Consider the following 52,548-nt stretch of genomic DNA (forward strand, 5'->3'; position numbering starts at 1 on the left):
CCTGGTTCCCACCCGGCTACACCCCGGCCTGACCCACCACCACACCACCAGCCGAAACCAACCCGGACAACGGCAGCTACCACGCGCCCCGAACCATCACGCCCCGTGACACCGGTGAACGTTTACCGCCGTTCGTCTCCGATTCGCCCGAGTGGCCGGTGAGAACGAGCTGATGGGCTGCCCTGAGCAGCGGGCCAGGATCGAGCCCGAGTTCGTCTGCGAGCAGGCGACGCCCCGTTTCGAATGCCTCTATCGCCTCCGCCTGGCGACCGGCGTGGTGGAGTGCGCGCATCAGTGTGGCTCGGAGAGTTTCCCGTAGCGGGTGTTGTTCCACAAGTTCGAGTAGCGGCGTGACGGCCGTGGCGGCCTGCCCGCGTCGAATCTGGAGCTCAGCCCACCTTTCAAGCACGTCAGCGCGTTCGGTATCGAGAAGCAATGCCCTGTTCTCGAGCGGCCGGCTGTCCAGATTGCCGAGCGCCGGGCCGCGCCAGTTGCCGAGTGCCGACTGGAACAGTTCCGCTGCATCGTCGAGCCGCCCTATCCGCAGCGCTTGATCGGCGCGGTGGACGGCCGTGCGGAAGAGAGAGAGGTCTGTTGAACCCTCCAGGGCGCTGAGCTGGTAATAGCCTGCGCCAGTGGTGAGGGTGAATACGCCATTGGCCGGAGCCAGTGCCCGGCGGAGCGTTGCCACGACATTGTGCACTTGCTGGCGCGCGGATGCAGGAGGGGACACCCAGAGTGCATCGACTATCTGGTCGACGGACACCGGAGCGTTGGCGCTCAGCGTGAGTAACGCCAGAACCTTGCGCTCGCGCGAACTTCGGGGAACATGTGACAGTCCGCCGATCACCAGATCCAGTTCCCCGAGTATCCAGATCTTGGCGTGGCCACTCAGTACATCGACTTCTGAAGCGTCCTCGCGGTCCGGCGAAGTCAAGTCGAACGTGCCTCCCCTCGCACGTCACTCAACGGGCGTCTCAGCCGCTGGTGCGCTCAGCACAGTTGGTAGCCGACTGTGCAGATGGCGGGCACTCACGGTTGCGGAGTAGCCAAACGTTAGCACAGCGGTAGGCGCGCCTGAGATCATGTGTTCGGCCTCAACGCACTGGGGCACGTTGGTACACGGGAGGAGATCGACTTAATGGGTATAAAGCGGGCGCTCATTTCCGCCGTGGCGATCGCCCTGGCAGCTGTCGCTCTGGTCACGGTGGGTAACGCGAACCACTCGCAGTCGCAGACCGTGGTCCCGAACGGCGGTAAGGCCTTTGACGCCTGAAATCGGCGGTCTATCCGAGTATCGGTCGCTTCTTGGCGACGTCGGCGAGCCAGTGGGGCAGCGGGTATCGACGACGGCGAGTTCTGCTCTGCTGCCGTCAGGACCCGCTGATGACTCGCGGCGATGGCGGATGAGGTCGCTCGAAGCCCGACCGAACAGCTAAGGCAGGCCCATCGTGTCCGAGACACACTCCGAGGCGCTGGCAGCTCTTCGAGGGTTTGTGTTCACCATGGCACTCCTCGCGGTGCTGCTCGGCGGCTCGCTGATCGCACAGTTGCCCGCTCGATTCACTCAGGGCTGGTTCACGCCGGAGCGCGACGCCTATCAGCAGGTGTGGCCACAGTCATGGGCGTTCTTCGCACCGCTCGGGGGTGCCGCGTCGTACACCGCTTACCAGCTCGGCCCGAAGGACATGCTCTCTCGGCCATTGATCATGAAGACCATGTCGGCCGCGAACCGCTGGGGTATCGGACACGGAAGCGACGTCGGATTCTACGAGGTGGACTACCTCGCGCAGTACATCCCCCCGGTCGATTGGGTTGAATGTCCCGACGCCCGCTGGGCTCAGTGCGCCCAGCGAGCGCCGATCGTCTCGTTTCGAGACAATTTCACCCCGGCAGCTGTCTGCGGAGACGTGCTGTTCGTACGGACGGACCCGGATGCGGATTCGAGCAAGAGCAGCGACTCTGTTCCGGCTGGATCGGTGAGCGTGGCTGAGGTGTCGTGTCGATGACCTGGCGGCTGAGCGGGATCGAGTCCTTCGAGATGCGCGATGCGATGCTCTCTTTGGCAAGGTCAATCCTTGCTCTCGCGCAACTGCTGACCATCCTCGCGACGCCCGACTGGCAGATGTTCATGAGCGTTCCCAGCACTTCGCTCGCGGCCCAGTGCACCGGGATCAAAGCCGCCTCATTGTGGTGTGTGACCGGCGGCGAACAATTGCCGGATCCCGCCGGACGCACGATCGCCACAGTCGTCTTGCTGCTTGTCCTGTCTGGCTACCGGCCCCGCTGGTCGTGCATCCCGCACTGGTACGTCGCGTTCAGCATCGCCGAAGACGTGACCACGATCGACGGCGGTGACCATGTCGCCGAGATCTTTACGATGCTGCTCATCCCCATATGCCTCGGGGATGAGCGTGTGTGGATCTGGCGGAAACCGGTCTATCCGGTCGCGCCGACTTGGCGCGGCGCCGCGTTCGCCGGGTATTATCTGATCCGGTTCCAAGCCGCATTCATTTACTTGAGCGCAGCGCTTTCGAAGCTGGCACATCCGGCATGGCGCCACGCGACCGCCCTACGCAGCCTCTTGGACAACCCGAGCTACGGAGCGCCCGCGCTATTACGGCCGCTAGCCGAGAAAGTACTCTCCGCGCCGATCCTCGCGGCCCCGCTGACCTGGGGCGTCATTGCCATCGAACTCTCGATCGCCGCATCGACGGCGTTGCCGCGAAGACAGCGGCGGGTAGGCCTTCTCTTGGTTATCCTGCTCCACGGGGCAATCATCCTGCTCATGGGGCTGTTCAGCTTCGGCCTGATCATGATCGCGCTCATGATGGCGGTCAATGCCGGTACATCGGCAGTCGCCATGGCTCCGACGTATTCGCCGACACACGAGAGAGCAGAGGGTATTGCCAGCCGATGACAATTGAGATTTCGCGATTCGATCCGATCCGCGAGTCGGACGTCGCCGTGCGCGACTGGTTCGATCTCGCCGCCGCTATCGCTGTCGAGCAGAGACCTGAGTTTCCGGCTCCCGAGTTCGATTCCTACGTCGAACAGTTGCGCCTGCCAGTCACCGCCTTCGGCCCGCAGAGTTTTTGGGCGGCCCGGGATTCGGGCGAGCTCGTCGGGGCTATGCGGGCGATCTATCTCGGGCAGGAGAACAGCAACAGCGCCTTTGTGACGGTGAACGTGCGCAGCGACAGGCGCCGGGAGGGGATCGGCACACAGCTGCTCGCGGGATCGCTGACCGACCTGCGGGAGCAGAGACGTAGTCTGGTCGTCGGCCAGAACATCGTCCTGGACGGGCCGGCCGACCGGTGGGCGACGAAGTTGGGCTTCGCGAAGGTGCAGCAGCGGGCAGAACAGCATCTGCGTGTCAAGGAGGTCGATCCCGAGCTTTGGCAGACGCCCGCGCCGAGCGGCTTCCGCATGCGCCGCTGGATCGACTCCGCACCCGAGGAACTGCTCGAAGGCTTCGCGACGTTGCGCAACAGTATCGCGGACGCCCCGAAGGGGGACTCGAGCTACCAGCCACCCGAGTGGACGCCGGCGCGTGTCCGCCAGGAGGAGGCGGAGGTGCGCGCAGCCGGCCGAGTCCACCGTTTCGTCGCCGCAGTGCACGAGCACACCGGCACCCTCGCGGGGTTCACCGAGCTTGCATATACCCTGGGGTATCCATCAGTTTGCTTTCAGCAGGACACTGCGGTTCTCCGCGATTTCCGTGGGCTCGGCCTAGGCAGGGCGATCAAGGCGGAGATGATGCGGTGGCTCATAGCAGAGCAGGCGAGTGTAGAGACCGTAATGACGAACACGGGGGCTGACAACGTCCATATGATCCGGGTGAACCACCAACTCGGGTACGTCACGGTTCGCATCACCGCCTTCGTCGAGGCCGAGACGGAGTTGCTCAGCGCACGGACGCAGCTGCGAGGTTGAGCAGCGGCGGGCCCCTTGGTCGGCGTGCCCGCCGCGACTGCCGTGACGGCTATGGCCTCGTTTGCCTGCCATAGTTGAATAGCCCTGTCTTGCGTCTGCTGCATGCGGTTGGACTCTGGCTGAGGCAGGGGTGAGCTCACCCGGATCAAGCGGTCAGCCGTGAACGAATTCCGGGGACTCACTGAGCCTTTTCCAACCTCAGTGCGCTGTCTGCCGGTGCAGCGCGAGGACGGCTTGCACGAGAGCTGTGGTTCGGCTGGGTGAGCAGCGCAGTTTGCGTAGCAGGCGCCAGGTCTTGAGTGCGGCGTTTGCCTGTTCGCCCACGGCGCGGATCTTCGCGTGGGAGCGGTTGACGGCCTGCTTGCCCGGGCCGAGGTTGTGCCGCGGCCACGGTACGGGACGCTCACGGTGCCGTCGGCGCCCTGGTAGCCCTTGTCCGCCCACACCCTCACCCCGGCGCCGGTCAGTGCGGCGATGACGCCGTGCGTGCGGGCCGCGGTCAGGTCGTGCGCGGCGCCGGGCAGTACCACGCGGCAGGCCTGCGACGACTGTTCAACAAACTCCTTGGCAGCCTCTACCACTGCCTCAAAACCCGCACCCTTTACGACGAAACCACCGCGTTCCCCAAGACCGCCCTGAAAGAACTCCAGCTCACCGCTTGACCCCTAATCCCACCGGATGTCTTGGAGCCGTCCAATCAAGCGTGATAAATCATCGATGTTGGCGACGCTGAGTTTGTCACCGTGGCCAACGCTTGATCACATCGCTGTTACGGAAAGTGGCGGTAGCGCGTGGTCGACGGGTGAAGAATCGGCTCGTGCGAGAACGGCTGCGTGAGGCGCTGCGGACGGGTCGTCCGTTGGACCTGCGTCCGAATCGGCGGAATCCTGTCAACGCCCGCAACGGACGGCGCTGGGGTGCAGGACGGCAGGTCCAGGCCGCGTGTGTGGTTGAGCTGCTTGGCGACCGGGATCTGTTGGGCCAGGGGGTGGTGTCGTTGCATTGATCGGTGCGCGGATCACCGGTTCGCTCGACATGAGCCATGCGCGGTTCGACCGGCCCTTGATCGTCGAGTCCTGTTACTTCGACGAGCCGATCAAGTTGGTTGGCGCGCGGCTGGCCTGGCTCTCGTTGCACGACTGCGTCATGCCCGAGGTCAGTGGCTACTATCTGCGCGTTGAGGGTGATCTCGATCTGGGCGGCTCGAGCATGGTGGGCCTCGACTTGTTCGGTGCGCAGGTTGCCGGTCGGTTGGTGCTCGACGGCGCGCGTCTAGGTTCGGCGGGCGATCGGTTCGCGCTCAACGCCCCTGAGGCTGTGGTTGGCGGTGGGATGTACTGTAATGGCGGGTTCGTCGCGGAGGGGGGAGTCAACCTGTACGGGGCGAGTATTGGCGCGACGTTGGAGTTCTCCGGTGCGAGGCTGGAAAGCCCAGGACGGCACGCGCTGCGCGCCCCCGGATTGAAGGTCGGCGCGGATCTGATTCTCGATCAGGGCTTTGCCGGCGTGGGGTCGATCGACCTGTTCGCTGCGGAGATCGAGGGACAGGTGTGGCTCAGCGGTGCGCGCTTGAGCAGCGGCAGCGCGCGGTGGGGGTTGAGCGCTCCGCTGCTTAAGGTCCGTGGCGGGGTGTACTGCCGCGGCGGATTCGGCTGCGATGGGGGCGTGAACCTGTTTGGTGCGCAGATCGGATCGACGCTGGAGCTGGAGGGCGCGACGCTGACCAATCCCGGCGGGCTCGCGCTGCGTGCCCCCAGGCTCTCGGTCGCCTCCGATGTCACCTTGAGTAGAGGCTTCGCCGCTACCGGCGGGATCGATCTGACCGATGCGGTGATCCGCGGCGCGCTGGACCTCGAACAGGCGCATCTGTCCGACGCCACTATCGCGCTGGTTGGCGCCCAGGTCGGCACGCTGCGCGGTGAGCCATCCGACGCGCCCCCAGCATGGGCCCTGGATGGGCTGACGTATGAGTCCCTGGACCCGCATCCATCAGTGACACGGGCACTGAGATGGCTGCGCTCCGGGGCCGGTGCTTACCACCCGCAGCCGTACGAGCAGCTGGCCCGGTACTACCGCGGCCTTGGCCATGACGAGCAGGCGCGCACGGTGCATCTGGCCAAACAGCGCCACCGTCGCCAAGGGCTGCGTCTGGCGGCGCGGTGGTGGGGTCATATTCAGGACGCAGGTTTGGGTTACGGGTACCGGCCTGGGCGCGCGCTGTTGTGGCTCATCGCGCTGGTCGCCGCGTTGTCCGGGTACTTTGCGGCGTTCCCGCCCCACGTGGTCGCAGTCTCGGCGCCGCGCTTTCAGCCGGTGATCTACGCGCTCGACCTGCTGGTGCCTGTGCTTGGTCTCGGGCAGAAGAGCGCTTACGTGCCGATCGGCGCGGGCGAATGGGTCGCTTGGGCGGGCACGCTCGCCGGATGGGTCCTAGGCACCACGATCCTCGCGGCGGCCACCCGCGCGATCGCGAGGAACTGACAGACAAGCGAGGGATATTCCACTTTTCAGGTGGTCTGCAGTCGGTCTCCGCTAGGGAGATGCTCGGTCACGATGACGTGCGTGTCGGCGGCCTGATGAGAGCGGCGTGCGAGCGGGCCGCCCGTGATGGGTTGGTGCGACGTGGCATGCGGCGGTAGAGTCGGGGTGAGGAGTCCGGATGAAATGGGATGAGATGGACGCGGCAGCCCACTGAGATCTGTACCGGAATATCAGAGATCGGACTTTTAATCCGTAGGTTGTGGGTTCGAGTCCCACGCGCCCCACCATCGGTAAGGCTCTGACCTGCAGCGGAGCTGTCGGAAACGCCATCAGACTCGGCCTTGGCAACATCTTTGGTCACCGATTGGTCACGCCGCTTTCGCGGCACCAAAGCAGCGGCCTTCTCTGCGGCCTCGCGGCCGACGCCGGACAGAAGGTGCGCATACGTGTCGACGGTGATCGCCTGCGAGCTGTGCCCGATCCGCTTGGAAACCAGCGACATGTCCACGCCGGCAGCGAGCATCAGCGAGGCGTGGCCGTGGCGAAGGTCGTGCAACCGGATGCGGCGCAGCCCGGCCGCGTCGACGAGTTCCCGGAACGCCTCGCTGACGTCCGTGGGGTTGAGCGGATCGCCGCCGGGCTGCGCGAACACCAGGTCGTGGTCCCGGTAGGCGTCGCCCCACTCGGCCCGCTCGGAGTCCTGTACGAGCTTATGCGCGAGCAGTGCACCCATCACCACGTCGTCGAGTTCGATTGGGTTCTCGGCGCGGCCGGTCGACTTCGGGGTGTCGAACCGCACGCCCGGATGCCGCTCGCCACACACCGGGCACACTGGCTGCTGGCCGGTGCGGACCTTGTGACACTCCTTGATCTGCTGGCGCACGATCAGGAACCGGCCCGTCAGATCCACGTCCGACCAGCGCAGGCCAAGCGCTTCGCCGCGGCGCAGGCCTGCACCGGCGATCGTCTCGAACAGTGCCGCGAGAGGATGCGCGGCGACCGAGTCGAGGAACGTTCCGAGGTCCGCTGCTTCCCACGGGCGCACCTTCGGCCGCGTGGATTGCGGCAGTTCGACCAGGGTTGCAGGGTTCTGAGCGATCAGGCCCTTCTTGACCGCGGTGGTCAGCGCGCTGCGCAGTGTCGCGTGCACGCGCAGCACCGTCGCGGCTTTGCGCCCGTCCGTCAGGTCGGTGAGCAACTTTTGCACGTGCCCGGGTCGTAGGTCTCGCAGCTTGATATGGCCGAGCGCGGGCACCAGGTGCAGCCGCATGTGGTCCCGGTAACCCTCAGCGGTCGACGCCTTGATCTTCTTGACCGTCTCGCGCTCGGTCACCCACTGCGTGAGCCATTCGCCCACCGTGATTGAGGCGTCCGGGACGAACGTGCCCTGCTGGACCTTAGCCAGCAGTTCGTTCAGCGCGTCCTGCGCGGCTGTCTGTGTCCTGAAGCCGCCGCGCTTGAACTGCTTGCGCTTGCCGGTAGCCGGGTCGATGCCGATATCAAGAACATATGACCACGAACCGTGCTTCTTCTGACAATTTTGTCGTCGGCCCTTGGCATCTTTTACAACAGGGCACGTGCATCGCTTGAACGTCGAGCCCTTCATTTGTCACCCTCCTCCTTCGTCTCAGCGACCGCTACACGTTTCAGATGCGCAAATTGCGTTTCGAGTTCTTCGCCGATGGTCGGCGCGAGCACGCCGGCACGCGCCATTTCTTCCTGCACCTCTAGCGCAACTTGGATGGCGTGGAGCGCACCGGCGTACCTAGCGAACTGGTCGTCGGTCGGCATGCGCCGCACGTCGTCGATGCCTTTATAGAACTTCTGGTAGAGGCGGATGGCCTCGTGTGCCTTTGACCAGTTGTTCTTCGCCTCCGCAGTAGCGAACTCATCCCCCCGCGGATCGGCGATTTCCCCTAAGAACCACCGGTAGACGTCCCATGGTGTCGCCCGGACGTTCGGCGCCACTTGTTGCACGTCTTTGGTGCCGAGCGGTGTCACCAGGAGTATCGGCGGCACGTTCAGGACGAGGGCGAGAATCAGCAGTTCATCGAGCGTTACCGAGGTGCGCCGTCCGCTCTCGAGGTTCGCGACGACGTCGCGTTCCCACTTCAAGCCGGCCTCCTGGCACTTCTCCGCGAGAACGCGGGCGCTCCAGCCCCGATCGGTCCGGTACTGGCGCACGCGCGCGGCGAAGGTCTGGGTCGGAGTCTCGTTGGCGGGTTGCGTCACAGAGACACAATAGCTGCTCCCTTGACACAACGACAAGTGTTGCGCGACGCTTGGATTGTGTCTATGGATCACAGTTACGCGGGGGAGGCGCAATAGTGACTGAAGGGATGCAACTCCCGGAGCGGTCGCGGACGCACCTGGAGACCGCCGAGCTCCTGCGTAAGAAGACCGGGCCGAAGTCGTTCCGGGTCGGGCGTCACCGGCGCTACAACCGCTCCGACGTGCTCGAATGGCGAGAAAGCCCGGCTCCGATTGCCAACGCGTGCCGCGCTGGGGGTGGGGCACCGTGATCAGCCGCACCGCACCGACGCGCGAGGAGATCATCGCCCGGGGCGTACGTATTGACGGGCTGACCGCGGTCCGGTGGATCTACGGCGTTGGTCGGACTAAGGGCTACGAGCTGCTGCGTTCCGGCTCGCTCGACTTCAAGGTGATCCGCGTGCCCGGGCGGAGGGAGAGCTACGTCGTGCCCACCTCCGAAGTGTTGCGGGTGCTCGGCCTCCAGGACGCGCCGGCCGAGACGGCGCGGTGACACGTGGCAATCTCGCTCGTCGTCGAAGTGCTCGACCATGCACCGCGAGAACTGACGCAGGCGGAACTGGTGGTGCTTGTCGTGCTCGCCGAGCAGGCACGCGAGGCCACCCGCGAGTGCTGGCCTGGCATGGAACTGATCTGCCACCGGAGCAGACTCCAGGAAGACAGCGTGCGCAAGGTCTTTCAGCGGCTCGCCGCGCGAGGGCTTGAGGTTCGTGTGCCAGTAGGCAAGAGCAGGAGCGGTCAGCCGATCTACGCGCACCACGGAGCGCGGACGCTCTACCGCATTCCCCGCTTTGCTCCGCCGACCCAGAACACTCAGCCGGTGGGTGGCGTCGAAGCCGGGACGCCGGTCCCCCCTTCGACAGTCGAAGCCGGGATGGCCATCCCGCCTTTGCCGGTCGAAACGAACGACGACGGTCCCGTGAAGGCGGGACGAGGATCCCGGAAGGGGGGAACATCATCCAGCGAAGGCAGGACGAGCGTCCCGCCCTTTCCTTCACTCCCTCAGATCCCCTCACCTACCTCCTCCCGGGTGTCCGGCTCTGCGGCTGCGGCCGCCCCGCATCCGAACAGCGAGGAAGACAGGCAGGAGGGCGCTCCGCAGGAGGACGAACATCAGACGGCCGCCGTCGTGCTGCTCGCCCATCTCGACCTCGGCCGGCCTCTGCGTTCTGACGAGGCGGGTCGACTGCTGGAGATGATCGTGCCGAGACTCCGGGCGGGCTGGCCCGTCGCGCAGTTGCGCGACACCGTGTCCGGCGACTGGGGCGGAGTGAACAACCGCGTCGCAGTGCTGCACGCGCGGCTTGAGAAGATGTCGATGCAGCCGCCGACACGCACGCGGTCTGAACGCCCGGACCTTGACCACCTCATGCCGATCGGACATCTGCCAGACCACGTGCCGGCAACGACTGGTGTGGGCGCTCACGTAACTGGACCAGGGTCGGCTCACGTTATGGGGCCGGCCCTGGTCTGTTGATCGGGTCTACTTCGTGGCGCTGGTCGCCGCCTTCGGCCGTTTGTTGGGTCTGTAGGAGGGGCCGTTCATGAAGACTTGGTGGCTCGTGTTGATCAGCCGGTCTAGAAGGGACTCTGCGACGACCGGGTTCGGGAAGAGCGGATACCAGTCCTGGGGTGCGCGGTTGGCGGTGATCACGACCGAGCGAGCCTCGGCGACCCGCTGAGAGATCAGCTCGTAGAGGTCGTCGGCCTGGGTGGGGGTGAACTCCCGCATCGCGAAGTCGTCCAGTTACTCCGATGTCGGAGTAACTCGACTTATACCGAAGCCGTGATTATGCCGATTGGTGCGCGAGCGATGGGCGTGACCTGCTCGATGTCGGCTGGTTGGGTGCTGGAGGTCGGGATAATCACAGGCCTTCGAGGAACGCGAGGAGCTCGTCGTTCGGGCGGTAGCGGCCGGGCTTGACGTGGGGTGGTGTTGTCCGGGCGAGTGCGCGTTCTTTGATCGTCATGTCGGCGTGGAGGTAGGGCTGAGTCGAGCGGGTGTCGGCGTGCCCGAGCCACAGGGCGATCACGGTGGTGTCGACGCCGGCGCGCAGCAGGCTCATGGCGTTGGTGTGCCTTCTCTCCGCAGTGCTCGTGTGCGACGGGCCTCGTGTGGCGATTCGCGTGGTGGTTCGGTGAACGACTTCTCTGCGAGTGAGATGCTGCGGCGTGATGCGATTCCCGGTTTTGGGTGTGACGCACGTCATGTCGTTCGAGTACTGATGAGGTCGTTTGTGGGCATCGGCGTGCGGGGGGTTTGTCGGTGGCCGCTGCCATCATCTCGGTCGTGTCTGTGTTGAGCTTCGCTGACGTTGAACGTGCTGTGCGTGCGAGTTGGAGTGTCGAGACCTGTGATCCGGCTGCTGTGGATGAGTGGCGTCCGGACAATCCCAGTCTGGGCCAGTGCGGTGTGACGGCGTTCGTCGTCCAGGATCTTTTCGGCGGCGACCTGGTGCTCGGCGAGGTCCATGTCGATGGTCGCAAGGTCGGAAACCACTATTGGAACCGGTTCGGCCGCGGCCTTGACGTGGACTTGACGCGTGAACAGTTCCGGCCGGGGCAACTCGTGGTCGGCGGAGCGGTGGTCGTGCGGCCCCCGGATGCACCCCGGCGTTGCCGTGAAGAATACGAACTCTTGCGGGATCGAGTGCTGGCGCGGCTTTCTTTGGAGTGACCGCGGGCCTGGCGTTGTGTGCTCGGGGGCCGTCAATGTGATGCCCCTGCGGGCCGGCTCCGCAGCGAGATGACGTTGTCGGGGCTGTTCAGTGCACTGCGGAGCCTGATGATCTCCTCGTGTTGGGCAGCCAGGCGGGAGAGTGCTTGGCCGCGGAGGTCAGTGAGTTCCTCGATCGTGCGGTCGGCGCGGGCCAGCCGCGCCTTGAGCTGTGCGACGTCGTTCTTCAGGCGGTGGATTTGGGCGGTGCGCGGGTCAGGGGTCTCGCCGGTCTGACGGAGGCGTTCGAGCCGCTGCTCGAATTCTTCGCGCAGGTGGGCGTAGGGGCGCCTACCGTAGAAGGCGGTGCGGTCGACTCCGGCTTCGCGGGCGAGGGTCTTGATGTCGCAGTTCCCGCCGGGCGGGATCTCGCCGCGCAGCAGTCGGTCCATGGCGGCGCGGATGCGGTTCTCGGTCTCGGTGCGCTGGGCTGCGGTGATCCTCATGCGGTGTCCTGATCCGAAGCGGTGGTCGTGGCGGCGTCGATCTCTGCGATCACGCGCAGGGCCCGCTCGCGGTCGGCCTTAAGGCGGGAGCGTTCGGTGGCGCGGGTTTTGCCGAGCGCTCCGAGGAACGTCTTGGTCTGCTCGGCGTGCTCGGCCCATACCGGCCGGTGGCAGGAGTGGTGGGTGGCCTGTGGGCAGCGGGCGGAGTCGCACATGCCGACCAGCGGGCGGTCTGCGGTCGGGGTGCCGGCGAGTTTGAGGCACAGGGCCCGGGAGGGGTCGGTGAACCAGCAGTAGTTCGCCGTCCCGAGGTGGAGGGTCTTGGCCCGCTTGGTCAGCAGGTTCAGGATGTCGCGGTCGCTTCGCTGGGTTCTGGGCGCGGCGGCGTCCGGCGTGGCTGGGCCGGGGTCGATGCTGGCGAAGAACTCGGTCAGGCTGCGGGCTCCGGGGCCGGCGGGCAGGATACCCTCCTGGTAGTTGCGGAACTCGGCGAGCACGAGTTCGAGGTTGCGGTCCGCTTCGTGCTTGTTGACCTCGGCCAGCAGCTCGGCCTGGGCGCCGCCGGGGCGCGAGGCGTAGCCCTCTGTCGCCGCGACAGCGATATGTTTCAGATGGATCTTGGTGGCGAGCACCCCGCCGGGACGGTAGGCCATCTCCAGCGCGAGTGTCCTTCTCAGCGCCCTGAGCGTGATGCGTCCCTCGGGGATCGGGGCCAGGCCGAGGCGCGCTCCGGCCGGGGAGTTGACCCAGGCGCGCAGCCAGGTGTAGCGGGTGTAGAAGTCGAAGCGGCCGAACAGCGGGCCGCCTTCGTTCTGGGTGTCGTGGAGTTGTTCGGCCAGTTCGACGGCCCGGTAGGCCGGTTCGATGACCACCCATTCGTCGGCGGTGCCGCCCAGCGGCTGGCCTTTGATGACTTTGCTGGCGATTCGGTATCGGCGCAGGCCGGGGACCGGCTCCTCGACCGGGCGACGGCAGCCGATGCGCAGTTCCATCAGTTCGCTGGCCCTCATCCCCGCAGCCGCCGCCAGCAGGAGGATCGCCGCTGTGCGTACGATCCCGACCAGGGCGACGGCCTGGCTGCGGTGCAGCGGCAGGGTCCAGGGCAGCATCCCGCAGCCGTCGGCGGCAGGGGTCTCGGCGGCGTCGCGGCCGAACTGCTTCTGCACTCCCACCTGCGCCACCGCGTCGAGGAACGGGCCGCGCAGTAACGGCATCCACCTGGCCCACAGCTGGGTGTAGCCGGCCTGTCTGGCCGGGATGCCGGTGGCCACCATCAGCAGCGGGTCGTCGGGAGCCCAGTCGGCGGCCAGCCTCGGTTCCACGTCGTGCTCTTCGATCATCGGCAGGGCGATGCCGGCGGCGACGTAGTGGTGCTCGAGTACGGCCTTGATATCCGCGATGGCGGTCGGTGAACCGTGGCGCAGGCCTGCGGCCTGGAGCGAGGAGATCTGTCGTGTTTCGCACACGTGCCGGTGGAGTGCGGCGGTGTGCGGCCCGAGCACCGTGACCAGGTGCAGCGCCGCGGCGAGCACGGGTTGCAGGAGCGTGTTGGGCACCGGCTCGGTGGTGTTGCCCTGGCGGCCCGAACGCATCTCGGCGATCGCGCTTGCCGAGGCCCCGCCCCAGGGCCGCAGCTCGGGCCGGACACGGTCGGCGGTGAACAGCTCCCGGTAGTCGATCAGGTCGATGATGGCCTGCGCGGCGGAGCGTCTGATTCCGGGGCTTTGCTCCCCGACGACGCAGCCGTGATCGTCCAGGACGAAGCGCCGGTGCGCCAGGTAGGCCTCGCACTCTGCGGAGCCGAGCTGTGCCAGGCTGCTGATGCGCCGCTCGTGGAGCCAGGTGAAGAACCGAACGAGCTCGTCGAGCCGCGCCGCGCAGCTGCGCAGGTGCAGGGGCGTGCGATAAGCCCGCGGGAGCAAGGCGACTGCCGGGTGGTGCGGGGCGAGCATCGCGAGGATCAGCTCTTTCGCGACCAGGCGCCAGCCAGGATCGACGACCTGGGTGAACTCGAAGCGCCGTGCGCGCGGAGCCATCTGGACCGGCAGCCCGATCACACCGGTGAAGTCCCACAGGTCGTGGTCGAAGACCGGGCGGGCGGCGTCGCCGGGCAGCGAGAGCCCCGCCTGGTCGCAGAGATCGGCCCCGGCAAACGGTGAGGACGAGGCGTCGGCAGGCCGGTGGGCGGCGGTCAGTGCCCTCATGCCGTGTGCTCCTCGGGGCGCAGCGGGATCTGCTCGTCGGTGTGGGAGACCTCGGCCGCCGCCGCGGTCAGTCCGGCGGGGTCGAATCGTTCGAGTACCTGGTCGATCCGCGCGGCGTACGGGCCGAACACGGCCATGAAGTGGGCGGCGGGCATCTGCTGCCACTGCCGGGAGAAGAACGCCTTCAGGCGCAGCAGGTTCGCCGCGTGGCGTGGGGCGAACACCGCCAGCGGACACAGCAGGCAGACCCAGGGCCGGGCCGGACACGGCTTTCCGGCCGGGCCGTGCAGCCCGGAGAGTTGGTCGCCGCAGGCAGCGGTGAACACGTCGCGCTCTCCGCCGACCAGCTCGGCGATCGCCGCGTCGTCCAGGCCAAGCCGGGCCACCAGCTGCGGATAGTCCTCGGCCAGCGCGGCCGCGTCCTCCTCGGTGATCACCGTGGGCGGGTGGGCGCGGCGCAGGATGTCGTGCTGGGCGTCCTCCATGATCGTCTCGACGGCGTGGCGTTGAGCCGGTGTCGTGGCGGTCAGGTAGTGGTCGCCCTCCACGGCCGGGGTGTGGTTCGGGTCGATCGTGGCCCGGGCGCTGCCGCTCCAGCCGCTCCTCTCGCGCATGGCGTGGTGGGTGGTGCGGATCCGCGCCCGGTGGACCTTCATCGGCTGCCCGTCCTCACCCGCGACCCCGAAGCGGCGGACCCATCGTTGAACAGCGACACGATCGACCTCGCGCACCAGACGGGCGTTGCCGACCTGGCTCAGCCCCAGCCAGAGCTTGTCGCGCTCCGGCGCGGTAACCAGGCTGCGCAGCAGCGCCGAATGCGCGAGCCACCGCTCCAGCAGCCGCACCGCCGGGCGTGGCAGGTTCAGGCTCTCTGCTGCGGTTCGGCCTTTGACATAAGAGAGCAGGACCGTGCAGTCCCCGGCCCACTCGACGTCACCGACACCCAGGTCCGCGATGCCGTCCGGAACGATCCCGGAGTAGATCCCGAACAACAGCCGGTAGGCGATCAGCGTGTCCAGATGCGGGAACACCGACGTCATCGCCTGGTAGAGGCGCACGGCGCCGCCGCGATTGCGAAACACGGCGGCTGTCACACCGAGGGCGCGGGCGAAATCCGGTGTGCCGATCGGCCCGGTGCGGGCCAGCAGCCAACAGAAGTTCTCCACCGTCCATCCGCCCTCGGCCGGGTGCCGGGCACCCGCGACCGAGGTCAGCGTCTTGCGGTGGGCGGCGTAGGACTCCTCGACCAGGGCGCGGCACACCGCGCCCAGACGCTCCCACTCAGCCTCCGGATACGGCGGCAACGGCTGCCGGTTGGGCTGGATGTTGAAGTGCCGGCCCGCGGCCAACTCCAGCACTCCCGTGCCCAGGACGCCTCCGGCACGCGCGAAGCCCTCCACCAGGCTGCGGGTCATCGCCTCCAGATGAGTAGGCCCGGCCATCCAGAACTGCGCCAACTGGCCCCGGCGCAGATCACCGGCGCCGCCGGAAAAGCCCTGCTGCGCCAGGACATGGACCATGCGGCTCAGGGAGCGGGCGTAGTGGCCGACCGAGCCCGCAGCATCCACCGAGCCGTGCGGATGGATCAGCTCCACCAGGCCGAGCGCCAGGTCACGAGCTAGGCGCGGGTTGGGCAGGGCGTCGAGCGCGAACTCGGCCCTGCTTCCGTCGCTGAACACGCACACCACGCCCAGCGGCTCCTCCACGACCATCGTGGGCATCAGGCCTCGTTCTCCCCGTCGAACTCCGCATCGGCCTCGCGCTCGGCCGCGGCGGTATCGAGCAGCCCGGCCGTCGCCCCGGCGCCCTCGTACGCCTCCCGATAGATCCTGGTGGTATCAAGGCGTTTCAAGTACTTCTCAGTTGTCAGGACAGTCGAGTGACCCAAAAGGTCGCGCAGCACCAGCAGCGGGTCCGTCTTGGACAGATAGAAGGCGAGCGCGGCGTCGGCATCGGTGTCGCGCACCAGCCTCGCCGCCTGCCGGTAGTGCCCCGTGACCAGGTACTCCAAGGTTCGCATCGAGAAGGTGTGGCGGCATCGGTGGGGGTTCACGTGGGGGAACCGGGGCTCGAACCGGGCGCGGATGCGGTCCGAGGTGCGTTCGAACACGCTGGCCCACGCGGTGAACGGGCCGCCGCCGGCCTTGACCGCCAGCAGGCACGAGCCGCCCGAGGGCGCGACCAGGCGGCGCCGCTCACCCGGGGTCAGCGCTGCCCAGGGGCGCCGGATCCCGTTGATCAGCCCGCCGCGCTCGTCGGGCTCGGTGACCATCAGCGGATCACCCCACCGCCGGGGCGGGAGCCACGTCGTGCCGTCCGCCGTGGCCGCCCGCTCCAAGTGGATGTAGTCGCGCACCGCGGCCAAGGCCTCGAAGGAGATCCAGGTGGTGCGGTGCTTGCGGCCCTTGGTGATCCCGGCCGGCATCGGGAACGCGATCGGCACCGCGCTGCGCACCGGTGGCAGGGCGGGTATCTCCCAGGGCAGCAGATACGTGAACTCCGCGAGCCGCAGCCCGGTGGCCAGCGCGAGATCGCCGACCGCGCCGTTGCGGGCCAGTTCCCGGCCGTGGAAGCCAGTGTCCTGTGAGCCGTCCGGCGCCAGCCCGCGCAATCCCCGGCGCAGCAGCTCGGTGAAGTCAGGCTCCAGATACTTGATCGTCACGTGCGGCTTCGGGGTGCGGCGCACCGCCAGGTTCACCCGCACCTCCCGGCCCGTACCCGCGAACAGGGCCCGCGCCGCCCGATAGGTGAACGGCTCGGCCGCCGCATAGCCCTCGGCCATCGCCCACCGGTAGAACAGCGACAGGATGCTCATATGCTGGCCCCAGGTCGTCGCCGCGAACCTCGAGGCCAGTGGCCCGGCCGCCCGATGCTCGGCATACCGGCTCAACCCCGCCTTCAGCCGCTCCCGCGTATCGAACAACCCGACCCCGTGCACGGCCAGGAACTCCGCCCAGCCCTTCACCGCCCGCGCGTAGCTCTCCCACGAACTCGGCGACGGCGCCCCGCTGGCCGGCAACTCCCGCAGCCACCGGTTGACCACCGCGGCCGGACGGGGCGCGGCCGGGCCGTCCTCGAAGCGAAGGTCCTCATCGACGAGCACAGGCATGCCCTCGGGGATCAACGGCCGGTACTCCAGGTCCCACGAGCGCCAGCCGGTGGAGGAGAAGAAACTCAGGATCATGAGAGCCGACCATAGAAACACGACACGGGCCGGGGCAAGCCCCAAACCCGCCACCCACCTGCGCCCTACTCGGCTATCGCCACACGGGAACTAAGCAGAGACAATGTGCCGCAGATCGTGGGTGCGCGGTCGGGTGGAGGAGTCCCGCCCGACGCCGCTGTCGCGGACTAGGGTGCGGAACGTCGCTCCGAAGTCGGCGTAGATGACGGGTGTTCCGGTGGTGGACATGAAGAACGTGCGTGTTTGTACACGGGGCAGGAGTTGGTCGCGTTCCCCGGCGTAGGCGGCCAGGGCTTCTATTACCGAGCAGGAAACGGGCAGTTCGCGGGACTTGGCGAACTTCGACGCCCGGATGGTGATGACGCGATCGTCCCAGTCGACGTCGGAGCGTTCCAGGCGGAGGGCTTCGCCGATTCTCATGCCGGTAGCCGCAAGCAGTCCGATCACGGTCCGGTAGGTGGCGGCCCGCGCCGCAGTGGGGATGGTCCGCGCTGTTTGCTGCATCAGAGCTTGAATATCTGAATCCGTGTATATGAACGGAGGGCGCCACCTCTGGCGGTAGGGGACCAGGCCCGTCGGCGGTATCTGAGTGTCCGGGTCGATGCCGGCCATGTGGCGGGCGAAGCCACGGACCACGGTCATCCGTCGCGCACGTACCTTGCTGTCCGCACCGACCTCGGGCTGCACCGCCCAGGCCAGCGCCGCCTCGATCGTGATGCTCGTGGCGCCGCAGGCGTCGAGGTAGGCGACGAATCGCGGCAGCAGCCGGTTCGCTTCGGCCAGTTCGTGCCCCAAAGCTCGGCGCAGCCACAGGTACTCCTCGGCACGATCGCCCCACGGGCTCATCGCTGCGCTCCAGGCCAGGGACGAGACACGGTCTGCAGCGCCGCCCGGTCCAGCTTGGCGTAGACCGAGGTGGTGGCCAAATCTCGGTGCCGCAGCACCTGGCCGATCTCGAGCAGGTCGCCGCCTTGGCGCAGCATCTCGGTAGCCAGCGCGTGGCGCAGCCGGTGGCCACCGACCGGAGCCAGCCCGACCCGCTCACAAGCGGCATAGACAACCCGGGTGATGGAGCTGGGGTGGATCGGTCGGAACGGCGCGTACTTGGTGAGGATGACACTCGTCGATGACGACGGCACCCGTCCGCCACGCAGGTAGCAGGCGATCGCCTCGCCGACCTCTGCGGTCAACGGGAGCCGGTCGTCGCGCCTGGCCTTGCCCCGCACCCGGATCTCTCCGGCCCGCCAGTCGATGTCGGCCAGTTGCAGCGCGGCGACCTCGCCAGAGCGCAACCCCAGACGGGCGAGCAGGCTCAGGATCGCGTGGTCGCGAAGCCCTCCCGGTCGAGACCGGTCGCAGCCCTCGAGTACAGCGGCGACCTGCGCGGCCGTCAACGTGGCAGGCAGTCGTGCATCGCGCCACCCGGCCACCGGCGGGATCGCGGCCGCCAGATCAGTGCTCGTCAGGCCCCGGATATAGATGAAGTGGAGCAGCGAGCGCAGATCGGCTGCTTCGCGCTTGGCCGACTCGACCACCAGCCGCGAACGGCACTCCAAGAGATACCCGTGGACTTCGGCGGCGCCCAGGCCGTCGATCCCGGTCTCACCGCCGCCCGAAGACGCCCGATACGCCAGGAAACGCTTGGCCATCCGCCGATACCGAACGACAGTCAAGACCGCCAGGCCTCGATCACGCTCCAGGTACCGGCCATAGCAGTCCAGCAGATCCTCCAGCCGCGACGGCTGCGCCCGCTCCAGCAACAGCACCCGTTCGCCGCGCAAGAACTCGAACAACTCGGCCAATGCCCGCAGGGTCGGCACCCTCTCGCGCACGGCGGTCCGGCGCGCGTCCAGGAACTGCTGCGCCCGCGCCGGTGTCGACTCCGTGACCGGAAACCTGTGCTCCTGCAACCACCCGCTGAATCCGCCGAGCAACTCCAAACGCTCCCCGATCGCCCTGGGCGAATAGCCACGCTGCTCCAAGCAGTGCCGATAGCCGTCCGTGTGCCGCGCCAGCGGACCTTCGACCGGTACATCCATAACGCCTCCCTCATCGGTGATCGACCGGTAAGAGAAGCATCAGTGGATTATTCCGACTTGTCAGCGGACATCAGACGGACGACCTGCGGCCTTCCACCGGAATCGGCATAATCACGGCTTCGGTATAAGTCGAGGATGAGCAGGTCGACCTTGACGTGTCCGGCCAGCCGCTTGTCGAAGGTGCGGTCGGCATGTCCGCCGGCGAGGTCCGCCAGGATCCGGCTGGTCTTGTGGAAGCGGACCTCGGCTCCGGCCCGGATCGCCTGGTGGCCCATGGCCTGGGCGACGTGAGTCTTGCCCACTCCGACGGCCCCGTAGAGGATGATCGACTCGCCCGCGTGTAGCCAGCGCAGCGCGGCCAGATCGCGGATCTGGGCGGCCGGGAGCTTGGGCGAGGCGGTGAAGTCGAAGCCTTCCAGGGTGGTCTCGAGATCGAAGCGGGCGCGGCGCAGGCGGCGGGCCATGCCCTGCTGTTCCCGCCGGGTGATCTCGTCGTCGCACAGGATCTGGAGGAACTCGAGGTAGCCCAGGTCGCCGCCTTGAGCCTGGTCAAGACGGGCGTCGAGGGTTTCGAGCATGCCGGAGAGTTTCAGGGCCCGCAGGCTGTCGGCCAGTGCGGGGCGCAGGATCGTCATCGTGTCGTCTCAGTCTTCTGGGAGAGTTCAGCGGGTGCGGTGAGCAGGGCTTGGAGGGCATCGGCATGCAGGCCGGCGGCGGTGAGCAGGATGTCGACGGCGCCGTCGAAGCCGAAGTGGTCGTCCAGGGCGTCGGCGGCGGAGGCGTCGTCCATGTCCAGGACCGTCTCGAGCGTGCGCAGCAGCTCGGCGAGGGCGAGCGCGTCGCTGCGGGCGAGGTGGATCGTGTCGGTGTGGTTCACGAGGCGGGCTCTTGCTGCTCGTGGTCGCCGGGTTCGCGACGCTGGTCGGCGTTCGCGGCGTGCGTCGTCTCGACGGTGGGGGCGGGGAACGCGATGACGTCGGCGAACAGCTGGGTGGGGCCGTGCAGGAACGCCGGGGCTCCGCCGTCGCCGGTCGGCCGTTCGGGCTCGATGTCCTCCAGGCCGTGGACCAGGATGTTGCGGATGGTGCGGTATGACGGGTCGCCGGCCGCCGCGGCCTTGCGGCAGGCCGCCTCCAGGCGGGCGTCGGTGTGTTTGCCGGCCAGCGCGAGGATCGCCTGAGCCGAGCGCAGCCGGTGTAGCGCTTCGCCCTCGAGCAGTTCGGCGATGATCGCGGCGGTGGCGGGTCCGGTCCGCTCGGCGCGTTCCCGGCACCAGGCCGGGGTGCGCATCGAGAACGCGATCTTCTCCGGCGGGTAGTCCGCGACGTCGGTCCGCCGTCCGCTCTCGGCGCGCACGTGCGTCTTGACCAGCTCGCCGTGGTGGAAGACCTGCACCATCGTCGCGGTGGCGCGGACATCGACGTGCTGCCCGACCAGCTTCCACGGAACGCTGTAGAGCACCTTCCCGCACTTCACGTGCACGTCAGGGCCGACCTTGGCCCGCGACCACTCCGCCAGCGTGAACGCCCGGTCCGGCAACGGGATAAGCGTGCCGGCCTCGACCTCGTCGAACACCTTCGCGGGCATTCGGCCGTCCAACGAGCGGTGCCTGCGCACCCCGGCGACCTCGCGGCACCAGTGCAGCGCGGAGGCCTGCATCTCGGCGACACTGGCGAACTCCCTGCCCTTCCACCACGAGTCACGGATGTAAGGCATTTGTCTTTCGACTCTGGGCTTGTCCTTCGGCTTGCGTGCACGAGCGGGATCGACCAGGACGCCGTAGTGCACCGCCAGCTCGGCATACGCCCGGTTCAGCTTCGGGTCGTAGAGATCGGGCTTGTCCACCCCGGTCTTCAGGTTGTCCGGCACCAGCCGGGCCGGGGCCCCGCCGAAGAACGCGAACGCCTCCACGTGGCTGGCCGTCCAGGAAGCCTGGTCCATCGAGACCACCGGCCGGACGAACATGTGCCGGGAATGCGAGAGCACCATGACGAACGCCCACATCCGGTGCGAAGCCCCGGTGCGCGGATCGGTCCAGGAGCCCAGCATCCCGTAGTCGATCTGCGCCTCGAACCCCGGATCCGGGTCAGGGCGCAGCACCGTCACCTTCTCCCGCACCGCGTCCTCGGCCAGGTTCGCCGCGACATACCGCTTGAACGACGCCACCGACGCCGTCACCCCGCGCTCGTCACGCAGCCGCTGATGAATCGTCGCCTTGGACACCCCGGCCCGCAGCATCTCGACGATGTACTCCCGGTGCTTGTCGAAGTCCGGCCAGGTCACCTGCCGCAACCGGGTGTCCGTCAGGTACGGGAACCAATCCTTGACCAGCGCCGCCCACTGCGCCTCGCTCACCGGCGGGCCACCGGGAACGAACCCCGCGGCGATCGCTGGCTCGACATAACGGCTGATCGTCTTGCGGTTCACCCCCAAAGAACCGGCGACATCGTGCTGAGACCGACCGGCATACCAGTGCACCAGGATCTCGGTTATATCGATCACGTAGAAAGTCCTCCTCGCCATCTGCTCCCCAGCCACCAGGGCCGACAGCAGGCGATCATGGACGAGAAGAGGACATGGTCTTGATAACTACGTCCGAACGTTCGTCGCCCCCACGACGAACATCACGAGCGACCACACGGTCCACGACGAGCGACCGCCGGTCCCATTACGTGAGCGATTTCGAGCTTCGCGGTCCAATTACGTGAGCGCTGACAACTGGCCAGGTGGAGAGCCACGCGGCGAAGGCTCGCGCTGCTCTGCGTTCAAGCCGATCCGGTCCGCGGCCGATCGCCGAAGTCCTCGCCGAACAGGCTGCTTACTGAGTGTCGTCCCGAACTAAGCCTGCCAACGGTCTCTGGCTCGTCGCGGTGAGAAATGGTGTGCTCGGGGAGCAGTTGGCGGCGCATAGTTGGTCGATGCGAACAGGCACTGGGGTAGGGGAATGAAGCTGGCGGAGGCATTGGCTTTGCGTGCGGACGCCACGCGCAGAGTCGAGCAGTTGCGGGTGCGGATTGTCGGCAACGCGCGGTATCAGGAGGGCGAGGAGCCAGCCGAGGACGCGCAGGCGCTGCTGACTGAGGTCAATACAGTGCTCGACGAGCTTGAGGCGTTGATCCGTCAGATCAACCGTACGAACGCTGCTGCGCACATCGCCGAGGACGGCACGATCACCGACGCGTTGGCCCACCGCGACGTTCTACGCGTGCGGCACGCGGTGGTCACAGCTGCCGCGGACGCGGCCGCAGGCCGCAGTCAGCGCGGGCCCGGCGTACCTGTGCCCGGTCGGCAGTTGCGCTCGGAACTGAAGATGCTCGCCGCGCTGCCGGTCGCGCAACTGCGTGCGCAGGCCGACGCGCTGGCGCGGGAGATCCGCGAGTTGGACGTGCGCATCCAGCGGGCGAACTGGGAGGTCGACCTGCTGGACTGACCGGGAGCGTGGTGGAGCAGGTAGTGGTCGCGGAGGCGTGCACGACCCGCGGGCCGACGGGTATTCGGCTCCCTTCCTGGCAGCGCGGCGGGCAGCGTTGAGGGTTCGAATCCCTCCTCGCACAGAGCAGCCCCGCACGGTGCACAGGTGACAGGGCACAGTACACGGCACATCACCAAGTGCAGATCCGTGGCCACGAGGGCGGGAATGGGGAACTCCACCGCGCCTGCGCGTACCGTGCCATTGGGCGTCGAACTATCGGGGCTTCAGACGTACGCGCACGCGGATCTGCGTAGACGCTCGGCTGGCATGCTTACTGTTCGCTTAGCCACTGCTCGGCCGCCTCAATAAGTGAAGTCGATCCCTTGCCGCTCGCATACCTGATGGTGCGCGCATCACGGTTAGCTCGAAGTGTGTCCACAGCAGAGTGGGTTGCCGCCTTGTCCATGATCACCAGCAAGTCTGCGCTGTGAGCGGCGTTTCGCAGGGCAGATGTCGCCACCGTATCGGTCAACACAACGACCCCGAGGCCGGGATGGCGACTGCGCAGGAGGTTCGCTGCTCTGTCTGCGGCTGACTCAATGAGAGAGTACAGGGCGATCTTCAGGCTGGTTGTGCGCCGAGTTCCCGCTGTCGCAAGCTCCTGGGAGACACGTTCGGTGAGTTGGATTGCGGTTCCGAACACCGGTGCGATGTCGATCGCCACGGCGAGCACTGCTGCTGGCAGGCGGCGTGCATTGTGGTCTCCGATGCGTGTCAACAGCGGACGGGCAAAAGCGTCAAGCTTGGAGGCGCCCGAGGGCATGTAGGCGAGTAATAGTTCGAGCACCTCGACGTTCATCGGCATGTCCACATCGGTATGGAACGAGTCCCAGCCCGCGCGCAAGTATTCGACAACCTCGTCGAAGGCGTCCCTACCCAGGCCGTTCTCCAGGAGGTCACTCGTGAGCTGGACGATTCGTCCGGCACGGTGCCTGTCACCGCTGTTGTCGCAGTAAGCCCAGAGTTCCAGGACGCATAGGGACAACTCGCGAACCTGCGTGGACATGCCACCGCTCGCATTGAGATCCCGGACCAGGTCGATGCAGGTATCCAGGCCGGGCTCCAAAGCTAGAGCGGCTGTCCGGGTCTCTGCCAGATTCCGGATTGACGTGACCGCGGCATCGACTCCGCCCTCCGCCCTGATCGCAGCTACTCCGCGCTCCCTGACGTCAGCGGCGAGCTGATCGCGCTCACCTGGCTCAAGGCGCCCGTCGAACAGGCCGGTGAGGGTCTGTGCGATGTCGCTGCTGGCGATGTCGAAGCGTGGCAGAGCGGTTGAGCCCATCGCACTACGGAGCGCCTGCTCACCGTGCACGTCGCGGTGCCGCTCTAGCAGGGCGAGCGCCTTAACAGTAAAGGTCTTGCCGATGCTTTCAATGACTGCTGGAAGATCCTCGGTAGAGGCGGGCATAGTGCTTAGCACGTCTACGGCGGCGTCATATCTGCCGGAGTCGATAGCGCGGCGAACCTGCTCCCGCTTCTCTTCCGGGGATGCGATGGTTGCTGGGCACGCGTCGACCGTCTGGCGGTCTGCTGTGAGGTGCTCTATCACTGGATCAGGTGTCCAGCCAGCGTCAGCGAGCCGTCGACGCAGCGCAGCAACGGACTCGCCACCGTCCAGCGCCCAGAGGGTGTAGTAGCGGGCCCCCGAGGCTGATCGGATCGCAGCGACTGACGGGATCAACGAGCCGAACTGGACGGCTATCGGCTTGAACTCTTCTTGCGTGGGGAGGTCGGGCAGCTTTGACATTGCTAGGCGGGCTAAGGCGTCAGAGACATAGGACGGCTGGTCCAGGCGGAGCAGATTGCCGTATTCGGGCAGATCTTCCAACTCCTGCCAGTGCTGGAAGGATGCGAGTAGCTGCGTTTGCAGGAAGAGCCGGTTTCTGGCGGTGATCCTATGGTCGGCTGCGAGCAGCGCGTAGGCCGATCGGGCTGCAGATTCGGGGCCGTACACGCAGGCATCCTGGAACTGACCGACGAGCCGCCCTACGGGCTGTGCGATGCGTGCCTCGCGCGGTGGGTTGTTCTCCAAGCTCGACGTCAAGGCACGAAGGACATGAGCGACCTGGGTTGTGGTTTCCTCGGCGACGTTGAATCGATATATCAGGTGATTGTCTCCGGCCAGGACGCTCGCCGCCGACTCGAGCGGGTCGGTTGTCGTGGCAGGCAGACTTCGCCCATCGAAGTCGGTCCATGTTGTGCCGATATGTGATCGCAGCAGGTCACGGAGTGTCCGGGACTGGTTAGTGTCGAATGCGATCCCAAAGTAGGACGTGGCCCCTGCAACCCTTGCCGGTAGCAGGATCGGCCGGGGCGGGTCGCTGCTGATCGACCGCTGGGCGGCGTCGATGAACTGGTTAAGCCGGGGCGTTTCGGAGTTCGGACTCAGCTCATTCGGGTATTGGTAAAATCTGGATAGGAACGTCTGCCAGCGTGCGGCCGGTCCGGCGGTGATGGTGTCAGTCATCAGAACAGGCTTATCAATTCAGTCGTCACAGCTGCGACGTGGGGCAGGTCGTTAGAGATGGTGACGAGTTCGCCGTTGAGTTCGATTCCTCGGTAGGTGAGGTTCATTGAGCCGTGGACAATCCAGTCGTCGCCAACGATTGCCTTCTGATGATCCAGGGCGTTTGGGTTGGGCAGCGCGTTGTGCGCGGTAAGCAGGTTGTCGGTGCCATCGCGACGAGCGCTATCCTTGAGTTGGCGGACGAAGGTGACCGCAGAGCGGTCCGGGCCGGTGGCGATATATACCTTCGTCTGGTTGTGGAGCATGGTGCGAAGTACGGCGGACAGCCTGATGATGGTCGATCCCCATGTGGAGTTCAGGGCGCTGAAGTTGCCTCCGCGGTTATCGATAAGCGGTACATCGGAAATCCACGGGGACACGATGATTAGGCGCTGGCCCGGAGCTAACAGGTCGCCCACGATCAAGCTTTGGAGTGCCTCCGCGATGAGCCGGTGGGGTCGGGCGTAGGTGCGATGAATAATGCGTTGACTCATTGTGGCGCCTCCTCCAGGGAGACATCGAGCCCGAGTTGTCCATCGGTACGCGTCGTCGCCTCGATCCGCGGGTGGACGTGCAGCCAGCCCATTTCGACCGGGGTTGTTGCCAGGTAGTGCAGCGCTGCCTTGAGGCTGCGCGGGTTGTTGCTGGCCGAGACGAGGCGGCACCGGCCGGTCTGCGTGATGTGCTGTTCGAGCACACGTACCCAACCGTCTGCATCCACGTCGATTTCGCGGGCCGGATCAGGCAGGCTTTCCAGCACTAGGGTCCGTTCAGTGAGAGGCGCTTCATCGACGAAGCGGTTCGATGCTACGAGGGAGGCGGCTCTTCGTGCCTCGGCGCGCGGCCATAGAAGCCCCAGCAGGACGGAATTGGCCCAATTGCTATCGTTTTGACTTCCCCCTGGGACGGCCATGGCCAAGGCAGAGCGCACGGTCGGGTCTGCGGCGAGAGCGTTGCAGATACCGCGATGGTCAATCGCGAACCCGGTGCGCTCCTCGATCGCGTCCCAGTGACTGAGGCATTGCCGGAGCAGGTCGTCGGTTTCTGCGGATGAGCCAGGGCGGAAGATCCGGCTGGCGAGTGCGGCGACGCTGGCGTGAGCCAGGCTCACGCCGAAGGATGCCAGCTTCGCAAGAAGCTGCTGCCAATTGGCGAGGCGGCTGCCGTGGGCTATTCGGAAGTTTGACGCCGCCGCGGCGACTTGCTGGTCTGTGAGGAGCAGGTCGAGTGTGCGGCGCAGCGAGCGGTCGACGTCCTCCAGGTCGGAGGGCTGTAGGGCAGCAACGACGAGGTGGTCGAAACGGCGCGGATCTTCACTGAGTCTCGAGGTGAGCGCCTCGAGGAGTCCTCCGCCACCGATTGATGCGTCACTGAGGATGAACCGGGACGTCGTCCCGACCGTGAGGATGTCGACGATGCTGTCGTCATCGACATCGAACTCCGGGCACAGGGCCTGCGCAGCCAACTGCCAGGCCGCGGCGGCGGTTTGCACGTATCGCTCTTGTAGCCACGGCAGCCATGAGTCATCCGGCTCGCTGATTAGCAACGGCAATGTCTCGGCAATCGCCGCCGAGACGTGCGGAGAGTCCAAGAGATCGAGCAACCCCTGGTGCTGCGAGTTGGTTTCGCGGGCGCTGTCGTCGCCATCGTCGAGATCTACCGCGCCTGAATCCAACACAGTGCTGACGTGCCCACGCCACGCGGAGATGTCGCTTGGCGTAGCGGCATTCGTTTCAGGCCGGGACAACTCCAGTGCTGCGGCGGCGATCACGGTGTTGGCGATCTGGCGCGAAAGGAATGGATCGACGCGTAGGGCGTGCAGGCGGCGGCGGAGTAGATCCGTGAAGAAGTCTCGCCGAAGTTGGCGCAGTCGGGGCCGGTCGGAGGCCAAATCAAATGCGGCTACCGACGAGGGCGTCGCCAGTGAGACTATCTGGGCATCGACTGCCGCCTCATAGCCGATCGCCGCTGGTTGCCCATGCCATGAGAAGCTGTTGGTGACCTCCTCTTTTAGGCCGGAGCGGTGCACAACGCGGGCGGTCGACTGCAGCGCATACCGCCAGGTTCGCAGGGCGCCGCGGCCGGCGTGTAGGTAGGCGGTCACATTCGGAACGGCGTCGGCTATCGGACCGGTGTGTGGCCGGTGAAGCGTGATGCCGGTATGGGCTGGCTCCTGCAGCAACTGCCACGTCAGTCGGCCGTTCGAGGTGGGCTGAATGTCACCTCGCGGCACCTTCGGCGCCGTGATCAATGGCCTGACGAGCAGGGCTTCGCCGCCCTCCTGGGGAACCGATCGAAGGACCTCACCGTGGTGGGCCAGGCCGTCTTCCAACGCCAGTGTGCCTCCATCGGCCGCGGGTTGCACCCATAGGCCTCTGGTGCTATGAACCGCCCACCGCAGGGTGACTTTTCCGGGCGCCAATTCGTTCAACGCCATGCCGACCGGGATCGACGTGTTAGCTGACTTGTCGTATTCCTCCTGGGGTTTTATGGCCACCTCGGGAAGGCACAGGTCGCTGAAGAGGGCCTTGGGGATGAACTCCGGCAGCGGCGAATCCCTGATCCACTGCTCGCCGCTGGGGACGATGCTCCCCTCCTTGTAAGCGGACCAGCCGCTGGACAGTCGGCGCAGCGCCGTGGGGACCACGTCCAGCAACAGCGAGCGGGGCTGCTCCCAGCAAACCGCAGCGACTTCGTCCTCGGAGAGGTGCATCGATGCGGCGATGAACCGCATCAGAGCCTGTCGTTTCTCGCCACCCTCCATCACGTCACGTAACAAGGCAACAACCTCATTGCGCAACTCCGCGTAGGGTCCGCTGGTGGGCGGCTGGACGAATAGCCTGCGCATCTCGGTGGCACGATTGCCGGGGCGGTCACGCGCGGAGACGTCCAAGCGGTCCGCCGCCCAGTCGATCAGGCACATAGCGGCCTGCATCTTGCGAACGGACTGATTGCCCAGAGGTAGTCGTTTTTCCGGAAGTGCCGGGTCTAGAAGCGCCTCGTAGTCTTGGTAGGCGATGCGGTCGCGTCCGTAGTCGGAGAGAACCGCTACCGTCCAGGGACGCTGGATCCGGGTCCGGCCAGCGCGCCCGCGGCGCTGCAGGAACTGCGCGATGTCACGCGGAGCCTTGTGCTGTACGACGGCGCCCACCTTCGGGTCGTCGAATCCGATCTCGAGTGAGGCAGTGGTGACTACGACATCCGCGTCACTGCTGACCCCTGAGTCCTGGGAAGATGTGCGATCTACCTTCAACAGTTCGCCCGTGAACCCGAGTTCCTCGGGCATCCACCATTGCTGACCATCATCGTCGCGTGCTTCCCAGTCTGTAACCGGGCCGAGGCGCAGCGAGGCGTGCCTCATGCGTAGCCCTGCCAGCGGGAAATCGCTTCGGCTAGGCGCACCAAACGGGCTGAGTCCTTCTGCGCTGAGATACATCCGATAGAGGCGGTTCACCGTGTCGAGGTTGTCGCAGAAGGCGAACACTCTGCTGCCGTAGGCGCCGATGCCCTGATCCTTCGGGTCAAGGACGCGACGCAGCAGCATCAGCGTCTGGATTGTTGTGGACAGTAGGGTGGTCCGGGCCGCCGGGTCGCCACGCAGCACTACCTGGTACTCACGACCCTTGTCCTCCATATCGTCGATGTCGGGGCGTACGTCCCGCACGGCGCCTTCGGCCAGTCCACATAGGTCGGTGAAGAACCGGTCGGCGTTGGCTAGGGTCGCGCTGAGCCCGACCCACGTGATGGGTTTGCCCAGAAGTCGACGCCAGCGGCGCAGCAAGAACGCAGCCTGGGCTCCGTTTGTCCCTTCGTAGGTGTGAACTTCGTCCAGGAGGATCAACCCGGGCGTGCATGCGGCCTTGGGACCCACGCCGAAAACGTGCATATTTTCGCCGCTACTCAGCGAGCGGTTGAGCATCTCGGTCGTAGTGAACAACAGGTCCGGCGGTCGTCTCCGAATAGCCGGACGCGTCAAGACGATTTCGTCTTGGCTCACCACGTCCTGACACTTCACACAGTGCAGACACTCAATCCTGCTAGCGTAGTCGTCGAAGCGCCATACCAGTTGGCCCCCGCATCGCACTTCGCCTTCACCAACGCGGCAGGTGAGGAACGGGCAGATCCAACCTCCGGGCGCCTTGTTCCAGCCCGGTCCGTCCTTGTCTCCTGCTTCCTTGTAAGGGGTGGGTGAGAAGAACGTTCCCAAGCGCAGGCCGCGACCACCGGCCTTTCTTAGCCTGCGGGTCTCATCGAGGGCGGCCGCCAACTGGTCCTTCAGCAGTTCGTTGCGCGGATAGATAGCGAGCACGCCGACACCATCGGTGCGGCGACGTGTTGCGAGATAGGCCAGGGCCGGGAGATAAAACGCAAGAGTCTTACCACTACCGGTGCCAGCGCTGACGATCACGCCGCTATCCCGGCCCTCCATCGCCTCGAAGACTCTGACAGTTGCGTCCACTTGGAACTGCGACAGGGTGCGCCCCTCGCCGACGATCTTTGTCGCCGCATCGATTACCGCGTCCGATACGCCTTGCTTGGCCAGGTGCGTGACAAGATCGGCGATGGTCCGATCTCGCTTAGGAAAACGTCGGGGCTCATGCCGGAAGCGGAAGTCGGCAACCAGGGCCGGAGCGGTCTGCCACTGCCTGAACCTGTAGTCGAACAGTTGCCGTAGATGTGCCAGCAGGCGCATCGACTCCGACATCCGGGTTCGGTACTCCTGCGGCCACGTCCGGTCCAAAGCGAATACGAGCTTGTGGTTGAGCAGCTGGTTCAATACGTCCACGGGATCGGAGCCAGGGGCTGACTCGGCGATGCGGCGCTCGATCTGCTCCTGGGTCCATGACTCGTCGGTCAAACCCCACACGAGGGCGCGCGCCTCGGTGTCCTCCAACGCGTCCAAGACCTCAAGCAGCGTCTTGGCATCAACCATGGGTGCGCCTCATCACGTATCCATCGCTATTTTCGTACTGGTCGAGCCACTCACGTACCGCCTGGGTGACGAGCGGCCAGGGAGCCCCCTGTACAGACGCGGCTGCGTCGAGGAAGGTCTGTACCTCGGGGTGCAGGCTGGACATCGTCTCTGCTGCAGCGTTACGGATGTCCTCCCACTCCCGAGCGCCCGCGCGCCACCGCTGCACGGCGGTCGGCAACTGTCCGACGGCGATGTCTTTCGCCGGCTGGTCGAGGGTCCGGCGGAGCCGATTGACCGCCATCGCGGTAGAACCTGTCACGGGCGCGACCAGTTCCCCGAGGTCGTCAGGGCGAAGGAGTTGGCGCTCTCCGTCCGCGGCCTCGTACAGTGCGCGTTCGGCGGCTTTGGCCGTCCTGCGGGCCACCTCCCATACCTCGTCGAGGCTCTTGCTGGTCAGACGATCGGTCAACTCAAGGCTGGGGTCTGTGACTCGCGTCGCGAGCGAGCGCAGATGCCTGCGCGCTTTCGCTGCATCCGGCCTGCGCGGCTCGCCGACGGTCACCCCGAGGTTTAGAAGGTCGCGGCGAACCTCGTCAGCGACTAGGAGTTGCTTCGTGCACTGCTCCGCAATCTTGCAGGCTGCGGTGATGGCTCGCGCTTCTTCCTCGCCGCGCTGCCGATCTCTGGCTTTCGCCAGGTCGAGCAATGCCTGTTGAGCTCGGGTCGCCAGGGTGCTGCCGCGCGGCGTGGGGGCTGAGTCGGATGGCATGACGTCTTCGGTCGGCGGCATGGACTATCCCTCTAGGCTGTCGGCGAGTGCTTTGAGCGCAGTCTGGAGCCGCTCGCGGTCGTAGACCTCCTCGCCGGATGGCTGGTTGCCGGTGTCCGGCTGGTAGGCAGTGAGAAGTTGATCGCACTGTTGCCAGTAATCGAGCAGGGCGTTGAGGTCTGCGCTGGGATCCCGTTTTAGCTCCCACAGCCGTGCCGGCGCCGGTCCGGCTGCGGCAAGCTTCAGAAGCCTGCGGTGCGTCTTGAACGCATCGGGAGTGGCTTTGCGCCGAAGATCGTCGTAACGGGCCCTGCTGTCGCGTTGCGGCAGAGCCCCGGCCGTGTGGGCGTGACTGACGAATTTGTCGAGCTCATCGGCCGTGGCGGCGAAGTCTTCGTCATCGGCGATGTAGCGGCGCAGCCGGTCCAGCAGACGCTGAACCGCGTCCCACGCTTGACCGGCCAGGGCTCGGTGGCGGTCGCGGAACGCCCGCATGCCCGGTTCGAGCGGGGTCGGGTCGCCAACCGTGGCGCTGAGTTCGTTGAGGCGGACTGCAGGCAGGAGCGCATTGAGCACGGCCGCGGCGTCAAAGACCGACGGTGCGCCGTTGCCCTTCCGCTGCGTAAGCCGATCGCGCAGCTCAGTGAGTGCCTGGACCCGCAGAGCGTCACTGCCCTGGAGGAGTTGGGTGATAACGGGGTTGAGGTCAGCCGGCCGCTTCGGCTGTACCAGCACGGCGAGCGCTTCGGCGGCGGTGGTGGCCTCCGTGCCGTCGACGGTGCTCATCACGCCCAGGATGTTGAGTGCCTCGATGAGGCCTTCGTCGGCGTGGGCTTGGGCAGCGGTGATGAGTTCGGCCTCGAATTCGGCAAGGCGCTTTTGCATGTGCAGGAACCATGCGCCGCCGTCCGGCCCGGCCAGGTTGCCGCTGGCTGCGGACAGGATGCCCTTGAACAGGGTGGCGTCGGCGTCGTTTTGCTCGAACCGTAGCGTCGGTCCGGCCGGGGTCGCAGCCCCGCCGCCGCCGGCCTTGGGGATGACGATGTTGCTGAAGGTGACACTGATCATCCCGACCTTGACTTCGCTGCTGAGTGCGCGGACGTTCAGACCACAGGGGCTGGCCTGCATCCGCGCGCCGAGCGCCCGGAGGATCCACGTGCGGATCGTGCGAGCAAGACCACCTGCCAGGAATTCACCAGCGGCCCATTGGTCGATCTCATTCGGCCGTGCGCGTGGGGTGCGGGCCGTAGCGGTCGCCGGTTCGGGGGCCGCGTCGTTGGCTCCCAGATCGGTGAGTGGGACGCCGAGGGTCTCGGCGATTGCGCGCAGAGAATCATCAAGGCGGGGCGGAGTGCGGGCGTAGAAGGCACGCAGCGAGATTTCCTGGTCGGCGCTTGCCGATCGGGACGCGATGGCGTTGCGCAACTCCACCGGGACGACCAAGCGGGTCGGGGCGAGCGTTGCAGCGAACCGGGCTGAGGGGAAGGCACCGCGTCGTCGGAGTTCGTCTTCGGCGACCTCTAACGGTGAGCGGATCACCTGGCGCAGGATGTTACGCGGATCGAACCCTTGTGGACTGGCGAGTTCGACGAGGTTGTCAACTGCCTCAGCGTTGAATGGGAACAAGCCATGCCCCTCAGAGGTCACGCCGAAGGTGGCATGGCACCGATCGACGTGCACACACTTTGGGCAGCGGTTCGGAATAGGTTCTCCTGATTTCGCGGCGGCGGCGAGGTCTTTGCGGCCGACCCGTCCTGCGTTGAGGTATCGGCCGACGAACGCGCGCAGATCGTCGATCTCGAGCGAGGCTCGGTCGACGTCCATGGTGTATTGCACGCCGCGCTCGGCAAACGTGGTGTATCGCTCCAGATGGCCGGAGGTCACCGCAATGACGGCGCGGATCGGGCACAAGTCGGCGCGAGCTGGCAGCGTGAGTGCTTGGGCGAGTTGGGTGTCGATCCCGTGCAGCAGCACAAGGTCTTCGATAAATAGGAACAGCTCCTTGCCCTGCAGGGCCAACTCTCGGCGGACTTCCTCAAAAACGCTGAGCAGGTCCGCCGATCGACCGGTGAAGATCTCGGCTTTTGCGCGTGTCAGGTGGTAGTTGATGATCGCCGCAGTGGCGCGGCGCATGCTGAGGGTGGAGACGAGGCTGGAAACGAGCCGTTGGAGTTCCTTGCTGGAGTCTTCGAACGATCCGAGGCCGACTTCTAGATCGCTGGCGCTGATCTGCAGGTCGTCTTCGGAGATGTCGAAGTCCGGATCAATGCCGGACATCGCGAGCTTGGTGATGCGCTCGATCGGGCCCCCGGGAATGGAAAGGCGTTGCTTAAACGGCAGTTCACCGATCAGGCGAGCGACTTGTCGGCGCATGAATTGAAGGTCGGCGCCGCTCAGGTCGTCGATGACCGGGGTCTCGTCGTATTCGATGATCTGGTGCAACTGATTGAGTAAGGCAAGCATCGCCTCACGGACGGTCGGCAGTCGTGAGGCGGTCTGGGCCAGGCTGTGGCGCAGTTCGTTTGCCGCCTGGGTATCGATACCGGCAAGGATCTGCTCGATGACACGCCGCAGCGGGGTGTTGCGCTTTTCGATATAGACCACGTGCCAGGCCGGGTTGTCCGGGATGTGCGTGCGCAGCCACCTCACCAGGTGGCTCTTGCCGCTGCCGGCTTTGCCGGTGATGAACCGCAGGTGTGGTTCGTTCGACGCGATCGGCTGGCACAGATCCCGCAGCACCTCGGTCTGGTCCACGCGCTCGGGGTCGTCGCGCCTCGTCTTGTCCAGCCGGCCCAGCGGGACAGACTGGTGAACGGCGTCGAACACGGCGTCTGCGGCGGCGTCGCCGAACTCCAGGCCACCGACGTCGACCTGAGTCGCGACTTGGATCTCCACTCGTGACCAGCACGCGGGGATAGGCGTGTTGTTCACTTCTGCGATCCCCTCGACGTCCTAATCGGGTGCCACTGCACGTGCGAGGCGCGTGATTGCATTTCCCGTTCCTGACCGAGGGCCACTACGCGGAAGTCGGTGTCACTCTCTGAGCGCAACGTAAGATGCTTAGCTTCTTGGAGTTGGCGCAGCGACAGGGACAAGCCAGGAGTGAGATCCACACCGTTCGTTCCGGTCACCAAGGACAACGCTCCGCCGTCGCAGATGGGAAGAACGGTCGCGCAGTGCGCGAGGAATTCGGCGATCGTGTACTGCTGTGCTGGCAGGTCGCCGAGGTCTTCCAGAAGCGCCCGACTGCCGTCAGGTACGACCCATTTCGGGGAGACTGGCTGGGCTAGGCCCAGATAAATGGCCCAGCGGCGCAGCGGCGGCCAGCGCACTGAGTTGGTGAGAGGCCAGGAGCTGCGTTCGGTCCCAAAGTGGTCACGTTGGTAGCTGACGAACGTTCGGTTGCCGGATTCGAAGTCCACGGGATCTAGAGGGTCGGGGATCGCCCACAGTAACGCCACGCCTTGGGCGAAGTTGTCCTGTTCACCGCGCGTGGCGCCTGCTTCAGCGTTCGACCTCTGCCAAATCTGAGGTCTCAGTGCTCGGCTGAACGAGGGCGCGGTCAGCAGGTCCGCCGAAGGCCACTGCCGCAGCGTCTGCTCGGCGGCTGAGACCGTGCCAGCGCTCTCGTCAACGAAACCGAGCATGCGCAGGGCGCTGAGCGATTGTTTGGCGATCGTTTGACCGCCAGTCGCGGTTTCCTCGCGGTCACTGTCGGTGTCGGTGTCGCGCCCGTCGAGCGGTCGCAGCACCTCTGCTAGTCCGGCCGGTGCCACCAGGGCTAGCAGTTCCTCTCTATCGCAAGTCGCGTCTTTGTGTGCCAGTACGGCGCGCAGCAGGAAACGCATCGCTTCCGGCATGATGTCCGGCGGGTTGAGCAACTTCACCTACAGCCTCCGCAGCAGGTCGTCGATCGAGTACGTCGGTGTCCACGCTTCGTGGAGGTACTGCTTGGTGTTGGCTGGGTCGATGCGGTCAGGCGGAACTATCAGAACGCCGAACGTTTGCTTGGCGAGGCGGGAGAGCGCGAGTTCGAGCACGTCATCGTCCACCGTCGCATCGACCCATAAGGCGGTCGGGACCCGCCACGGCTCGTCCGAGTTGACAGACCAGTCACGCACGTTCTCCATCCACCACGGGCCGTTCGCGCCACTAGTGGCGACCATGTCCGGGCGTGGGGCAATGAGCGTGATGACGCCATGACGTGCCAACCGGGCCAGCAGGGTGCGTTCTGCCCGTGGGTCCAACCCGTCGGTGCGCACGCTCAGGCGGCCCTCCGGCGCCAGTGATCGCAGGCGGTCGTCAGCGGTCCGCATCACCTGGCCGGAGGCCATCGTGGTCAATGCTGGCGCATCAAAGGGCCTTGTCCCTTCTCGGCGGCAGACAGGGCACCCTCCACATGCGACAGTCATGGGGAACACGTTGCCGTCTGAGTCACCGAGTTCGTATCTGCTAGCGAGGTAACGGCTAGTGCATTGCGGCCGGCTCTGAAGGACGTGGACGGCAGCGTCTAGCGCTGCGGTCGTGGCGGCATGCGAGGCTTGTCGACCGTGTTGGAAACGTCTGCGGAAGACGCTCTCGTCGCTGATGTCGCTATCGAGGATCTCGAGCATGGCGGCGGTGCGCTGACCGTCGAAGAAGCGCGCCAGTTCGTCGTCGTCGGCGTCTTGGGGCGTTTGGGCCGGTTCAGGCCAGTAGCGCCGGATCATGCCGGCCCGCTCCATTGCTGCGAGAGTTTGGGTGTTCCAATACAGGTTCGCATCGCTCCAGGGGTACCGCACTCCGGCATGGGCGGCCGTCAGGTTAACCGTCAGACGATCACTCTCCCAAGCGCCACGGCCGCGCATACTGCTCCACCGCTGCCAGGCCTTGTCCGCCCCGATGAGACGCGCTCGAGCGAGGTCATCGGCGACCAATTGGTCGGCGTCCGTCCACAGCACCAGAGACGCTGTGGCATGTCCGTCCCGACCTGAACGGCCAACCTCCTGGTAGAGACGGTCCACCGACTCCGGCACGCAAAGGTGGATCACTGTGCGGATGTCGTCGATATCGATGCCCAAACCAAAAGACGACGTGGCGACGACGACGTCAAGGTCGTCGCGCGACTCCCCAGCAAGACGCAGGCCCCGCACCGCGTCATGACGCTGGCGCGCCTTCGACCGACTGTCGATTGCCGCGGCTGCGGCGAACCCGGCCTGCTTGAGCCAGGCAAGGACGGTAGCTGTATTCGATGACCGCGACGATGTGTGAAGCGAGACGTAGATCAGCGCGGGGCGTGGCAGGCGGCACATGGCCTCGATGAGCCGGTCGCGTTTCTGCTGCTCGTCGTCGCATTTCGCGGACCACCACGCCGGTTCAGGCCGGGTACTCTGGGCGCAGACCAGCACCGTGCTGCGGCCGGCGAACAGCCGCTTGAGTGAGGCCAACCCGTAGCTGTCGAGGGTGCCCGACAGCAGCGCGGTGACCGGGGCCAGGTGGGCCGGCGAAACCTCGATAAGGGTACGGCGAAGAGCAGCGAACGTGTGGAACGCGGGACGGAAGTCATCACCCCACTCCGCGACGATGTGGGCCTCGTCCACGGCAATCAGGTCTAGGCGGCCGTGCTCCGCCGCAGCCTTGAGTGGACGGGCTAACGAGGAGCAGGCTGCCTCGGGCGAGGTGATGGTCAACCACTGCGACCCGTCCTCGATCCCGGTACAGATTCGCTCCTTCTCAACTGACTCGAGGTCTCCGTGATAGGCATATCGATCGTCGCTGCCGAGACGGTCCTGGACTCGTTGTTCGAGGTCGACGGCCAAGGCGACTGTCGGCACGATGATGACGGTCTGCCGCGGTCGCTGGCGCAGGGCCCGGGTAAGAATCACGTCACTCTTACCTGATGCGGTCGGCAGCGCGCAGATGACGGTGTCGCCAGCGTCAGCTACCGCGACGGCACGCAGGGCATCTCGCTGCCCAACTGTCCTATACCGCGGGAATCCGCAGAGTTGCTCGTAGAACGGGTCAGCGGGCACGGACGCGTCAGTGCGCCTCTGAGTTCTTCGGGACGGGGCTTCGTCCGGCGGGATCGAACCGTGGTGGTCGAGCCATTCCGGGTACCACCGCTCAGCAGTCACGGTCGATCCGGTCAGGTTCAAACCGTGCAGCCTCCAATTGTCCGCACCGTACTTCTGCGCAAGCTCATCCGGCAGCCGAAGCGGGCGGTAGCCAGCGGCGACGGCGTTGCTCCGGAGCATCACGGCAACGTCGGCAGGGCTGTAGTCGTCGGTCTTCAGCCGCCGGTCTAGCCGGGGATCGCCGTGACGTGCCTCTTCGAGGCTCAGTTCGACCACGCTAAGCCTCCGGGGCGGTGATGATGACCACGCCGCAGGCGTCGAGCGTCAACTGCGGGTCAGAGATGGCGGCGTTGACGACCTCGAAGATGCCCTCGTCGTCGGTCTCATCGTAGAATCCTGCGTTCCGGCGGCCGAGCCGGATCGCCCGTTCGCGCTCCTGAACCAGAGCGGCCTCGTGGCGCGCTGCGGCAATGTGTTCGCCGACCGAGGACCGCTGGGCTACCAGCTTCAACGATTCACGGGCGGCACGCTCGCACAAGACTTGCCAGGACAGGCTGGAGGTCAACTGCGCGAACCGCTCGGGCTGACTGCCCAGGTTACGCCCCCGACCGTGCACCTCAGGGCCTTCCAGGACGCGGCGCGTGGGCTCCGAGGGCTCGCCCTGGTCTGAGTTCCACCACACGCGCTCCAGTCGCGGCGGGCACAGACGGAGCAGGTGAATCCGCGCGGCCGAAGCCGATGCCGGGCTGTCGGCCTCCAGCGCATCGACCGGTTCGGGGTCGGGCGCCACCAGAATGTCGAAGCAAAAGAACGGCATAGGCTCGGAGTTCGGTTCACGCTTGCCTTGACGGACCTCAACGGCGAACGCCCGACCGCGGTCATCGCATTCGGCCAGTGATGCCATCTTATCTACGAGGGGTTCGCCCCATCGCAACAGGCCGACTCCATCGCGCGCCTCCTCGCGCCGGTGGCTGTACCGACGACGCAGCGCGGTCGGACCGAGCCGGACCACCTCCGAGGCCGGCAGCAGCGGAGGGTGCGTGCTGCTAACTCCGTAGCGGACACCGGGGCCATCCGTATTCTCGGTGAACTGCAGTGCCTCAACAGCGTAGCCGCGAAATGCTCGAAGAATCGCCGACGCGTCATCGCCGCGATGTATCGCATCGGTGAACTGGTCGTCGTCGGTGTGCTCCTCGATCGCGTCGAGCAGGTCGTGGCTCTCGATGCGCCGACGCTGGGCGTTCAGGCCAGCGCGTACGGCGGCCGTGTCGGCGGCGGCCTGGCTCAGGCCTCGGTCGAGGGCCTGAGTAAGAAACGCCAGTTCAGTCTCGGGCAGGATGTACTGCAGTACAGCGCAGGAATGTTCGAACAGGCCGACTCCCTCATCGAGCAACCGGCGCCAAGCGCCCAGATGCGCGTCCAGGACCTCGTCTGATTCGCGGAAGGTGGTTGACCGCACGGCGTGAACCGGCGCAGCGTCGCCAGCCGACCAACGGTCGAAGCGTCCGAGACGTTGTTCAAGCCGGGCAATGTTCACAGGCAGATCAAGGTGCAGGACGTCCTCGACCATCTGGAGGTTGATTCCCTCCTCTCCGCAACGGTCGAGCACGATTACAGAGCGGAAGGGATCCTTAGCGAAACGCCGCGCCGCCTGGGCGCGGTCATCAGCGGGCATGGTCGACAGCAGCCGCACCACACGCGCGATCCCGAACCGCTCCTCCAATTGCTCAGCGGCGATCGCTGCGGTCGAGGCAAAGGAGCAGACAACCGCCACTTTATGGGCGCTCACGCGAGGCCAGGCCCAATCGATCATCGCGGTGAACCGATCGTATTCAGTGTCGCTAGCAATAATGTCGTCGAGCCGGTCGGCGAAGCCGAATGCAGCGTCGGTGCCAGCGAATCCCGCGAGGGAGCCCGTTTCGTCCTCGTCGAGATCATGACCTTCTTCTTTTCGCAGCGCGACCGCAAGGTCGGCCAGTGCTACAACCGGCGCGCAGGCGCGGCCGATTGCCGTCCGCAGAATTGCGGCGGCGCTGAACCCGTCCGCCCCAGCCAACTCGGCGCGAAGGTCATCGAGCCAACGCAGCACATTTCCTCGGCGCCGGTCTTCGTCGACCAGAAGCCAGTTCGCGGGGCAGCTCCGACCGCGGACCGGGAAGTCCTTCGCCACCGATGATCCTCGACGGGTTCGGATCATGCGCCGGTGGATACGATGGGTCTCCGTGACGTAGGCCCTGACCCGACGGCTGATTTCTCGCGACTGGCCGACATCACGACGATCCGCGGCCTGCGAGAGCGCGTCCAGATCTTCCCGCAAGAGGTGCTCGTCCGGCAGCAGCCTCTTCAAGGTCTCGACGGGCTCAGCCAGGAACATCACTGGCGTCTCCTCGCCGAGCGCCGCGACGGCCGCGGCGAGTTCGTCCCGTAAAACCACACGGCGACGGAACTGGTCAACAGCCTCCAGCGGATAGTTCACGGGGTCCATCAGATGCAGCATGCGCAGGTAGCCGTCCTCGTTGGACCGAACAGGCGTGGCCGACAGCAAAAGCAGCCCGGACGCGGCATGGGAGATGGCCCGCAGCCGCTGGTACGCAAGATCGACGGTGTCGCCCGGCCCTGCGAGACGGTGCGCTTCGTCGACCACGACCAGGGCGCGCCGGGCGTCCTCGGCCGCGGCGAGCTCCTCGTGGGCGATCAACTGCACTCGCTCATCGAACTCGTCGACCCGGAACTTCGAGGTCAACTCGTGGCGCCACTGGTCGAGCAGACCCGCGGGCACGATCACAGCGACGTTGCCAGAGGACTCGAGGAGGAACTGCCTAATGACCATCCCGGCTTCCACAGTCTTGCCGAGGCCGACTTCGTCGGCGAGCAGGTAGCGGCGGACCGGATCGGTGAGGACCCGCCGTGCTGCCCCGGCCTGGTGGGGATAAATGGTGACACCGGCAGACCAGATACCTGCCAGTCCCTGGCAGGCGATCCGCTGCTCTGCCACGCTGCGCAGGAACTGCAGCCGGCGCTCATGCAGGAAGCGGGTTTCGACCGCGCCCGTCTGCAGCAGGCCGACGGGGTCCGCTAGCGGCTGTGACCATCGGACATACAAGTCGCGCGCCGGAACGTGTTCGCTGCGCCCGTTCGGGAATTTCACCAGGTACGCCTGGCCTTTGCCGTCATCAGGCGAGTCGACGTAGCCGGCGAGCCACCAGCTGCCGTCGTGCCACCAAACCCGCTGTTGCCGATCCAACAGCAGCGGCTCGGACACATCCCCGGCAATAAGCGGCAGTACCACCTCGTCCCGGAACGGCGCGTCGAAAAACCGGATCATCCGACTGTCGACAAGCCGCCCCAGTCCCAGATGCGCATGCCGGACAAAGGAGATTGCGCCCGTCACCGACCCCCTCGACATCGCATCCGCCGGTGTGCAACGACGTCCGTTGCCTGCAGCGCAAACGGCAATGCGGCCACCTCCCAGGCGCATCTAATGACCCAACTGAATGCGCGCGCGTGCGAACCCACGATTCCGTGCCGTGATGCCTCGATCACTGTCATGAGAAGTGACGGAGAGCATCCCCCTCGACACTCGCGGACTATGGAGCCTAGCAGGGTTCGGACTGGCATAGGCCAGTATGCTGCTAGCTTCCTCCCGCCACCTGTTCCTTGCCGCAACATTCAGCACCGGCGAGGCCGACTCTGGTGGGAGCCGTGCGGCTGATCATCGGACGTGTGTCAGTGCCGAGACCGTACCCCACGCAGTTTCGCCGTCAGGCCTTGGCGTTGGTCGCCTCTGGTCGCACGGTCGTGGACGTCGCCGCGTCGCTGGGCGTCACCCAGTCCTGCCTGTACCGCTGGAAGCAGTAGCACCTGGTCGACCGCGGCTTGAAACGAGGCCAGATCACCACCGAGCCCGCGCAACTGGCCGCAGCCCGGCAGCGCATCCGCGACCTTGAAGAGGAAGTCAAGATCCTGCGTAAGGCTGCGGCCGCGGTGGTGCCCCCAAAAGTCCGGTTTCGTCTCGTGGCCGAGCTGCACGATGACGGCGTGCGCATCACCCGGGCCTGCCACGCCTGGGGAGTCTCGAAATCAGGCTATTACGAATGGCGGCACTGGGCGCCGTCCACACGCGCGATCCGCCACGCCTGGCTCACCGATCTGATCGGGCAGATCCACCAGGCCTCCCGCAGCACCTACGGCCAACCGCGGGTGCACGCGGAGCTAGTGCTGGGCCACGGCGTCACCGTCGGGCACAACATGGTCGCGCTGCTGATGCGCCGCGCTCGCCGGGCTTCCGACGCGCCCGCGGGCCAAGCCTGTGCCCGCCGCCGTGACCGTCACCGACCTGGTCAAGCGTAAGTTCACTCGGGACGCGCCTAACCAGCTGCGGGTCACCGACATCACCGAGCCCGCGAGGGCAAGCTGTACTGCTGCGTGGTCCTGGATGCCTTCAGCCGCCGCGTGGTGCGCTGGGCCATCGACTCCCGTCAGCGGGCAGACCTGGCCACCAACGCCCTCGGCGTGGTCATAGACTCCCACGGGTCGGTTGATGGAGCGATCATCCACGGGGACCACGGAACGCAGTTCACCTCGTGGAGCTTCACCCAGCGGGCTAGGTCAGCCGGCCTGCCGCCCTCGCTGGGCACCGTCGGCGACCCATTCGACAACGCCGTGGTCGAGTCGTTCCGGGCCCGCATGCAGGCCGAACTACCTCAACCGGAAACGCTGGGACACCCGCATCGAACTGGCCAACGCCGTCTTCGAATACATCGAGGGCTTCCATAACCGCCGACGGCGACACTCCGTAATCGTCTGGCAGGCACCCTCAGACTTCGAACGCAACCACTCCCGGCAGCCCGCATCGCCTCACTACTGACTCCGGGGAACCAGGTCAGGACCAGCGACGGATCTACGCGCGCACGTATGCAATCGCATCGTGGCTGTGGATGCTTTCGAGGTTTTGAATGCGAATCTGATGCTGCAATCCGCGTGCGCGGCACACGGCGCTCACAGCGCGTGCCATGTCTTCGACAAATACTGGATGGTCGTACGCCTGCATCGTCATCTGCCGCTCGTCGGGCCGCTTGACCAGGGGGATCACAGGTGCCGATCCCGATTCGCGGATGATAGCGACGCAGGCGGCTACTGGCAGCGGGTAGACAGAGTCATCGTGCCCTGTGACGGTCAACGTGACTCGGCTTCGCTGGTTGTGCGCCCCGTAATCGGAGATCGCCTTCGAGCACGGACATAGGCTCGTGACCTCACTGGTGACCGCGGTGCTGACGATAGCAGCTTCCGGCTCCCACGTTCCGACTATGGCGACCTGATGCACCTGATATGACTCTAGCGCGCTGGCGGGGGCAGTGACAGGCAGCGCTAGCGGCATTTCGAAACGGATCGTCAGACGCGGCGCGTCTAGAAGTGACGCGCCGGACTTGAGGATTGTTGGCAGGGCGCGCGGATCGAAATCACGCAGCTGGTCGTGAACGAGCGCGACCATGCGGCTCATGTGAGTGCCGCGCCGGTCTTGCTGCAGGCGCACCGTGACTTCCAGATCAGCGATACCGGAATGGTGCGTCGTGCCGTCGTCGAAGGTGATCGGATAGCGCAGTCCGGTGATGCCGACCTCATCGATTTCGATGCCGCGGTCGTCGAGTTCGTTTTGGATGTCATGCATCTATCTACCCCGGTAGGTGCAGCCTGAAGTGCAGGTCTCGCGGACGGTCACCGCGCTGAGTCCCGGAAGCCCAGGGGCTAGCCGTTCCCAGATCCACGCAGCCAGGATCTCGCTGGTCGGATTGGCAAGACCATCGATCTCATTGAGGTAGTAATGGTCCAACTGCTTGCGTACCGGTTCGAAGGCCGTCTTGAGGTCGCCGAAGTCCATGACCCAACCTGTGTCTGGTTCAATCGGACCATCGACGTGGACGATTACTCGATACGAGTGGCCGTGCAGGCGTGCGCACTTGTGTCCCTGGGGTACGTGGGGCAGTCGGTGTGCGGCTTCGAAGGTGAACTCACGGAAGATCTCCATTAACGGATTCCCAGGTACTTGTGCGTTTGGAGCGAAAGTTGCCAGCGCGGGTTCTTAAGGCAATATTCAATCGCCGCCTGAGTGTTGCGCTGAAGGTTCGGGCCATCCATGGGCTGCAGGCGGAATGACGCGAAGTCGAGGTGCTCGAACTGGGCGGGGTCGCCCCCGTCCTGCGGATAGACGAGTTTGAGTTCGTCGCCACGCCCGATGGCTAAGGGCGCGCCAATCTTCGGGGAGACACATAGCCAATCGATGCCGTGGGGCGCCGGCTTGGTGCCGTTGGTCTCAACCGCGATCTTGAAACCACGCATGTGCAGAGCCTCGACCGCAGGTTCGTCCAGTTGTAGGAGCGGCTCGCCGCCGGTACACACGACAAACCGGTCATCGCGTGAGTCGCGGGGCCAACGCGCTTCGACCGCCGCCGCGAGGTCGTCTGCGACGGCGAACTTGCCTCCACCGTCGCCATCGGTGCCGACGAAGTCGGTGTCGCAGAACTGACAGATCGCGCGGTCGCGATCCTTTTCCAAGCCGGTCCACAGGTTGCAGCGAGAGAATCGGCAGAAAACTGCGGGGCGCCCAGCGTGGCGTCCCTCGCCTTGCAGCGTGTAGAAGATCTCCTTGATGTGGTACGTCATGCTTCGACGTTTTGGTAGGCGACTGGATCGCTGGCACCGATCTCGGCGAAGCCCTTGAGTCGTAGCAGGCAGGTGTCACACCGGCCGCAGGCCCGGCCCTGGCTGTCGGGGTCATAGCAGCTCGATGTCTGCCCGTAGTCCACCCCGAGTCGGAGCCCGGTCCGGATAATGTCGGCCTTCGACATGGTGATCAGCGGAGTGTGAATCTTCAGGCGCTGGGTGCCTTCAACGCCAGCGCGGGTGGCGAGGTTCGCCATCGCGGCGTAGGCCTCGATGTATTCGGGGCGGCAGTCCGGGTAGCCGCTGTAGTCCACAGCAGTTACGCCCATGAAGATGTCAGTCGCGCCAATCACCTCTGCGTAGGCCAGGGCGAAAGATAGGAAGATCGTGTTGCGGGCGGGCACATAGGTGACCGGGATAGAGTCTGCGTCGATCTCGTCCACGACAGCGTGCTTGGGCACCTCGATCTCGGACGTAAGCGCCGAGCCGCCAAAGACCCGCAGGTCGATATCGGTGATCACATGTCGCGCGGCGCCGAGGGTAACGGCCACGCGCTTGGCCGCTTCCAGTTCGATGCTGTGCCGCTGGCCGTAGCTGAAGCTCAGGGCGTAGGGGGTGAAGCCCTGATCCTTCGCGATGGCGAGGACGGTGGTGGAGTCGAGTCCTCCACTGAGTAGTACGACTGCGGGGTGCGCCACGACCTGCCTCCATACAGTTGAGCCATCATGAGTCTGATGTAGCCTAGCGGCCTATCTCGACGCTACAGTAACCACATACGCCGTGTAGTTAGACTAGAACCGGGGTCCGACAACGTGAGGAAACTATCACTGGTAGTGACTTGCGCCGATCGGAAGTTAACAGCGGCAGACCCTCGCCTGATGGTGCGTGAGCTGCCGGAGGCCCCGGTGCGCAACAGAGTTGCCGAATGGTGCGGGCGTCTTATGCAGGCGGCCGGCTGCGTGCCGCTGCGCCAGCTCTACCGCGGTGACCACTGGACGCACGCACTTAGCTTGCCGGGAATCGCGGCAGCCAGCGGTTTCGACGCCGATCTGTGGGTGGCCTCAGCAGGGCTGGGTCTCCAACCAGTCGGCAAGTCCGCGCCGTCCTACGCCGCCACGTTCTCACCGCGCCACCCCGATTGTGTCGGCCAGAACAGCGAGGAACGGGCACTGTGGTGGGCGGCGTTGCAGGCATCGGCTGGCGCCGCGACCCTCGCTGACCTGGCCCGGCGCGGTCCTGTGTTGCTCGCCATGTCTGAGGCATACGCTGCACCGCTCGGCGATGAGCTCGCCGAAATGGCGCGCCAGGGCGGCGACACAGTGGTCATCGGCGGCTCAGCCGGTCTCTCGGCGACCGTTAGGCTGCCAGCGGACGCGGGCCTGCGCTCTACGCTCGGCGGGACGAGGACCAGTTTAAACGTGCGCATGGCGGCAGCATGGCTGCACAACTGCCGGGACGGACAACTTGCCTCCGCAAGCAACCTAGATGCCTGGCAGTCGTGGGTGAGCAACGCAAGCCGGGTAGAGCGCTACGACCGTGCCCCGATAAGCGACGACGAGGTGCGTGAGTTTATCGCCAAGGAACTCGCTGCCGCTCCCAGCACCTCACGCACCCGCCTGCTACGTACCTTGCGAGACAGTGGGCGGGCTTGCGAGCAAACCCGGTTCTCCCGCCTGTTTAGTCAGGTGGCTGCCCTGTGACCGGCGGGCCGAGCATCAAGCGCAGAGCGCTGCGCATCGAACAGCACCCCGAGATCCCGCTGTACGTGTTCACACTCGCGGCTGATGAGGTCTATGTGGTCGCCGACGTCGCACGGATCGCGCGAGACGAGGCGAACCGACTGCTCGGCTACCAGCGCCCGGAGAAGAAGCAGCATGTCCAGCAGATCCTCGAGTACCTCGACGGCGAGAGCGTGCTGTTCCCCAACGGATTGATCATGGCGCTTCCGTCCAGCGTCAAGTTCAAGGCCAGCCCCGGGCCCAGGTCGAACGACAGCCTGGCCACAAGCGGCACCCTCGAGATCCCGATGCCCGCCTCTCCCGACGAGCCGCGTCCGGCCCTGATCGTCGATGGACAGCAGCGCAGCAGTGCCCTGGCTCAAACCCGCCGCAAGCGGCTTCCTGTGATCGTCGCCGGCTTCGTTACCGAGGACCTGACAGTACAGCGCGAGCAGTTCCTACGCGTCAACACCGTCTCCCCGCTGCCGACCAACCTCGTGTCCGAATTGCTGCCCGAAGTCGGGGTCGCATTGCCGTCGAAGTACTCGGCCAAGCAACTGCCCGCCCGACTGGTGGAGATGCTCAACACCGATCGCGACTCCCCGTTCCTCGGCATGATCCGCCGGGCATCGACTCCCGCGGACCAGAAGCAGGCAGTCGTCGCCGACAACAGTCTGGTCACCGCCCTTGGCGAGTCGCTGAACTCTCCCTCGGGCATCCTCTTTCTCTATCGCAACCTGTCGACGAACACCATCGACTCCGCGACGATCCGCACCCTTGTGATCACCTACTGGACCGCAGTGCGCGACACGTTCCCTGAGGCCTGGGGACTCCCACCTACCAAGAGCCGGTTGATGCACGGCGTGGGCATCAAGTCCATGGGTCGTCTCATGGACCGGGTCATGGCGAACGTGAACCTCAAAGGCGACGACCCGCATGGACAGGCCATGCGCGAACTGAGCCTGATCAAGACGCAGTGCCGGTGGACGCGGGGCCGCTGGGCGGAGTTGAACCTGGATTGGAAGGACCTGCAGAACACCCCTCGTCACATCAGTACTCTGGCCAACTATCTGATGCGCGAGTATGCGCGGGCACGATCGGATGCATCGTGAAGTTCTACTTCCCGGACAGCCAGGACATGATCAGCCCGGCGTACGACTTCATCAACGATGAATACCCGGCCTGGCGGGTCAGGCAGCGCGACGATCGTTACGCGCACGAGGTCGTGCCCGTCCCGTATGACGGGATCCTGGTGAGCAAGGCGATCGTGGACGGATCGCTCAAGGGCGCTGGGAAGTACTCAACGCCCCAGCGTGAGCGGCTCTACCGGCTTGGCCTGCGACAGTTCTTCCGCATCCCGGAAAATGTCATGACGCTGGGCGACTGCGGCGCGTTCAACTACATCAACGAGAAAGAGCCTCCGTATAGCGTGGAGGAAGTCCTCGATTTCTACGAGGGCTGTGGCTTCGATGCCGGAATCAGCATCGACCACGTGATCTTCGGATACGTGCCTGACCCCGAGGACGCGGATGCCCCGACCGCCACGGATGTGGAGAAAGACGCCAACCCCGAATGGGTCGAGCGGCGTCGAATCTCGCTGGACCGGGCCGAAAAGTTCATCGCGGCCGCCGGGGTGCGGTCTGTAAAGTTCGAGCCCGTCGGCGCTGCCCAGGGTTGGGGCCCAGCAAGTTACGCCGACAGCGTCAGGCGACTTCAAGAGATGGGGTACCGCCGCATCGCGCTCGGGGGCATGGTCCCGCTCAAGACGCACGAGATCCTCGCCTGCCTGCGCAAGATCGATGAAGTCCGTGCCGAGTCAACCGAACTGCACCTGCTCGGCATCACCCGCGTTGACTCCATGGCCCAGTTCGCTGGGCACGGGGTTACAAGCTTCGACAGCACCTCGGCCTTTCGCCAGTCGTTCATGGACGACCGCGACAACTACCACACGCGGGAAGGCACCTACACGGCCCTGCGAGTGCCTCAGGTCGATGGCAATCCGACGCTCAAGCGCCAGATCCTGGCTGGCGCCATCGCCCAGCGGGACGCGGTTGCCGCCGAACGCGCCTGCCTAGCGGCGCTGCGCGGCTACGACTCGGGCATTGTGCCGCTCGACGAGACGCTTGCCGCTCTTGGCCACTATGAGGCCCTGGTGAACTCAGGAGATCCGAAAAAGGCCAAGAAGAGTTACCTGCCTGCATACGAGCGCGCTCTGCGCGACATGCCGTGGAAGCGGTGCCCTTGCCCCTTGTGCGTGGAACACGGGATCGAGATAGCGATCTTCCGCGGCACGGAACGCAACAAGCGCAGGGGCTTTCACAACCTCACCGTGCTGGCGGCCAAGATGCACGCCCTACCCACAGCGTGACGCGACACAATGAAGCGTCGAGACACCCCAGGAGATGATGTGGCCGACCAGTACACACTGAGGCTTCCCGCGCTCGAAGTACGCCAGGGCGATCGGCGCATCTACTGCTTCGCGGTAGATGGCAAGAAACTCTCCAGTTTCACCGCCGTCTCGCGGATCCGCCGCGACGAGCACGAGTTGCAGGGATACCAACGTCCCGAGGTCCTTAGCCACATCCGCTCGATCCGCCGCTATCTCGAATCCGACGGCGCCATGCTCCCCAACGCGATCGTGCTCGCATTCGACCAGCGCACCACCTTCGTCCCGACACAGCGCACTACCTCCGTGGACTACTCCGTGCCCGGCGAACTGCTCATTCCAGTGGACGAGGCGCAAGCCGACCACGAGAAGCCCGCCTGGCTCGTGGACGGCCAGCAGCGCAGCGCCGCGATCCGCGACGCGGCGATCGACGAGTTCCCAGTTGCTGCGGTGGGGTTCATCGCTGACGGTGACGCAGATCAACGCTCGCAGTTCATCATGGTTAACTCGACCAAACCCCTGCCGAAGGGACTGATCCACGAACTGCTGCCTGGCACCGTGGGGCAACTCCCGCCTGCCTACGAACGCCGCCGTCTGCCCGCCACCCTGATGACCCGCCTCAACGGCGATGGCGACAGCCCGTTCTACACGCTGATCGCCTGTCCCACCGGACCTGACGGGTACATCAAGGACACGAGCATCCTGAAAATGATCGAGCACAGCCTGTTCGAAGGTGCGCTCTACCAATACCGCAACCCCGAGGATGGTTCGGGCGACGTGGACCGGATGCTCCTACACCTCAAGACCTTCTGGCGGATCGTGCGAGGTGTGTTCCCCGGTGAATTCAAACTTGCGCCGCGAGAGTGTCGGCTTACGCATGGCGTCGGCATCCAGTCTCTTGGCTTCGTCATGGATGCGCTCACCGAGGCAACGCCTGCGGAAGAGGTCGACTCCCACGAGGTGCGCGCGGCCATAGAGCGCCTCCAACTCGGTGTGTCCTGGACATCGGGGACGTGGAAGCTCGGCGACGGCGAAGAGCGACGCTGGAACAGCCTGCAGAACACCCCGAATGACATCCGTCTGCTCACCACCTACCTCCTGCGCCTGGTCTCTGGGTAGTGGCAGTAGAGAGGCTTGGGCACGGAACTGCTAGCGCGCAGCGCCGCATCGTCCGGCGCCGACCGGGTTGCTCTCCTTAGTTGCAGTACCAGCAGAGCATGCCGAGGTCTATCTGCCCGGCGAATAGCCGATTAAGATCCTGATACGCGCCATACCCCTCCACGTTGCAGCGCGGCCCAGTGCCCGCTCGCGCTGCATCGGGCGCATTCGCACCGTGATCTCCCATGAGGTGACCGCGTCGAACCGGTGGCCGCCTCGGCGCGCAGCCTGACGGCGAGCACTGCCCGCGTTCCGTCCGCTCTGATCCCCTCTTCCAGTCCAGGGAACCGCGCAGCGATTTCGGGTTTACATCGGCGGTAGCGGCTTTCCCTTGGTGAATGGACTGTGGTGGGTTCCGCCCCGCCTGGATGTGCGGGAGAACACGGCGGGCGGGCCGGCGCTGGCCCTCGGCCGGGCGCACAGGGGGAACGCTTCGGTGGGGCCCTTTCGTCCGGTATGGCGCGCTCGCTGGGGTGGCTAGCCACGCTGTACGTTGCCCGGACCGAAGATCAGTAAGTTGCTACGGCGCGCGGATACGGACCCTCCGTCCCATGGCAACGCAAGAGCCGTCCGGCGGCGGCACCGTGCGGCCGTCGGCCGTCGGCCGTCGGACGAGGATTTGCCGCGGCGCTGCCCGTCCGGCCTTGATCGCGGTCAGCTGCGATCTGGCTCAGGCCCGCGTACACGGCGGCGGTCAGCGCCGCGTGCGCGGCGGTACGCGCGGGCTGGGGCGCGAGCGTGACGCCCAGGTGCGTCGCCAGGTCCGGCAGGACCAGCGGACACCCGTCTCCGAGCAGGTGATGGGCGAGCGCCGCAGTGTCCACCAGTTCTGTCGACCTCAGGGTCGGGCAACGCCCGCCGTGCCGACCGATCAGCTTCGTCAACTCCGCAGCCTGGTGGGTGGCGAGCAGATAAGGCGGGACGGCCAAATGGCGTTCCAGCATGCCGAGCGTTACCGCAGCCGGCGTCTGCTCCAGCACCTGGTCGAGCGGCAGGCCGCAGCACTCGGCGATTGCCGCGGCGGCCATCCCGGCGTGTAGCGCGCAGCGCAGCCTACCGACAAGCATGTAGCGGTCATCCGTAGGGCGCAGCGCGACCACAGCCAAGTCGATGCGGTGGTCCAGCCCTCCATCGGGCACCTCGAGTGCGACCGCGAGGACCGTGGACATGGGAATATAAGGGCGCGGCGACGCCGGTTCCGCCGGCGCCGGCTGCGAGGCGCAGATTGCTGACACAGTGCTCATGAGCGGCTGAACCCTCGTTCGCGTTCAAGGTCGCTGACCCGGCGCTGGTGATAGTCGGCCTCGTGCCACGCCGCCTGTGCGTAGTGCGTGAGCACGTCCGCGCCCAGCAGTTCGGCCGCTTCCGCCGAGTCGTGCATCCGAGCGGCGGCCTCGGACAGCGTGCGCGGCATCCGAGTGGCGTGCGGGTCGTCGTAGGCGTTGGCCGCTACGGGTTGCTCCTCCAGCGGCAACTTCTGCTCGATCCCGTGCACCACGGCGGTGATCAGCGCGGCGGCGGCGAGGTGCGGTTGCGCGTCGGCACCGGGGATGCGGCACTCGATCCGTCCCGATCCACCGGCGCCCAGGACTCGCAGGGCGCAGGTGCGGTTATCGTATCCCCAGCTCAGGGTGGTGGGGGCGAACAGCGGCGAGGTGTCGGTGTGCAGGCGCTTGTAGGAGTTGACGTTCGGCAGCATCAGGACGGCCACCTGGTTGAGCGTGGCCAGGCACCCGGCGACGGCGTGGCGGCCGAGGTCGGTGAGCCGTCCGTGCCCGTCGACCAGCGGGTTGCGCCCTTCGTCGTCGAGCAGGGAGAGGTGCAGGTGGCAGGAGTTACCGTCGCGGCCGGTGAACGGTTTGGCCATGAACGTCAGCGCCATCCCGGTGTGCTCGGCGGCCTGGTGCGCCAGTAGCTTGTAGACGGCGTGCTGGTCTGCGGACATCATCGGCTCGCCGTGGCGGAAGGTGACCTCCAGCTGTCCCGCGCCGGCCTCGGTCTTGATTCCCTCCAGCGGCAGCCCGGTGGCGTAGCTGGTTTCCCGGATCCGGTCGATCAGGGCGGTGAGTCGGGCCGGGTGGGTCAAGGCGTAGTCGGTGTTGTGGTCCGCGGCCGGCGGCAGGTCACGCCAACCGCGCCGGGCCGCGCCCTGGTAGTCGATGTCGTAGACCATGGCCTCGGACTCGACCCCCAGCGAAGCGGTCAGGCCGAGATCGGCGAGGCGGTGCAGTTGGCGGGCGAGCACTGCGCGCGGCGCCACCGGGATCGGGCGGCCCTGCCGGTCGCAGGGGTCAGCCAGCACCAGTGCGGTGCGCGCCGCCCAGCCGGCGATGCGCAGCGTCGCCTCGTTCGCCCGTAGCCAAACGTCCCCTGCGCCGTGCTCCCAGCCGCCGAACGCGAACCCGGGCAGCACTCGCATATCCGGGTCCGTGGTCAGCAGGTACGCGGCAGCATGGGTACCGCTCCCCAGCACGTGCGCGGCGAAGTACCCGGCGTCGTACGCCTTGCCACGCAGCAGCCCACTGGGGCCGGGAACGGCCACCAGTACGGTGTCGATCTCGCCGCTGTCTGTCTTTTCCAATAGTTCGTCCGGGCTCAGCACGCCCTGCGGCGTGCCCTCGGCGTGGCGGTCCACCGCAGGGCTCGACTGCCCATCTGCAGCCGCGGTCATCGCAGTGCTCATCGCGGTCAGACCATCTCGTCCTGGATCCAGGCGGCCTGCGCCGCGCTCATGGTTGCCACCGGCGCGTCGTAGGCGCGCCGCCGCCCCCACCACCACAGCTGCTCGATTACCAGGGTGACCAGCAGCGCGATCCCGGCGTAGGGAAGGTTCTTGTGGGTGATCGGGCTGCCCTGCGGCGCAATCACGACTAGGCAGGCGACGGTTATCCAGACCAGCGCGATTCGCGCGTACCAGGGGCCTGCCGTGCCGCGGTTCCACGGTCCAGGGACGAAGCGGTCGTGGCGGTGGCGAAGCCGCAGGTAGATCGGTACTGCGTAGGCGGGCAGTAGCCCGATCACGTTGATAGACACCACATTGTTGAGCACCGTGCTGCCCCATAGCCCCGGCAGCGTGAGGGCGAAGCCGAGCGCGACTGAGAGCCACACCGCGTTCACCGGCACCCGTGTGCGCGACGAGACGCGGCTCCACCAGCGGTGCCCCGGGATCGCCTTGTTACGCCCGGAGAACGCGAACACCTGCCTCGATGCGGCGGTGACGACGGCAACCCCGCAGAACACCTGCGCACCTAGGGCTACACCCAGCGCGACCTGGCCCCAGGCAGAGCCGAGGGCGTCGAGGAAGATTTGCGCGGCTGCCCCCAGGCTGGAGCCTAGCTCCGCGTCATAGTCGCGGATCGCGAACAGCAGCGCGCCGATCAGCATCACGCCGGCCACCGCTGAGACCCAGATCGCGCGCAGAATCGCCCCGGGCACCGTGTCCGCGGCCGAGCGGGTCGGGTCTGTGTCTCTTTTGGTGGGCTTTGGTCTATTTGGAGTATCGGCGAATCAGGGGTCGGACTTTAGGGCGTGTCGCCGGTTTTCACTCCGGCGGCCGAGTCCCGCTCCGGGTGCAGTCGGCCGTCGAAGGCCATCTCGAAGGCGTTGAGGACCGGCTTCCACCGGTTCGACC

Annotated in this window: 41 protein-coding genes and 4 pseudogenes; 15 read left to right on the top strand and 30 right to left on the bottom strand. The window is 66.0% G+C overall.

Features of this window, described 5'->3' with window-relative positions:
* Positions 1–76: 76 nt before the first annotated feature.
* Positions 77–937, bottom strand: a complete 861-nt coding sequence (locus KGA66_RS12165) for an AfsR/SARP family transcriptional regulator (RefSeq protein ID WP_211467844.1) — start codon at positions 935–937, stop codon at positions 77–79.
* Between the two features lie 204 nt (positions 938–1,141).
* Here KGA66_RS12165 and KGA66_RS30960 point away from each other — a divergent pair, with 204 nt between their 5' ends.
* From KGA66_RS30960 to KGA66_RS12180, 4 genes are all read left to right on the top strand, one after another.
* On the top strand, positions 1,142–1,276 hold the full coding sequence (locus KGA66_RS30960) for a hypothetical protein (RefSeq protein ID WP_281416577.1): 135 nt from the start codon (positions 1,142–1,144) through the stop codon (positions 1,274–1,276).
* Positions 1,277–1,451: 175 nt separating this feature from the next.
* Positions 1,452–2,009: a hypothetical protein gene (locus KGA66_RS12170; RefSeq protein ID WP_211467846.1), complete on the top strand. Its 558-nt coding sequence runs from the start codon at positions 1,452–1,454 to the stop codon at positions 2,007–2,009.
* Positions 2,006–2,920: a sporulation-delaying protein SdpB family protein gene (locus KGA66_RS12175; protein ID WP_211467848.1), complete on the top strand. Its 915-nt coding sequence runs from the start codon at positions 2,006–2,008 to the stop codon at positions 2,918–2,920. The genes KGA66_RS12170 and KGA66_RS12175 overlap by 4 nt, the downstream gene beginning before the upstream one ends.
* Positions 2,917–3,936 carry a GNAT family N-acetyltransferase gene (locus KGA66_RS12180; protein WP_211467850.1) on the top strand — a complete coding sequence of 340 codons (1,020 nt, stop codon included), beginning with the start codon at positions 2,917–2,919 and terminating at the stop codon, positions 3,934–3,936. Before KGA66_RS12175 ends, KGA66_RS12180 begins: the two co-directional genes overlap by 4 nt.
* Positions 3,937–4,134: 198 nt before the next feature.
* Here KGA66_RS12180 and KGA66_RS12185 read toward each other — a convergent pair.
* Positions 4,135–4,460 (bottom strand): annotated as a pseudogene (locus KGA66_RS12185) (transposase family protein); the annotation flags it as partial.
* On the opposite strand from KGA66_RS12185, the gene KGA66_RS12190 reads away from it, so the two are divergent.
* Positions 4,419–4,598 carry a hypothetical protein gene (locus KGA66_RS12190; protein ID WP_211467916.1) on the top strand — a complete coding sequence of 60 codons (180 nt, stop codon included), beginning with the start codon at positions 4,419–4,421 and terminating at the stop codon, positions 4,596–4,598. The pseudogene KGA66_RS12185 and the gene KGA66_RS12190 overlap by 42 nt on opposite strands.
* Positions 4,599–4,938: 340 nt before the next feature.
* On the top strand, positions 4,939–6,417 hold the full coding sequence (locus tag KGA66_RS12195; protein ID WP_211467852.1) for a hypothetical protein: 1,479 nt from the start codon (positions 4,939–4,941) through the stop codon (positions 6,415–6,417).
* A gap of 67 nt (positions 6,418–6,484) precedes the next feature.
* On the opposite strand, the gene KGA66_RS12200 is transcribed toward KGA66_RS12195, so the two are convergent.
* A complete protein-coding gene (locus KGA66_RS12200) occupies positions 6,485–8,023 on the bottom strand; it encodes a site-specific integrase (RefSeq protein WP_211467854.1) in 1,539 nt (512 codons plus the stop codon).
* On the bottom strand, positions 8,020–8,649 hold the full coding sequence (locus tag KGA66_RS12205; protein WP_211467856.1) for a helix-turn-helix domain-containing protein: 630 nt from the start codon (positions 8,647–8,649) through the stop codon (positions 8,020–8,022). The genes KGA66_RS12200 and KGA66_RS12205 overlap by 4 nt, the downstream gene beginning before the upstream one ends.
* A gap of 286 nt (positions 8,650–8,935) precedes the next feature.
* On the opposite strand from KGA66_RS12205, the gene KGA66_RS12210 reads away from it, so the two are divergent.
* Positions 8,936–9,181 carry a hypothetical protein gene (locus tag KGA66_RS12210; protein WP_211467858.1) on the top strand — a complete coding sequence of 82 codons (246 nt, stop codon included), beginning with the start codon at positions 8,936–8,938 and terminating at the stop codon, positions 9,179–9,181.
* 3 nt (positions 9,182–9,184) lie between these two features.
* Positions 9,185–10,165 carry a helix-turn-helix domain-containing protein gene (locus KGA66_RS12215; protein ID WP_211467860.1) on the top strand — a complete coding sequence of 327 codons (981 nt, stop codon included), beginning with the start codon at positions 9,185–9,187 and terminating at the stop codon, positions 10,163–10,165.
* 6 nt (positions 10,166–10,171) lie between these two features.
* On the opposite strand, the pseudogene KGA66_RS12220 reads toward KGA66_RS12215, so the two are convergent.
* Both KGA66_RS12220 and KGA66_RS12225 read right to left on the bottom strand, forming a co-directional pair.
* Positions 10,172–10,435: pseudogene (locus KGA66_RS12220) on the bottom strand (ATP-binding protein); the annotation flags it as partial.
* Between the two features lie 118 nt (positions 10,436–10,553).
* Positions 10,554–10,898 (bottom strand): tyrosine-type recombinase/integrase, encoded by a 345-nt coding sequence (locus tag KGA66_RS12225; RefSeq protein WP_211467862.1) that lies wholly within the window; start codon positions 10,896–10,898, stop codon positions 10,554–10,556.
* 56 nt (positions 10,899–10,954) lie between these two features.
* Between KGA66_RS12225 and KGA66_RS12230 the strand changes: the two genes are divergently transcribed.
* Positions 10,955–11,365, top strand: a complete 411-nt coding sequence (locus KGA66_RS12230) for a YunG family protein (RefSeq protein ID WP_211467864.1) — start codon at positions 10,955–10,957, stop codon at positions 11,363–11,365.
* Between the two features lie 32 nt (positions 11,366–11,397).
* Here KGA66_RS12230 and KGA66_RS12235 read toward each other — a convergent pair whose 3' ends face one another.
* The 9 genes and pseudogenes from KGA66_RS12235 to istA form a co-directional block, all read right to left on the bottom strand.
* Complete coding sequence (locus KGA66_RS12235; RefSeq protein WP_211467866.1) at positions 11,398–11,850, bottom strand: hypothetical protein; 453 nt, start codon at positions 11,848–11,850, stop codon at positions 11,398–11,400.
* Positions 11,847–14,054, bottom strand: coding sequence for a hypothetical protein (locus KGA66_RS12240; protein WP_211467867.1), 2,208 nt, complete (start codon positions 14,052–14,054; stop codon positions 11,847–11,849). Before KGA66_RS12240 ends, KGA66_RS12235 begins: the two co-directional genes overlap by 4 nt.
* Positions 14,051–15,775 carry a hypothetical protein gene (locus KGA66_RS12245; protein WP_211467869.1) on the bottom strand — a complete coding sequence of 575 codons (1,725 nt, stop codon included), beginning with the start codon at positions 15,773–15,775 and terminating at the stop codon, positions 14,051–14,053. Before KGA66_RS12245 ends, KGA66_RS12240 begins: the two co-directional genes overlap by 4 nt.
* A complete protein-coding gene (locus KGA66_RS12250) occupies positions 15,775–17,238 on the bottom strand; it encodes a tyrosine-type recombinase/integrase (protein ID WP_211467871.1) in 1,464 nt (487 codons plus the stop codon). Before KGA66_RS12250 ends, KGA66_RS12245 begins: the two co-directional genes overlap by 1 nt.
* A 90-nt stretch (positions 17,239–17,328) precedes the next feature.
* The gene (locus KGA66_RS12255; protein ID WP_211467873.1) at positions 17,329–18,084 is read right to left on the bottom strand and encodes a tyrosine-type recombinase/integrase; all 756 of its coding nucleotides are present in this window, start codon (positions 18,082–18,084) and stop codon (positions 17,329–17,331) included.
* Positions 18,081–19,277, bottom strand: coding sequence for a tyrosine-type recombinase/integrase (locus KGA66_RS12260; RefSeq protein ID WP_211467875.1), 1,197 nt, complete (start codon positions 19,275–19,277; stop codon positions 18,081–18,083). The genes KGA66_RS12255 and KGA66_RS12260 overlap by 4 nt, the downstream gene beginning before the upstream one ends.
* A gap of 110 nt (positions 19,278–19,387) precedes the next feature.
* Positions 19,388–19,912 (bottom strand): annotated as a pseudogene (locus KGA66_RS12265) (ATP-binding protein); the annotation flags it as partial.
* Positions 19,909–20,154, bottom strand: coding sequence for a hypothetical protein (locus KGA66_RS12270; protein ID WP_211467879.1), 246 nt, complete (start codon positions 20,152–20,154; stop codon positions 19,909–19,911). The pseudogene KGA66_RS12265 and the gene KGA66_RS12270, both read right to left, overlap by 4 nt.
* On the bottom strand, positions 20,151–21,779 hold the full coding sequence (gene istA / locus KGA66_RS12275; protein WP_211467881.1) for an IS21 family transposase: 1,629 nt from the start codon (positions 21,777–21,779) through the stop codon (positions 20,151–20,153). Before istA ends, KGA66_RS12270 begins: the two co-directional genes overlap by 4 nt.
* Before the next feature lie 442 nt (positions 21,780–22,221).
* On the opposite strand from istA, the gene KGA66_RS12280 reads away from it, so the two are divergent.
* Positions 22,222–22,707 carry a DIP1984 family protein gene (locus tag KGA66_RS12280; protein WP_211467883.1) on the top strand — a complete coding sequence of 162 codons (486 nt, stop codon included), beginning with the start codon at positions 22,222–22,224 and terminating at the stop codon, positions 22,705–22,707.
* A 313-nt stretch (positions 22,708–23,020) separates the two neighbouring features.
* On the opposite strand, the gene dpdD is transcribed toward KGA66_RS12280, so the two are convergent.
* From dpdD to dpdE, 8 genes are read right to left on the bottom strand one after another with little or no spacing between them, the layout of a single operon-like run.
* Positions 23,021–25,219 carry a protein DpdD gene (gene dpdD / locus KGA66_RS12285; RefSeq protein WP_211467884.1) on the bottom strand — a complete coding sequence of 733 codons (2,199 nt, stop codon included), beginning with the start codon at positions 25,217–25,219 and terminating at the stop codon, positions 23,021–23,023.
* Complete coding sequence (gene dpdK, locus KGA66_RS12290; protein ID WP_211467885.1) at positions 25,219–25,752, bottom strand: phospholipase D-like domain-containing protein DpdK; 534 nt, start codon at positions 25,750–25,752, stop codon at positions 25,219–25,221. The genes dpdD and dpdK overlap by 1 nt, the downstream gene beginning before the upstream one ends.
* Positions 25,749–30,191: a protein DpdJ gene (gene dpdJ / locus KGA66_RS12295; RefSeq protein ID WP_211467886.1), complete on the bottom strand. Its 4,443-nt coding sequence runs from the start codon at positions 30,189–30,191 to the stop codon at positions 25,749–25,751. The genes dpdK and dpdJ overlap by 4 nt, the downstream gene beginning before the upstream one ends.
* Positions 30,184–30,963: a hypothetical protein gene (locus tag KGA66_RS12300; RefSeq protein ID WP_211467887.1), complete on the bottom strand. Its 780-nt coding sequence runs from the start codon at positions 30,961–30,963 to the stop codon at positions 30,184–30,186. Before KGA66_RS12300 ends, dpdJ begins: the two co-directional genes overlap by 8 nt.
* A 3-nt stretch (positions 30,964–30,966) precedes the next feature.
* Positions 30,967–33,873, bottom strand: coding sequence for a protein DpdH (gene dpdH, locus KGA66_RS12305; protein WP_211467889.1), 2,907 nt, complete (start codon positions 33,871–33,873; stop codon positions 30,967–30,969).
* A complete protein-coding gene (gene dpdG / locus KGA66_RS12310) occupies positions 33,870–34,829 on the bottom strand; it encodes a protein DpdG (protein ID WP_211467891.1) in 960 nt (319 codons plus the stop codon). The genes dpdH and dpdG overlap by 4 nt, the downstream gene beginning before the upstream one ends.
* Positions 34,830–37,271 carry a protein DpdF gene (dpdF, locus tag KGA66_RS12315; RefSeq protein ID WP_211467893.1) on the bottom strand — a complete coding sequence of 814 codons (2,442 nt, stop codon included), beginning with the start codon at positions 37,269–37,271 and terminating at the stop codon, positions 34,830–34,832. It abuts the gene before it with no gap.
* A 1-nt stretch (position 37,272) separates the two neighbouring features.
* Positions 37,273–40,386 carry a protein DpdE gene (gene dpdE, locus KGA66_RS12320; protein ID WP_211467895.1) on the bottom strand — a complete coding sequence of 1,038 codons (3,114 nt, stop codon included), beginning with the start codon at positions 40,384–40,386 and terminating at the stop codon, positions 37,273–37,275.
* Between the two features lie 338 nt (positions 40,387–40,724).
* Between dpdE and KGA66_RS12325 the strand changes: the two are divergent.
* Positions 40,725–41,862: pseudogene (locus KGA66_RS12325) on the top strand (IS3 family transposase).
* Positions 41,863–41,895: 33 nt separating this feature from the next.
* Here the strand turns inward: KGA66_RS12325 and KGA66_RS12330 are convergent.
* Genes KGA66_RS12330 through queC form a run of 4 tightly spaced genes read right to left on the bottom strand, consistent with a single transcriptional unit; the run spans position 41,896 to position 44,353 of the window.
* Positions 41,896–42,663, bottom strand: coding sequence for a GTP cyclohydrolase I FolE2 (locus KGA66_RS12330; protein ID WP_211467897.1), 768 nt, complete (start codon positions 42,661–42,663; stop codon positions 41,896–41,898).
* Complete coding sequence (gene queD, locus KGA66_RS12335; protein WP_211467898.1) at positions 42,664–43,020, bottom strand: 6-carboxytetrahydropterin synthase QueD; 357 nt, start codon at positions 43,018–43,020, stop codon at positions 42,664–42,666.
* The gene (gene queE / locus KGA66_RS12340) at positions 43,020–43,655 is read right to left on the bottom strand and encodes a 7-carboxy-7-deazaguanine synthase (protein WP_211467900.1); all 636 of its coding nucleotides are present in this window, start codon (positions 43,653–43,655) and stop codon (positions 43,020–43,022) included. Before queE ends, queD begins: the two co-directional genes overlap by 1 nt.
* Positions 43,652–44,353 (bottom strand): 7-cyano-7-deazaguanine synthase QueC, encoded by a 702-nt coding sequence (gene queC, locus KGA66_RS12345; protein WP_211467902.1) that lies wholly within the window; start codon positions 44,351–44,353, stop codon positions 43,652–43,654. Before queC ends, queE begins: the two co-directional genes overlap by 4 nt.
* A 180-nt stretch (positions 44,354–44,533) precedes the next feature.
* Between queC and KGA66_RS12350 the strand changes: the two genes are divergently transcribed.
* The 4 genes from KGA66_RS12350 to dbpB (KGA66_RS12365) are packed head-to-tail and all read left to right on the top strand — an operon-like array spanning position 44,534 to position 48,878.
* A complete protein-coding gene (locus KGA66_RS12350; RefSeq protein ID WP_211467904.1) occupies positions 44,534–45,355 on the top strand; it encodes a hypothetical protein in 822 nt (273 codons plus the stop codon).
* Entirely contained in the window at positions 45,352–46,485 is a 1,134-nt protein-coding gene (dbpB, locus tag KGA66_RS12355; protein WP_211467906.1) for a DGQHR domain-containing protein DpdB, read from the top strand. Before KGA66_RS12350 ends, dbpB (KGA66_RS12355) begins: the two co-directional genes overlap by 4 nt.
* Complete coding sequence (gene dpdA / locus KGA66_RS12360) at positions 46,482–47,741, top strand: tRNA-guanine transglycosylase DpdA (RefSeq protein ID WP_211467908.1); 1,260 nt, start codon at positions 46,482–46,484, stop codon at positions 47,739–47,741. Before dbpB (KGA66_RS12355) ends, dpdA begins: the two co-directional genes overlap by 4 nt.
* Before the next feature lie 39 nt (positions 47,742–47,780).
* On the top strand, positions 47,781–48,878 hold the full coding sequence (gene dbpB / locus KGA66_RS12365; protein WP_211467910.1) for a DGQHR domain-containing protein DpdB: 1,098 nt from the start codon (positions 47,781–47,783) through the stop codon (positions 48,876–48,878).
* A gap of 548 nt (positions 48,879–49,426) precedes the next feature.
* Here the strand turns inward: dbpB (KGA66_RS12365) and KGA66_RS12370 are convergent.
* The 3 genes from KGA66_RS12370 to KGA66_RS12380 all read right to left on the bottom strand — a co-directional run bounded on the left by KGA66_RS12370 (position 49,427) and on the right by KGA66_RS12380 (position 52,352).
* The gene (locus tag KGA66_RS12370) at positions 49,427–50,086 is read right to left on the bottom strand and encodes a hypothetical protein (RefSeq protein WP_211467912.1); all 660 of its coding nucleotides are present in this window, start codon (positions 50,084–50,086) and stop codon (positions 49,427–49,429) included.
* 71 nt (positions 50,087–50,157) lie between these two features.
* Positions 50,158–51,588, bottom strand: coding sequence for a glutamine synthetase family protein (locus KGA66_RS12375; protein WP_211467914.1), 1,431 nt, complete (start codon positions 51,586–51,588; stop codon positions 50,158–50,160).
* 17 nt (positions 51,589–51,605) lie between these two features.
* Positions 51,606–52,352 (bottom strand): amino acid permease, encoded by a 747-nt coding sequence (locus KGA66_RS12380; protein ID WP_312886879.1) that lies wholly within the window; start codon positions 52,350–52,352, stop codon positions 51,606–51,608.
* Positions 52,353–52,548: the final 196 nt, after the last annotated feature.

This window comes from Actinocrinis puniceicyclus (assembly GCF_018283645.1).
Classification (GTDB): Bacteria; Actinomycetota; Actinomycetes; order Streptomycetales; family Catenulisporaceae; genus Actinocrinis; species Actinocrinis puniceicyclus.

What these genes read in the sequence shown, in the direction of transcription:
- KGA66_RS12255 (WP_211467873.1), bottom strand. Translation starts at nt 18,084, where the DNA reads ATGAGCCCGTGGGGCGATCGTGCCGAGGAGTACCTGTGGCTGCGCCGA.
- KGA66_RS12375 (WP_211467914.1), bottom strand. Translation starts at nt 51,588, where the DNA reads ATGACCGCGGCTGCAGATGGGCAGTCGAGCCCTGCGGTGGACCGCCAC.
- KGA66_RS12245 (WP_211467869.1), bottom strand. Translation starts at nt 15,775, where the DNA reads ATGCCCACGATGGTCGTGGAGGAGCCGCTGGGCGTGGTGTGCGTGTTC.
- KGA66_RS12200 (WP_211467854.1), bottom strand. Translation starts at nt 8,023, where the DNA reads ATGAAGGGCTCGACGTTCAAGCGATGCACGTGCCCTGTTGTAAAAGAT.
- KGA66_RS12300 (WP_211467887.1), bottom strand. Translation starts at nt 30,963, where the DNA reads ATGCCGCCGACCGAAGACGTCATGCCATCCGACTCAGCCCCCACGCCG.
- queD (WP_211467898.1), bottom strand. Translation starts at nt 43,020, where the DNA reads ATGGAGATCTTCCGTGAGTTCACCTTCGAAGCCGCACACCGACTGCCC.
- KGA66_RS12260 (WP_211467875.1), bottom strand. Translation starts at nt 19,277, where the DNA reads ATGGATGTACCGGTCGAAGGTCCGCTGGCGCGGCACACGGACGGCTAT.
- KGA66_RS12235 (WP_211467866.1), bottom strand. Translation starts at nt 11,850, where the DNA reads ATGAGGATCACCGCAGCCCAGCGCACCGAGACCGAGAACCGCATCCGC.
- KGA66_RS12350 (WP_211467904.1), top strand. Translation starts at nt 44,534, where the DNA reads ATGGTGCGTGAGCTGCCGGAGGCCCCGGTGCGCAACAGAGTTGCCGAA.
- dpdD (WP_211467884.1), bottom strand. Translation starts at nt 25,219, where the DNA reads ATGACTGACACCATCACCGCCGGACCGGCCGCACGCTGGCAGACGTTC.
- dpdJ (WP_211467886.1), bottom strand. Translation starts at nt 30,191, where the DNA reads ATGGTTGATGCCAAGACGCTGCTTGAGGTCTTGGACGCGTTGGAGGAC.
- KGA66_RS12330 (WP_211467897.1), bottom strand. Translation starts at nt 42,663, where the DNA reads ATGCATGACATCCAAAACGAACTCGACGACCGCGGCATCGAAATCGAT.
- dpdK (WP_211467885.1), bottom strand. Translation starts at nt 25,752, where the DNA reads ATGAGTCAACGCATTATTCATCGCACCTACGCCCGACCCCACCGGCTC.
- KGA66_RS12370 (WP_211467912.1), bottom strand. Translation starts at nt 50,086, where the DNA reads ATGTCCACGGTCCTCGCGGTCGCACTCGAGGTGCCCGATGGAGGGCTG.
- KGA66_RS12175 (WP_211467848.1), top strand. Translation starts at nt 2,006, where the DNA reads ATGACCTGGCGGCTGAGCGGGATCGAGTCCTTCGAGATGCGCGATGCG.
- KGA66_RS12225 (WP_211467862.1), bottom strand. Translation starts at nt 10,898, where the DNA reads ATGACGTGCGTCACACCCAAAACCGGGAATCGCATCACGCCGCAGCAT.
- KGA66_RS12240 (WP_211467867.1), bottom strand. Translation starts at nt 14,054, where the DNA reads ATGAGGGCACTGACCGCCGCCCACCGGCCTGCCGACGCCTCGTCCTCA.
- queE (WP_211467900.1), bottom strand. Translation starts at nt 43,655, where the DNA reads ATGACGTACCACATCAAGGAGATCTTCTACACGCTGCAAGGCGAGGGA.
- KGA66_RS12180 (WP_211467850.1), top strand. Translation starts at nt 2,917, where the DNA reads ATGACAATTGAGATTTCGCGATTCGATCCGATCCGCGAGTCGGACGTC.
- KGA66_RS12250 (WP_211467871.1), bottom strand. Translation starts at nt 17,238, where the DNA reads ATGATCCTGAGTTTCTTCTCCTCCACCGGCTGGCGCTCGTGGGACCTG.
- KGA66_RS12280 (WP_211467883.1), top strand. Translation starts at nt 22,222, where the DNA reads ATGAAGCTGGCGGAGGCATTGGCTTTGCGTGCGGACGCCACGCGCAGA.
- KGA66_RS30960 (WP_281416577.1), top strand. Translation starts at nt 1,142, where the DNA reads ATGGGTATAAAGCGGGCGCTCATTTCCGCCGTGGCGATCGCCCTGGCA.